Origin of the sequence: Streptomyces sp. NPDC007896, from assembly GCF_042959425.1 — a bacterium.
Lineage (GTDB): Bacteria > Actinomycetota > Actinomycetes > Streptomycetales > Streptomycetaceae > Streptomyces.
The window spans coordinates 1-56,027 of record NZ_JBIBKX010000017.1 but is presented as its reverse complement, the minus strand read 5'-3'; the positions used below and the strand labels follow the sequence as shown (position 1 = coordinate 56,027).

The 56,027-nt window shown below is 69.5% G+C and carries 52 protein-coding genes and 7 pseudogenes (1 of these 59 running past the window's edge); 21 read left to right on the top strand and 38 right to left on the bottom strand.

From position 1 onward, the window contains the following. The 3 genes from lpdA to ACFZDJ_RS41520 all read right to left on the bottom strand — a co-directional run. On the bottom strand, positions 1-171 hold the beginning of the coding sequence (gene lpdA / locus ACFZDJ_RS41530; RefSeq protein WP_391066996.1) for a dihydrolipoyl dehydrogenase. The gene continues 1,233 nt to the left of window position 1, outside the view; 171 of the gene's 1,404 nt are visible here — the first part of the coding sequence; the start codon lies at positions 169-171; the stop codon falls past the left edge of the window. 71 nt (positions 172-242) lie between these two features. After that, positions 243-866: an isochorismatase family protein gene (locus ACFZDJ_RS41525; RefSeq protein WP_391066993.1), complete on the bottom strand. Its 624-nt coding sequence runs from the start codon at positions 864-866 to the stop codon at positions 243-245. A 45-nt stretch (positions 867-911) separates the two neighbouring features. Then, on the bottom strand, positions 912-1,397 hold the full coding sequence (locus ACFZDJ_RS41520; RefSeq protein ID WP_168505856.1) for a PaaI family thioesterase: 486 nt from the start codon (positions 1,395-1,397) through the stop codon (positions 912-914). A gap of 90 nt (positions 1,398-1,487) precedes the next feature. Between ACFZDJ_RS41520 and ACFZDJ_RS41515 the strand changes: the two genes are divergently transcribed. After that, entirely contained in the window at positions 1,488-1,967 is a 480-nt protein-coding gene (locus ACFZDJ_RS41515) for a winged helix-turn-helix transcriptional regulator (RefSeq protein WP_390933362.1), read from the top strand. A gap of 36 nt (positions 1,968-2,003) precedes the next feature. Here the strand turns inward: ACFZDJ_RS41515 and ACFZDJ_RS41510 are convergent, their stop codons facing one another. Continuing rightward, positions 2,004-2,552 (bottom strand): hypothetical protein, encoded by a 549-nt coding sequence (locus ACFZDJ_RS41510; RefSeq protein ID WP_391066990.1) that lies wholly within the window; start codon positions 2,550-2,552, stop codon positions 2,004-2,006. A 509-nt stretch (positions 2,553-3,061) separates the two neighbouring features. Between ACFZDJ_RS41510 and ACFZDJ_RS41505 the strand changes: the two genes are divergently transcribed. Beyond that, complete coding sequence (locus ACFZDJ_RS41505; RefSeq protein WP_390933364.1) at positions 3,062-4,303, top strand: SpoIIE family protein phosphatase; 1,242 nt, start codon at positions 3,062-3,064, stop codon at positions 4,301-4,303. 92 nt (positions 4,304-4,395) lie between these two features. Here ACFZDJ_RS41505 and ACFZDJ_RS41500 read toward each other — a convergent pair whose 3' ends face one another. The 3 genes from ACFZDJ_RS41500 to ACFZDJ_RS41490 form a co-directional block, all read right to left on the bottom strand. Continuing rightward, the gene (locus tag ACFZDJ_RS41500) at positions 4,396-4,668 is read right to left on the bottom strand and encodes a hypothetical protein (protein ID WP_054229945.1); all 273 of its coding nucleotides are present in this window, start codon (positions 4,666-4,668) and stop codon (positions 4,396-4,398) included. Positions 4,669-4,694: 26 nt separating this feature from the next. Then, complete coding sequence (locus tag ACFZDJ_RS41495; RefSeq protein WP_391066986.1) at positions 4,695-5,300, bottom strand: DUF5994 family protein; 606 nt, start codon at positions 5,298-5,300, stop codon at positions 4,695-4,697. A 182-nt stretch (positions 5,301-5,482) separates the two neighbouring features. Continuing rightward, on the bottom strand, positions 5,483-6,151 hold the full coding sequence (locus ACFZDJ_RS41490; RefSeq protein WP_391066983.1) for a DUF5994 family protein: 669 nt from the start codon (positions 6,149-6,151) through the stop codon (positions 5,483-5,485). A gap of 157 nt (positions 6,152-6,308) precedes the next feature. On the opposite strand from ACFZDJ_RS41490, the gene ACFZDJ_RS41485 reads away from it, so the two are divergent. Then, positions 6,309-6,578, top strand: a complete 270-nt coding sequence (locus tag ACFZDJ_RS41485; protein WP_391066980.1) for a hypothetical protein — start codon at positions 6,309-6,311, stop codon at positions 6,576-6,578. Positions 6,579-6,981: 403 nt separating this feature from the next. Here the strand turns inward: ACFZDJ_RS41485 and ACFZDJ_RS41480 are convergent, their stop codons facing one another. From ACFZDJ_RS41480 to ACFZDJ_RS41465, 4 genes are all read right to left on the bottom strand, one after another. Then, entirely contained in the window at positions 6,982-7,698 is a 717-nt protein-coding gene (locus ACFZDJ_RS41480; RefSeq protein WP_390933368.1) for an ANTAR domain-containing protein, read from the bottom strand. Positions 7,699-7,832: 134 nt separating this feature from the next. Continuing rightward, positions 7,833-8,594 (bottom strand): ANTAR domain-containing protein, encoded by a 762-nt coding sequence (locus ACFZDJ_RS41475; protein ID WP_391066977.1) that lies wholly within the window; start codon positions 8,592-8,594, stop codon positions 7,833-7,835. Then, entirely contained in the window at positions 8,591-9,232 is a 642-nt protein-coding gene (locus ACFZDJ_RS41470) for a hypothetical protein (protein ID WP_391066975.1), read from the bottom strand. The genes ACFZDJ_RS41475 and ACFZDJ_RS41470 overlap by 4 nt, the downstream gene beginning before the upstream one ends. 56 nt (positions 9,233-9,288) lie before the next feature. Continuing rightward, a complete protein-coding gene (locus tag ACFZDJ_RS41465; protein ID WP_391066973.1) occupies positions 9,289-9,723 on the bottom strand; it encodes an STAS domain-containing protein in 435 nt (144 codons plus the stop codon). A gap of 653 nt (positions 9,724-10,376) precedes the next feature. Between ACFZDJ_RS41465 and ACFZDJ_RS41460 the strand changes: the two genes are divergently transcribed. Further along, positions 10,377-10,565, top strand: coding sequence for a hypothetical protein (locus tag ACFZDJ_RS41460; RefSeq protein WP_391066970.1), 189 nt, complete (start codon positions 10,377-10,379; stop codon positions 10,563-10,565). Between the two features lie 11 nt (positions 10,566-10,576). Here ACFZDJ_RS41460 and ACFZDJ_RS41455 read toward each other — a convergent pair whose 3' ends face one another. Continuing rightward, positions 10,577-12,070 (bottom strand): FAD-dependent oxidoreductase, encoded by a 1,494-nt coding sequence (locus ACFZDJ_RS41455; RefSeq protein ID WP_391066968.1) that lies wholly within the window; start codon positions 12,068-12,070, stop codon positions 10,577-10,579. A gap of 141 nt (positions 12,071-12,211) precedes the next feature. Between ACFZDJ_RS41455 and ACFZDJ_RS41450 the strand changes: the two genes are divergently transcribed. Next, the gene (locus ACFZDJ_RS41450; RefSeq protein WP_391066966.1) at positions 12,212-13,435 is read left to right on the top strand and encodes a helix-turn-helix domain-containing protein; all 1,224 of its coding nucleotides are present in this window, start codon (positions 12,212-12,214) and stop codon (positions 13,433-13,435) included. Positions 13,436-13,684: 249 nt separating this feature from the next. Then, on the top strand, positions 13,685-14,626 hold the full coding sequence (locus ACFZDJ_RS41445; protein ID WP_391066963.1) for a GDSL-type esterase/lipase family protein: 942 nt from the start codon (positions 13,685-13,687) through the stop codon (positions 14,624-14,626). Positions 14,627-14,873: 247 nt separating this feature from the next. Here ACFZDJ_RS41445 and ACFZDJ_RS41440 read toward each other — a convergent pair. The 9 genes and pseudogenes from ACFZDJ_RS41440 to ACFZDJ_RS41400 form a co-directional block, all read right to left on the bottom strand. After that, positions 14,874-17,144 (bottom strand): annotated as a pseudogene (locus ACFZDJ_RS41440) (DUF4118 domain-containing protein); the annotation flags it as partial. Positions 17,145-17,171: 27 nt separating this feature from the next. Further along, positions 17,172-17,855 (bottom strand): response regulator, encoded by a 684-nt coding sequence (locus tag ACFZDJ_RS41435; RefSeq protein WP_391066960.1) that lies wholly within the window; start codon positions 17,853-17,855, stop codon positions 17,172-17,174. Positions 17,856-17,979: 124 nt separating this feature from the next. Next, positions 17,980-18,648 carry a potassium-transporting ATPase subunit C gene (locus ACFZDJ_RS41430; protein ID WP_391066957.1) on the bottom strand — a complete coding sequence of 223 codons (669 nt, stop codon included), beginning with the start codon at positions 18,646-18,648 and terminating at the stop codon, positions 17,980-17,982. 6 nt (positions 18,649-18,654) lie between these two features. Next, entirely contained in the window at positions 18,655-20,754 is a 2,100-nt protein-coding gene (gene kdpB, locus ACFZDJ_RS41425) for a potassium-transporting ATPase subunit KdpB (protein WP_391066954.1), read from the bottom strand. 35 nt (positions 20,755-20,789) lie between these two features. Next, positions 20,790-22,454: a potassium-transporting ATPase subunit KdpA gene (gene kdpA, locus ACFZDJ_RS41420; RefSeq protein WP_391066951.1), complete on the bottom strand. Its 1,665-nt coding sequence runs from the start codon at positions 22,452-22,454 to the stop codon at positions 20,790-20,792. Between the two features lie 7 nt (positions 22,455-22,461). After that, entirely contained in the window at positions 22,462-22,551 is a 90-nt protein-coding gene (kdpF, locus tag ACFZDJ_RS41415; protein ID WP_037659531.1) for a K(+)-transporting ATPase subunit F, read from the bottom strand. Positions 22,552-22,920: 369 nt separating this feature from the next. Then, the gene (locus ACFZDJ_RS41410) at positions 22,921-24,762 is read right to left on the bottom strand and encodes an APC family permease (protein WP_385387532.1); all 1,842 of its coding nucleotides are present in this window, start codon (positions 24,760-24,762) and stop codon (positions 22,921-22,923) included. Positions 24,763-24,961: 199 nt separating this feature from the next. Further along, a complete protein-coding gene (locus ACFZDJ_RS41405) occupies positions 24,962-25,699 on the bottom strand; it encodes a DUF4118 domain-containing protein (protein WP_384906827.1) in 738 nt (245 codons plus the stop codon). Positions 25,700-25,782: 83 nt separating this feature from the next. Continuing rightward, on the bottom strand, positions 25,783-28,365 hold the full coding sequence (locus ACFZDJ_RS41400) for an ATP-binding protein (protein WP_391067283.1): 2,583 nt from the start codon (positions 28,363-28,365) through the stop codon (positions 25,783-25,785). 374 nt (positions 28,366-28,739) lie between these two features. Between ACFZDJ_RS41400 and ACFZDJ_RS41395 the strand changes: the two genes are divergently transcribed. Then, complete coding sequence (locus ACFZDJ_RS41395; protein ID WP_391066946.1) at positions 28,740-29,192, top strand: DUF6153 family protein; 453 nt, start codon at positions 28,740-28,742, stop codon at positions 29,190-29,192. Positions 29,193-29,284: 92 nt separating this feature from the next. Continuing rightward, a complete protein-coding gene (locus ACFZDJ_RS41390) occupies positions 29,285-29,959 on the top strand; it encodes a DUF305 domain-containing protein (protein ID WP_391066942.1) in 675 nt (224 codons plus the stop codon). A gap of 71 nt (positions 29,960-30,030) precedes the next feature. On the opposite strand, the gene ACFZDJ_RS41385 is transcribed toward ACFZDJ_RS41390, so the two are convergent. Next, on the bottom strand, positions 30,031-31,461 hold the full coding sequence (locus tag ACFZDJ_RS41385; RefSeq protein WP_391066939.1) for an MFS transporter: 1,431 nt from the start codon (positions 31,459-31,461) through the stop codon (positions 30,031-30,033). Positions 31,462-31,603: 142 nt separating this feature from the next. Here ACFZDJ_RS41385 and ACFZDJ_RS41380 point away from each other — a divergent pair, with 142 nt between their 5' ends. Together ACFZDJ_RS41380 and ACFZDJ_RS41375 are read left to right on the top strand one after the other, a co-directional pair. Further along, positions 31,604-32,257, top strand: a complete 654-nt coding sequence (locus ACFZDJ_RS41380) for a TetR/AcrR family transcriptional regulator C-terminal domain-containing protein (protein ID WP_391066936.1) — start codon at positions 31,604-31,606, stop codon at positions 32,255-32,257. 22 nt (positions 32,258-32,279) lie between these two features. Next, positions 32,280-32,705, top strand: a complete 426-nt coding sequence (locus tag ACFZDJ_RS41375; RefSeq protein WP_391066933.1) for a GNAT family N-acetyltransferase — start codon at positions 32,280-32,282, stop codon at positions 32,703-32,705. Positions 32,706-32,887: 182 nt separating this feature from the next. Here ACFZDJ_RS41375 and ACFZDJ_RS41370 read toward each other — a convergent pair whose 3' ends face one another. Beyond that, positions 32,888-33,946, bottom strand: a complete 1,059-nt coding sequence (locus ACFZDJ_RS41370) for an ABC transporter permease (RefSeq protein ID WP_391066930.1) — start codon at positions 33,944-33,946, stop codon at positions 32,888-32,890. A gap of 93 nt (positions 33,947-34,039) precedes the next feature. Between ACFZDJ_RS41370 and ACFZDJ_RS41365 the strand changes: the two genes are divergently transcribed. Further along, entirely contained in the window at positions 34,040-34,492 is a 453-nt protein-coding gene (locus ACFZDJ_RS41365) for a MarR family transcriptional regulator (RefSeq protein WP_390933386.1), read from the top strand. Between the two features lie 194 nt (positions 34,493-34,686). Here ACFZDJ_RS41365 and ACFZDJ_RS41360 read toward each other — a convergent pair whose 3' ends face one another. The 4 genes from ACFZDJ_RS41360 to ACFZDJ_RS41345 all read right to left on the bottom strand — a co-directional run bounded on the left by ACFZDJ_RS41360 (position 34,687) and on the right by ACFZDJ_RS41345 (position 38,167). Then, positions 34,687-34,992, bottom strand: a complete 306-nt coding sequence (locus tag ACFZDJ_RS41360; protein WP_390933387.1) for a hypothetical protein — start codon at positions 34,990-34,992, stop codon at positions 34,687-34,689. A gap of 322 nt (positions 34,993-35,314) precedes the next feature. Then, a complete protein-coding gene (locus ACFZDJ_RS41355; protein ID WP_391066927.1) occupies positions 35,315-36,088 on the bottom strand; it encodes a hypothetical protein in 774 nt (257 codons plus the stop codon). Further along, the gene (locus tag ACFZDJ_RS41350; RefSeq protein ID WP_391066924.1) at positions 36,085-36,726 is read right to left on the bottom strand and encodes an ATP-binding cassette domain-containing protein; all 642 of its coding nucleotides are present in this window, start codon (positions 36,724-36,726) and stop codon (positions 36,085-36,087) included. The genes ACFZDJ_RS41355 and ACFZDJ_RS41350 overlap by 4 nt, the downstream gene beginning before the upstream one ends. A 67-nt stretch (positions 36,727-36,793) precedes the next feature. Further along, positions 36,794-38,167 (bottom strand): cytochrome P450, encoded by a 1,374-nt coding sequence (locus ACFZDJ_RS41345; RefSeq protein WP_391066921.1) that lies wholly within the window; start codon positions 38,165-38,167, stop codon positions 36,794-36,796. A gap of 307 nt (positions 38,168-38,474) precedes the next feature. Between ACFZDJ_RS41345 and ACFZDJ_RS41340 the strand changes: the two genes are divergently transcribed. Beyond that, positions 38,475-39,737, top strand: coding sequence for a condensation domain-containing protein (locus ACFZDJ_RS41340; RefSeq protein ID WP_391066918.1), 1,263 nt, complete (start codon positions 38,475-38,477; stop codon positions 39,735-39,737). Positions 39,738-39,764: 27 nt separating this feature from the next. Here the strand turns inward: ACFZDJ_RS41340 and ACFZDJ_RS41335 are convergent, their stop codons facing one another. Continuing rightward, positions 39,765-41,144 (bottom strand): cytochrome P450, encoded by a 1,380-nt coding sequence (locus tag ACFZDJ_RS41335; protein WP_391066915.1) that lies wholly within the window; start codon positions 41,142-41,144, stop codon positions 39,765-39,767. Positions 41,145-41,147: 3 nt separating this feature from the next. Then, positions 41,148-42,155, bottom strand: coding sequence for a hypothetical protein (locus ACFZDJ_RS41330; protein ID WP_391066911.1), 1,008 nt, complete (start codon positions 42,153-42,155; stop codon positions 41,148-41,150). 302 nt (positions 42,156-42,457) lie between these two features. Between ACFZDJ_RS41330 and ACFZDJ_RS41325 the strand changes: the two genes are divergently transcribed. Then, complete coding sequence (locus ACFZDJ_RS41325) at positions 42,458-42,727, top strand: phosphopantetheine-binding protein (RefSeq protein ID WP_390933395.1); 270 nt, start codon at positions 42,458-42,460, stop codon at positions 42,725-42,727. Then, a complete protein-coding gene (locus ACFZDJ_RS41320; protein ID WP_391066909.1) occupies positions 42,717-43,940 on the top strand; it encodes a beta-ketoacyl-ACP synthase II in 1,224 nt (407 codons plus the stop codon). Before ACFZDJ_RS41325 ends, ACFZDJ_RS41320 begins: the two co-directional genes overlap by 11 nt. 63 nt (positions 43,941-44,003) lie before the next feature. Here the strand turns inward: ACFZDJ_RS41320 and ACFZDJ_RS41315 are convergent, their stop codons facing one another. Then, a complete protein-coding gene (locus tag ACFZDJ_RS41315) occupies positions 44,004-44,543 on the bottom strand; it encodes a DUF6417 family protein (protein ID WP_390933397.1) in 540 nt (179 codons plus the stop codon). Between the two features lie 529 nt (positions 44,544-45,072). Between ACFZDJ_RS41315 and ACFZDJ_RS41310 the strand changes: the two genes are divergently transcribed. After that, on the top strand, positions 45,073-45,420 hold the full coding sequence (locus tag ACFZDJ_RS41310) for a hypothetical protein (RefSeq protein ID WP_391066906.1): 348 nt from the start codon (positions 45,073-45,075) through the stop codon (positions 45,418-45,420). A gap of 315 nt (positions 45,421-45,735) precedes the next feature. Here ACFZDJ_RS41310 and ACFZDJ_RS41305 read toward each other — a convergent pair. The 3 pseudogenes from ACFZDJ_RS41305 to ACFZDJ_RS41295 form a co-directional block, all read right to left on the bottom strand. Beyond that, positions 45,736-46,268 (bottom strand): annotated as a pseudogene (locus tag ACFZDJ_RS41305) (kinase). Between the two features lie 384 nt (positions 46,269-46,652). Continuing rightward, a pseudogene (locus ACFZDJ_RS41300) lies at positions 46,653-47,158 on the bottom strand (hypothetical protein); the annotation flags it as partial. A gap of 107 nt (positions 47,159-47,265) precedes the next feature. Next, a pseudogene (locus tag ACFZDJ_RS41295) lies at positions 47,266-47,821 on the bottom strand (hypothetical protein). Between the two features lie 156 nt (positions 47,822-47,977). Here ACFZDJ_RS41295 and ACFZDJ_RS41290 point away from each other — a divergent pair. The 3 genes and pseudogenes from ACFZDJ_RS41290 to ACFZDJ_RS41280 all read left to right on the top strand — a co-directional run. After that, positions 47,978-48,136 (top strand): hypothetical protein, encoded by a 159-nt coding sequence (locus tag ACFZDJ_RS41290; RefSeq protein ID WP_391066903.1) that lies wholly within the window; start codon positions 47,978-47,980, stop codon positions 48,134-48,136. Between the two features lie 117 nt (positions 48,137-48,253). Further along, positions 48,254-49,399, top strand: coding sequence for a SpoIIE family protein phosphatase (locus ACFZDJ_RS41285; protein WP_390933400.1), 1,146 nt, complete (start codon positions 48,254-48,256; stop codon positions 49,397-49,399). Positions 49,400-49,416: 17 nt separating this feature from the next. After that, positions 49,417-49,889, top strand: a pseudogene (locus ACFZDJ_RS41280) (GNAT family N-acetyltransferase); the annotation flags it as partial. Positions 49,890-49,981: 92 nt separating this feature from the next. Here ACFZDJ_RS41280 and ACFZDJ_RS41275 read toward each other — a convergent pair. Further along, positions 49,982-50,662, bottom strand: a complete 681-nt coding sequence (locus tag ACFZDJ_RS41275) for a DUF4232 domain-containing protein (RefSeq protein ID WP_391066901.1) — start codon at positions 50,660-50,662, stop codon at positions 49,982-49,984. A 1,070-nt stretch (positions 50,663-51,732) separates the two neighbouring features. On the opposite strand from ACFZDJ_RS41275, the pseudogene ACFZDJ_RS41270 reads away from it, so the two are divergent. After that, a pseudogene (locus ACFZDJ_RS41270) lies at positions 51,733-51,852 on the top strand (SAM-dependent methyltransferase); the annotation flags it as partial. 163 nt (positions 51,853-52,015) lie between these two features. Here ACFZDJ_RS41270 and ACFZDJ_RS41265 read toward each other — a convergent pair. The 3 genes and pseudogenes from ACFZDJ_RS41265 to ACFZDJ_RS41255 all read right to left on the bottom strand — a co-directional run. Continuing rightward, a complete protein-coding gene (locus tag ACFZDJ_RS41265; protein WP_391066898.1) occupies positions 52,016-53,392 on the bottom strand; it encodes an IS1380 family transposase in 1,377 nt (458 codons plus the stop codon). A 160-nt stretch (positions 53,393-53,552) separates the two neighbouring features. Then, complete coding sequence (locus ACFZDJ_RS41260; RefSeq protein ID WP_391066895.1) at positions 53,553-54,086, bottom strand: SMI1/KNR4 family protein; 534 nt, start codon at positions 54,084-54,086, stop codon at positions 53,553-53,555. A 258-nt stretch (positions 54,087-54,344) separates the two neighbouring features. Continuing rightward, positions 54,345-54,557 (bottom strand): annotated as a pseudogene (locus ACFZDJ_RS41255) (transposase); the annotation flags it as partial. A gap of 349 nt (positions 54,558-54,906) precedes the next feature. On the opposite strand from ACFZDJ_RS41255, the gene ACFZDJ_RS41250 reads away from it, so the two are divergent. Then, a complete protein-coding gene (locus ACFZDJ_RS41250) occupies positions 54,907-55,215 on the top strand; it encodes a hypothetical protein (protein ID WP_391066893.1) in 309 nt (102 codons plus the stop codon). On the opposite strand, the gene ACFZDJ_RS41245 is transcribed toward ACFZDJ_RS41250, so the two are convergent. Continuing rightward, positions 55,189-55,431, bottom strand: coding sequence for a hypothetical protein (locus tag ACFZDJ_RS41245; RefSeq protein ID WP_391066890.1), 243 nt, complete (start codon positions 55,429-55,431; stop codon positions 55,189-55,191). The genes ACFZDJ_RS41250 and ACFZDJ_RS41245 overlap by 27 nt on opposite strands. A gap of 22 nt (positions 55,432-55,453) precedes the next feature. Between ACFZDJ_RS41245 and ACFZDJ_RS41240 the strand changes: the two genes are divergently transcribed. Continuing rightward, entirely contained in the window at positions 55,454-55,936 is a 483-nt protein-coding gene (locus ACFZDJ_RS41240; RefSeq protein WP_391066887.1) for a hypothetical protein, read from the top strand. The last annotated feature ends 91 nt before the right edge of the window (positions 55,937-56,027 follow it).

Below are 56,027 nucleotides of genomic sequence, written 5' to 3'. Positions count from 1 at the left end.
GGCATTGCGCAGCAGCGCCTTCGTGGGGATGCAGCCGACGTTCAGACACACACCACCCCAGTACCGCTCCTCGACGACCGCGACCCGCTTGCCGAGTTGCGCGGCGCGGATGGCGGCGACGTAGCCGCCCGGTCCTGCTCCGAGTACGACCACGTCGAAGCGCTCGTCCATGAGTGGATCCTTCCGGTGAAGCCCGGCTCAGAGCCGGTCCAACATCCTCTGCACCATCTGACCCTGTGACTTTATGTCTTCAGTGCCGCTACGACACTTTTCGTGTCTGTGATCACATGCGCGTAGGTCGGACCGTTCAATTCATGGGCGGCCCTCATGAGTTCGCTCGAGAACGCCGCTGTGGCGTCGGTCACCAGCGACACATGGAATCCGAGTTCCATCGCGTACTTGGCCGTGGTCTCGATGCAGGTGTTCGCGAGCAGTCCGATGACGATCACGTGGTCCACGCCGCGCTGGCGGAGGCGCATCTCCAGGTCGGTGTTGGCGAACCCGCTCTGGGCCCAGTGCTGTGCGACCACGGTGTCCGAGGGCTCGGGCCGCAGGGGCGGGTACCAGTCCCCCCCGAACGCGTCCTGGGCGAAGAGCTGGTTCTTGTCCACGGCGCGTTGTGACGGGTTCGGATGGGACCAGGACTCGTACAGCCCCGGTGTCCAGCGGTGATGTGGCACGTAGAACACCGGAACGTCGACCTCGCGAGCGGTGGACACCAGTTCGGACAGATGGGCCCGCAGGTCGACCTCCCGCGCGACCTCCGCGATGCGCGGCCAGAGCTTGCCCTCGTCGGCGAGGAAGTCGTTCAGCGGATCGACCAGCAGAACCCCCGTCCGGCGCCGGTCGTAGTCGTACACCGTCATGGCTGCCTGCCTTCCGTACGTCGCACTCCTGTGCGGGCGCGCCGGTCAGACGGGGAACAGCAGACAGCTGCTGGTCGTGTGCGCCAGCAGCCGGTCCCCGGAATCGAAGAGCTCGGCCTGCGCGAGGGCGGTACGTCGTCCGCTGTTGAGGACGGTGCCCACGGCACGGACCTTGCCGGTGTCCACGGTGACCGGGCGCAGGAACTTCACATTCAGGTCGAGTGAGGTATACCCCATCCCCTGCGGCAGGACGGACTGCACCGCGCAGCCCGCCGCCGAATCGAGCAGGGTGGCGTATACCCCGCCGTGGACGCTTCCGATGGGGTTGTAGTGCTCCTCGCCCGGGACGAGGGCGAAGACGACCCGGCCGTGCTCGACCTCTTCGAGCGTCATTCCGAGGGTCGCCGAGATCGGCGGGGCGGGGAGCCGTCCGGCCTGCATCTCGCGGAGGAAGTCGAGACCGCTGTGCTGCCCGACGGCGGCGGCGGAGACGATGGGGTCCTCCCAGTCGTATGTGCGTGACCTGCCCATGTCGCTCCCTCGATGATCTGGATGTCAAATTCGAAGCTAGCCAGGACGAGGTCTGGATGTCAACGTCGAAGCCAGCCTACGATGGGGCGCATGACGTGGCTCGACACAAGCACCGAGAACTGCACGGTCCAGCGGACTCTCGACCTGGTGGGCGAGAAGTGGTCACTGCTGGTCCTGCGGGATGCCATGAACGGCGTACGGCGCTTCGACGACTTCCGCCGGCACGTCGGGCTGTCCGAGAGCGTGCTCTCGGACCGGCTGCGGAAGCTCGTCGCGGCCGGGATCCTGGACACCGTCCCCTACAACGAGCCCGGCAGCCGCACCCGCCACGAGTACCGGCTCACCCGCAAGGGCTGGGAGCTGTGGCCGGCGATGATCGCCCTCAAGCAGTGGGGAGACCGCCATGCGGCGGATCCCGAGGGCCCGCCCCTGGAGGTCACCCACGCCGGCTGCGGCGCGCCGGTCGAGACCGTGGTCGTTTGCTCCGCGGGACACGGCCCCCTCATCCCGCCGGAGGCACGCACCCGCCCCGGTCCGTCGGCGAAGGCCTTGGACCTCACCACGCGTTAGTACTCCAGTTGTAGATCGCTCTTGTGCTGGTGGGGTCTATGTTTTCCGCGGCTTGCGCGGCCTGCCCCAGCTGCCGTGCGGCCGGTTCCGGTCCTGGGACAGCGTCGCCGCGTCGAACTGGGTCTTGCTGGTCACTGCTCGCGGTTCAGGTACGAGCGTGGTCGCCGTCGATCGCCATGGGACGGCCGAGGCCCAGCCGACCAGGGGCATGGTCTCGTCGTAGTGTGGAGCGAACTGCGCGACAGTGATGGCAGGCGTCTGGTAGCTCAGGCTGCGGACGTGTTCGATGAACGCGCCGGGGACCGAGACGTGGTGCGTTTCCACGTAGTGCGGGAAGTCCCTGCGCCACAGCCAGGTACCGTCGGTCACCAGAGAAGAGCATCCCGGAGAGTGCCGGTGGGGGCTTCCGGTGATGACGTCGCGTCCGGCTTCCATGACGTCGATGAGGACGTGTCCGGCGTCCAGGTAGGCCACCAGTTCCGCCTCATCCGGTTCGCCGACGGGCTGGACGGCATCGCGTATCGATCCGTTCGGCTGGCCGGCGCGGTTGTCCAGTTCGTCGTAGAAGCCCAGCAATCCCAGCACTGCCTCTCCTTCGGCGAGCCTTTCCATCCCGCTGGTACTCATAGATGCGGCCACCGTTGATCATCGGTGTGTGAAGACAAACGATCACGCGGTGGCCGCAGGTCACAGCGTAGATGCTGCCCACTGAACATCGGTGACTGCCATGGGACTCCGCGGCAGGGCGGCGCTCGACTCTGAGGAATCACCTGTCCGGGGATATCGGCTGATGGGCCGCCAGGCACACCCTGCCGGGCGTCACAACGGCATTGAGGGCCATCTGTCCTGACCGTGTGTGACATGCCGCGTGTGGCGTAATGGGCTCTTCGGGTTGGTCGGCCGCGTCACTCTGTGCGGGTTGATCACGGTCGTGTCAGGAGCTCGTGTGTACAGATCACGTGAGCGGGGCGAGCGCATCCGCCGTGACCGCCGGATGGACCCGAGGACGTCGGGGCGGGCGATGGATCCGTGGCACGAGATGAGCAGGGGCACGGTGGCCGAGGCTTTGAAGACGTCGGTGCGGGGGTGCGGCTGTGACGGAAGGTGAGCGGCGGCCCGCCAAGGGCATGGTGGATCGGTCGGAAGGGTTCGGTGAGCGGCTGCTGGGGGTGCTGTTGGACCGGGCACACGAGATGCCGCCGCAGCTGGTCGCCCCGCTGATCGCGGAAGAGGTGGCCAGGGTCGGTGGCCGCGACGTCTCGATCCTGTTGCAGGACTACGCCCAGCTGGTGCTGGTGCCGCTACCGGGTCGGCGGCTGATGGTCGGCGAGCCCGAGCCGATCGACGACTCTCCCGCCGGCACGGCCTTCCTGTACGCGACCACCGCCGAGGTGCCGCAGGCCGACGGCGTCCGGATGTACCTGCCGTTGTTGGACGGCAGCGACCAGGTGGGCGTAATGGCCCTCACCCTGGACACCGTCGATGACGACGACCGGCGGCTGTTGCGCAGGCTCGCCGGCCTGGTCGCCGACATGCTGGTCACCAAGCACAGCTACACCGACCAGTTCTTCCTCGCCCGGCGCCGTGAACCGATGAGCGTGGCCGCGGAGATCCAGTGGTCCCTGCTGCCGCCGATGGCGATGTCCATCCCGCAGGTCGCGGTCGCCGGAATCCTGGAGCCCGCCTACAACGTCGCGGGCGACAGCTTCGACTACGCCCTCAATGAAGACATCCTGCACGTCGCCATGGTCGACGCGATGGGCCACGGTCTGGACGCCGCCACGATGGCGACCGTCGCGGTCGGCGCCTACCGGCACGCCCGCCGTTCCGACATCGGCCTGTCCGAGATCTACGCGTTCATGGACCGGGCGATCGCCGAGCAGTTCGGGCCCGACCATTTCGTCACCGCGCAGATGATGCGTCTGAACATCGCGACGGGTCACCTGCAGTGGGTCAATGCCGGCCACCCCGCACCGCTGCTGATCCGCGACCACCGGGTCGTCCGGCAGCTGGCAGGCCCGACCACCTTGCCGGTCGGCTTCGGCGGTGAAGATCCCCAGATCAGTGAGCAGATGCTCCAGCGCGGCGACCGAGTGCTGTGCTTCACCGACGGCCTGATCGAGGAGCACGAGGCCGGCGAAGAACAGTTCGGCGAGGAACAGCTCATTCACTGGGTCAACCGCGTCGAACACGGAGAGAAGGGCGTACGAGCGGTGGTGCGCGCACTCTCCCACGCCCTGAAGCGGCAACGAGGCGGCCGCACCAGCGACGACGCGACCCTCTTCCTGATCGAGTGGCGCGGGGGCGCGGCCGGCCATCTCGCCGTCCTGGACTGAGCCGACAGCCGAACGTGGCCGGCATCGGCATCCGCCGGCCCTGAATCCAACGGGCCTTCCACACCATAAGAGTGCACCGGCCCCGGATCGCGTCAGCCGCGTTCCTCCTCCTCGGCCTCCATGAGCCGGATCCCCCGATGCGTCAGCATCACCATCGCGGGTGTGTTTCCCTGCGCCCAGTCGACGGTGATGAGCTCTTCGCCCACCAGATATGCGCACGCCGCCGCCAGATCCTGCTCAGGGACCTGGAGGTCGTCACGCAGCCTCGCCCCGGTGACGCCAAGGAGGCGATTGCCTTCCGTGGCCTCGTACAGCGTTTTCATGATCGCTTCGCGGTAGTTCTTCCGCTCTCGCAGTGTTGCCATGATTGCCGCCACTCGTGCCTGTCACCTCACTCTACTCCGGGCTTGTCAGGAGAACCTGCGTTCGCCGCGATCAGGCGGCACGGCCGGTCGGCAGCTGCCCGGTAGGAGGAGGTGTCATCCCCGTCCTCCCACTTTTCCTCGGAATCCTGGTCCAGGGCAGTCATGGAACTGCCGTGGAGGGCGTGTTCCGCTGCCATGAGCGCGCTCGCGGTCGTCGGGGGGCCGGCGCTGTCGCTCGCGGCGGCCATCAGGCGAGCGGCTGCCGGGGCGTTGGTCTCCGGTGGTATCACCAGCAGGTTCCAGCTGCCCGTGGTGTGGGACAGCAGCATGATCTTGTGGGGGTCCAGCTCCGTCGTGAACCAACCGACCCTCACCGCACGACCGTTGACGGGCACCCTGCTCGGGATGGCAGGCCAGTACGTCGCGTTGACGGCGATCCGGGTGATCCGTCCCGACAGGGGGTCCAGTACGTCGGCCAGAGCAGAGAGTTCGTGTGTCAGCTCCCGGGAGCGGGGCCACCAGGCACCGTCGAGAGGCCCTCGGAACGTGCTCACGGTCTTCAGCGCGAGGCGAGCGGTCGGAGCCCTGAAGGGCACGATCCGCAACGGGGGTCGGTCGGTGGTCGCGGACATCGCGCGCACCTGTCTCCCGGCCGCTGCTTGGGGCGGCCCGGTGTCGTCACTCGCCGAGAACGACACCGGCATGGCGGCCGATGTGCGAAATACTCTCGATGCCTCCACGCTACTCCCGCGGTACGTCGAACGGGCCTCGGCGAGGCACTGGTTCCGAACGCCGCCCATCACGCACCGCGCCATCAGGTACCGTGCACCGCGCCCTTACGCACCGCGCCGGTCCGACCGTCATGCCCGTCAATGCCTGGCGCCGGAATCGGCAGGCGGCCGGTGGCGGCGCCCACGGGACTGTGGGAGGAGGTGTGACGGGCGTCGTGTCCGCCTTCGGAGTCCCAGACCGTTTCCCGGGCCGAGTCCCATGCGGCGGCCTCGGCCTCGGCGGCGACGCGGAAGAGCTCGGCCTCCTGGATCAGGCCGCTTGCCGTGAGGCTGCGTGCGGGATCCGAGGCGGCGGTCATCAGCCGGGCGGCCGTGACGTCGTCGGTCTCGGGCGGAATCACCAGCAGGTCCCAGCGACCCGCGGTGTAGGACAGCAGCAGCAGTTTGTGCGGGTCCTGCTCGGCCTTGAACCAGCCGACCTTCACCACATGGCCCTGGACGGGAACCTTGCGGGGGATGACCGGCCAGAACGTGGGGTTCACGGTGACGTGGGTGATCCGCCCCCACAGCGGGTCCAACACGGCGGTGAGCACGGGAAGTTCGGCCGTCAGGTCACGGGAGCGTGGCCACCATGCGCCGTCGATCAAGGCCGGGGCCGTGCCGGGTAGCGCCAGCTGCAGCCGGAGAGGTGGCGGTGAAGAAGAGAAGGTCCTGTCTTCGACCGCGGGCTTGTCGAACATGGTTGCGGTCATCACGCGAACCCTGCCCCGGGCCGGCCCGGTGTCGTGAATCGCCGGGGACGGCACGGGCATCGAAGCCGGTGTACGAAGTACCCTCGGTATCTTCAGGATACTCCTGGCCGGGGTCCGATGCACGGATACCGTGACGCGAGTTCCGCGGCATGCCGCTGTGTTCGTTCTGCTTCCCGTCCTGATCGTGGTCTTGTTCGGCTTCGGCTTCCTCAACCCCATCTGGTGGGTCGCCGCGGCTGTGTTGGTCTTCGGAACCACCCGTTACGGCCGTGGTGGCGGGGGCCGCGGCGGCGGGTCCGACTTCGGTGAGTACCAGGAGTATCGGGACCGCCGGGAGCGTCAGGACCGATGGGACCGCCGCTACGGCCGTCAGCACCGAGCGCGCTGGAACCGCGAGGACCGGCGGGACCGTGAGCGCCGCGGGTGACGAACGCGTACGTCAGCCCTGTTCCGCTCGTCGTGCATGTGCTCTACGGTCAGAGCAAGGCAGGCGGGACTTCGTCCGTGTCAGGAATCGACGGAACCGGTAAGTCCCCCACCCAGGCTCCCAGCCCCCGAGTCGCAATCGAGGCCGGCCGGAGCCGCATCGCCAGAGCACGCGGCTCCAGCTTCCGTCCTCCTGGCGTTTTCCACTCGGGGTGCTCCCGCCACCCCGCCGCCGCGGAGGGCAGTGCGCGAGGACACGATGGCCGGGGGGCCTCGCGTCCTCGCGACCACGGCCGCCGCCGAACACCATCGGCGGCGGCCGTCCGGACCGGAAAGCAGAGTCTGCGAACCACAAACCGGTGAACCACAGTCTGGGAACTGCTGCCGACCGGTCGTGGCCTTGGTCAGGACCTCAGGCCGGGGAGGGCTTCGGAGTCGTCGATGAACGCGCGGGCCAGGTCGGACAGGCGCCGGTTGTGAGCACGGGCGTAACCGCGCAGTGTGGTGAAGGCCTGTTCCATGTCGATGCCCCGGCGTTCGGCGAGCTTTCCCTTGGCCTGTTCGATCAGGACGCGGCTGTTCAGCGCGCTCTGCAGTTGCTCGTTGAGGACGGTGCTGCGGTGCGCGGTGCGTTGTTGCAGCAGGCTGATGGTGGCGACGTCGGCCAGGGCCTGGGCGAGCGGCGTGGCGTCCGGCTCGAAGGGACCCGGGGTGGCGTGGAAGAGGTTCAGGGCCCCGACGACCTCGTCCCGTAGACGCATCGGCAGGGCCTGGACCGCCCCGAACCCGCTGCGGTGGGCCGCCGCGACAAAGCGTGGCCAGCGGTCGGCCTCCCCGCTCAGGTGGGCGACGAGCACCGGTGCGCCGGTGCGGAAGCAGTCCAGGCAGGGCCCCTCGTCGTTCTGCAGCTGGAAGAGTTCCAGCAGGCGCACCCGTTCGTCGGAGGCGGCCATGACGCGGAGTTCGCCGTCGCGGTCCGCGAGCAGCACGCCTGCGGCACTCGCGCCGAGCATGCCCACACAGCGGTCGGTCAGCAGGCGCAGGAAGTCGATCAGGTCGAAGTCGGCGACCAGGTTGTCCGCCAGCTCGACGAAGGTCTTGGCCAGGAGTCGCTGATTCATCGTGCACACCCTCCGTCGAGACTGATCCCGGCCCGGATGAAGGGACGGGAAGTGCAACTCATGTCCTTGTCCGGTTTCTTGGTCCGGCCTTCCTCGTTCGGTTTCTTGGTTCGCTTCTTCGCCCGGCAAAGGTGTCAGGCCTCATCGTCGGTCCGATCCGTGTCCGCGCCCGGGGGGAACGTGAGCCGGTGGGCGACCACGTCGGCGGCCACCGTGGCGAGGCGGCGTCCTCTGGCGTAGGCGTAGGCGCGCAGGCGGACGAAGGCTTCTTCGGCACCGACTCCGAGCTGGGCCGTGAGCATGCCCGTGGCCTGGTCGATCTCCGCCCGGTACGCGCCCAGGTCCTCGTATCGTCCGTCCGCCGACCATCCGCCGGCCAGGTCCTCCTCGCCGTCGATCCGGGAGTCGAGCAGGACCAGAGCGGCGGTGTCGGCGAACGCCAACGCGTCGGCCAGCGCCTCCGCATCCAACCTGCCCGGGACTTGGGAATACAGGTCCAGAACTCCCGGGCTGATCGCACCCATTTGCAGAGGGAAGGCATAGACGGCGCGTGCCCCGGTTTCCAGGGCCGCGTCGGCGAACACGGCCCAGCGGTCCTGCACTTCGGCGGCGAGCAGATCGGGCGTCAGTACGGCCGAACCCTGTGCGAAGGCATCCACGCAAGGCCCCTCGCCCAAGGTGAGCTGGAGCTCCTCCAACTGCTCGCTGACATCGTCGGTGCTGCACAGCGGATGGCTGGCCGCAGATCTGGACATCGCGGAAAGTCCGGCCCCGCCGACCGGCAGTGCGGCCACGGCCGCGGTGCACACGTCCACCACGCCGACCCGGGCACCCCGCCGGGCCGCCTGCTCGGCGACCAGTACCTGGATCCGGGCCGACCGGTTGTCGGACCTCACCCGGGCCACCGTATCCGGGCTTCGTGCGCAAGACCCTCCAGCCTTGCCGTGGTCCGTTCCCCGAGGGGGAACACCAGCGCACGGAACGTGGTGGGCCTCGTCGGCCTCCGAAGCTCTCCGATGTCCAGCCATCCCGAGGAGTGGAGCGAGTCGAGAGTCGGGCGGTCGGCCTGATCCACCAAGGTGGCGCCAAGGGTCGCCTGGTGGTCGGTCAGCAGCTTCTCCTGCAGACGGTGGGCCAGCTTCTGGTCCTGCGGGTGCGGGCGGACCAGGGTGTCACTGATCGCGAAGACACTGCCGGACTTGGTGATCCGCTCAATGGTGCGTGGCAGCACACCGTCGAAACCGAGCCACCAGCGGCCGTCGCCGAGTACGGGGAACCCGAAGGCGCACCCCGTCAGACTGTCCGTCTCCGCGATCACCATGGCGAATCCCGGGCGGCGGATGTGGCCCGTCAGATGGTTCAGGAAGTCCTGGCGGCTGGGACGGCGGTATGCCTTTCCGGATCCCGTTGCGCAGGAGTCCTCGTACAGATTCCCGAGATCCTCGCGGATGTCCTCCACGAGCCATCGGTTCACCCGGCGCAACCGCACCGCAGCCGCTCCCGGGTCCGCTCTGAGGTCCGCTCCGGAGTTCACGCCGGGCTTCTCGTTTCCACGGGGCTGCCGTGACCGTCCCTGATATGGCCGATCCATCACACCGCACCGCCGGACAGGACAGGTACAGGAGGAACAGGCGGAACAGACCGATGCGGCGGGACGGGAGCGGTCGTGACCGGGGCGCACCCAGGAGGTGGCGACAGCTGCCCGAACGGGACGCCCAGGAGCAGGAATTCGCAGCCGGCGATGTCGAGCATGAGGACCAGTGTCCGCGGCGGATGGTGCAGTCGCAGCGTCCCCCCGGCCGCGGTGATGCGCTGTGAGGCGTTGAGGAAGGCGTTGAGGCCGCTGCAGTCGCAGAAGGTGACGAGGGTGAGGTCGACGTCGATGGTGCGGATGCCGTCGCGCAGACACCGTTCCAGTGATGCGCGCGCCAGGGGCACGGTGTCCAGGTCGATCTCACCGGCCAGCGTGATCAGTGCCCGTTTTCTCCGGTCGTGACGGTAGATGGTGAGCGGCGGAAGGGGCATGACGCCTCGGTTCGGAAGACCGTCCGGCAGGGGACTCGGTGGTGCCGGGAACCCGGCACCGTCGGCCCACTTCCGGCAGCGGAGTGCATTCGGCGGAGGTCGGGCTACGGCCGACTGGTCGACTGCGCGGCAGGACAGCGGACCCACCCGGTTCCCTCCAGGGATGCGCCGGGCGACGGGCGAAGGGCCCGCTCCCCGCGGCGATCTGTGCTCGGCAACGACATGCCGCCGGGGTCTGGGACGTCTGTGGAGCAGCCTAGTCCTCGCCCGGCGCCACGGACGGCCGGAGCGGCCCAATCCCAACATGTGGACGGTATCGAGGCGTGGTGGCGTGCGCATGTCCTGTGCACCGCAAGGTATTTGGGAGTTCAACCTCTCAGAGATCCGAGCCCGGTTAGGGCAAGTGAGTGATACTGCCTCACACGGGTCATCCTGGGTCCCTGCATTCGGGTGGGGAATGCCAGATGATCGGATAAGTGAATTCACACGTCACGGTCGCCGTGGATGACCGGGTCGGTGTCGTGACATCTCGGAGTTCCGCAGTCCGGTCGCCGGACTTCCGGAAGGTGTCGGTCTGTCGCGCCGTGCCCTGCCGGGGCGATGGCCTTGTCCTTGGCACGGGCGATCATGCCGCCCACGGACATGGCGACCAGTTGCGCGCTCGCCACACCGAGGTCGTCGAGCAGGCCGGTGGTGTCCTGGGCCAGGTCGTCGCGATCCTCGTGGATCGACCGGTGTCACGGTTGTCGAAGCGGATGCCGAAGAAGCCCCGGCCGACGCAGCCGTCGATCGTCGCCGTGCGTCCGGTGGCACGGGGTGATGCCGCGTCCTACGTGAGCTGAGCGGTCGTCGCTCATGCCGACGTCTCGGCCTTCGCTGGGCGGGCGGCGGAGGCGAAGCGCAGGTTGTCGTCCTCGACGGGGCCGCCGCGCAGCAGTTTGACGTCGGAGTGGTAGTTCATCGACATGAGCCAGGGATAGGCGAGTCCTTGACGCGGCATCACGTGGAGGGACCGCTGGACGTATCCGGCGCCGAAGTCGAGCAGCGGACGGGTCGGCATGGCCGGGTCGGGGAGCTCGGGGCAGCAGATGTCCGTGCCGGTGGCGTCCATGTGTCCGAGCAGCCGGGTGAAGTGCTCGCACAGCAGGCCCACCTTGAGCGTCCACGAGGAGTTCGTGTAGCCGATCGCGAAGGCGAAGTTCGGTACGCCGCTCAGCATCATGCCCTTGAAGGCCACCTTGTCGGCGAAGTCGACGGGTTCACCGTCCACCGAGAGCGCCATGCCGCCGAACAGCTGCACGTTCAACCCGGTGGCGGTGACGATGATGTCGGCGTCGAGCTCACGACCGGACTCGAGTCGGATGCCGGTCTCGGTGAACGTCGCGATCCGGTCGGTGACGACCGAGGCCGTTCCCTTCTTGAGCGCCTTGAACAGGTCCGCGTCGGGGACCGTGCACAGCCGCTGGTCCCAGGGGTCGTAGGGCGGGTTGAAATGCTCGTCCACGGGATAACCGGCCGGCAGGTGCCTGATGTTCACGGCGCGGATGAGACGTCGCACAACCCGTGGGTGGCGTCGCGAGGTCCGCCAGATGAGGCGCTGCATGGCGATGTTCTTGCGCCGGGTGAGCCGATAGGCGAGGCCGGCCGGCAACACCTTGCGCAGCGTGTTCGCGATCGCGTCCTCCGACGCGACCGGAAGGATGTAGGTGGGCGAACGCTGGAGCATGGTGACATGGCCGGCCGTGTCCGCCAGCGCCGGGATCAGCGTGACAGCCGTCGCACCGCTGCCGATCACCACGATCTTCTTGCCCGCGCAGTCCAGGTCCTCCGGCCAGTGCTGCGGGTGCACGATCTGTCCGGCGAACCGCTCGCGGCCCTCGAACCGGGGGGTGAAGCCTTCGTCGTAGCGGTAGTAGCCACCGGCGCAGAACAGCCAGTTCGCGGTCATCGACACCGTCTCACCGGTGTCGGCGCGCTCGATCTCCACCGTCCAGCGGGCCTCGGCGGTGGACCAGGCCGCGCCGCGCACCCTGTGGTGGTAACGGATGTGCGCTTCGATGCCGCTCTCCCCCGCGGTCTCCCGCAGGTAGTCGAGGATCAGATCGGCGGTGGCGATCGACTTGTCGTTGCGCCACGGCTTGAAGGCGTAGCCGAAGGTGTGCAGGTCGGAGTCCGACCGGATGCCCGGATAGCGGAACAGCGCCCACGTGCCGCCGGAGACACCGCGGGCCTCCAGGATCGCGTAACTGCTGTCGGGCCGCTCGGTCTGCAGGTAGTGGGCAGCGCCGATGCCGGAGATGCCGGCGCCGATGATCAGCACGTCGATGTGCTCGCTCTGACGGGTCATGTGCGGGGACTCCGTTGATGAGGCGTTCGCTGGGTGGTGCCTCGATGATGACCTCACATACCAGCCAGTACGGTGTGGCAGTTCGCACCTTCATCGGAAAAGACCAGTGCATTTTGCACCACCGCTGGCTACCGTGCGGTCATGACCTGGCGGCACCCGTCCGAACGGACATGCGATCTGCTTCGGCAGGGTGCGGAGATCGCACTCAACAGTCTGCAGGAGTGGCTCGACGAGATCGACGAGGCGACCTTGGCGGCGGTGACCATGCGAGCCATCGCGCAGGACCCCGCCCTGCGCGCCGCCACACGGCGGATCAACCGTGCCCACCTGGCGTTCTGGGCGTCACAGACCGCGCGCGACCCCGGCGCGCCCGTACCCGCGTACATCGGACCGGACAGTCTCAGCCACGCCCGCGACCTAGTGCGCCGCGGACTCGACGAATCGGCCCTCGACTCCTACCGCGTCGGACAGAACGCGGCCTGGCGGCGCTGGATGCAGACCGCCTTCACCCTGACCTCCGACCCCGAGGAACTGCGCGAGCTGCTCGATGTGTCGGCACGCTCCGTATCGGGCTTCCTCGACGCCACGATCGTCGACCTCGCCGCACGCATGGCCGCCGAGCGCGAAGAGCTGACCCACGGCACCCACGCCGAACGTCGCGAGATCGTCACCCTGCTCGTCGAGGGCGCGCCCATCAGCCGGCAACGGGCGGAGGCACGTCTGGGCTACGCCCTCGACCGGACGCACACCGCCGCCGTGGTGTGGAGCGAGGAACCGGACCCCGAACCGGGCCACCTCGAACGTGCGACCGAGGCTCTGGCACAGACGACCGGAGTGCAGCAACCGCTCACCGTGATCGTCGGCGCGGCCACTTCGTGGGTGTGGCTGCCCGGACCCGCCGTACCGGACACCGGCCTACTGAGCCGACTCCTCGACCCGCTGCCGGGCGTCCGGATCGCCGTGGGTCCGCCCGCCTGGGGCAGGGAAGGCTTCCGGCGCAGCCACCTCGACGCGCTGACCACCCAGCGCATGCTCGCCAGGCTCCGTTCACCGCGTCGTGTCGCCGGTTTCGACGACGTCCAGCTCAGCAGCCTGATCAGCCAGGACGTCGAACAGGCCGACGACTTCGTCAAGACCACCCTCGGCGACCTCGCCACGGCGAGCCCGGAACTGAGGCACGCCGTCCTCACGTACATCCAGGCCCAGTGCAACACGACCCGCGCCGCCGGCCGGCTCTACACCCACCGCAACACCCTCCTGCGGCAGCTCGACCGAGCCGGCCAACTGCTTCCGAGGCCGCTGGAGGACAACACCGTCAGGGTGGCCGTAGCCCTCGATCTGCTCCAGTGGCGTGGCAGCGACTGAGGACCACGGTGGGCGCCGGCATGCGTCTGCATCGGCACTACGCGCACTCGACGGCGTACTGCGTTCTCAGTAGCCGGGATTGTCGGCAGCCGCAGGACGACGCGGCAGGGCCCGACCAGAGAGCCTGAAGACGTCCCGGCGAGCGGGACGAAGCGACCTCTCCAACGGCTGATTCCCTTTGTCCACCGGGCTGTTGGGCCTTCCGGCGTGCGCGCCCCTCATCCGTCACCGAGGCAGCAGGACATGTTGATGACGAATCACCTACGGACCGTACTGATCGGGGCCTTCCTCGCCTGCGCCACCCTGGTCGCCGCGGTCGGCATCACCCGGCACAACTCGGGCACCGACCCGGTCGGAGTCGCGACGCCACGGGGACCGTATGTGGCGCTCGGCGACTCCTACACCGCCGGGCCGCGGATCCCCGACCGGACCGGAGCCCCCGCCGGGTGCGATCGATCCGACCACGACTACCCGGCGCTGGTCGCCGAGCGGCTGGGGCTGCGGGCGGCCCACTTCCGCGACGTGAGCTGCAGCGGGGCCACCATCGCCGACCTGACGGCGCCGCAGTCCACCGACGACGGCACCAACCCGGCCCAGCTGTCGGCGCTGTCCGCCGGGACGCGGCTGGTCACCCTCGGCATCGGCGGCAACGACATCGGCTTCAGCTCGTTGATCACCACGTGCGTCAAGGCGGGCGTCATCTACGACATGACGGGCCGCGGCAAGTACACCGGGGACGACGCGCCGTGCCGGGGGAAGTACGTCTCCGGCGACACCGACGACGTACAGCGGAAGATCGACACGGCGGGTGAGCGGCTGTCCGAAGCGGTGGCCGAGGTGAAGCGCCGTGCCCCGAAGGCCCGCGTGTACGTCGTGGGATACCCGGCGATCCTGCCGGCGGGTGGCTCCGGCTGCGCCGACGACCTGACCCTCGCACCCGGTGACGCGACCTACCTGCACGACAAGGAACAGCAGCTCAACGCCGAGCTGCGCGAGCGGGCGCAGGAAGCCGGGGCCGGATACGTCGACACGTACAAGCCCTCTGTCGGCCGTGACGCCTGCTCGGGCAGGGACACCCGCTGGATCGAGCCGCTGCTGCCCAGCCTTCCCGCCGCCCCGATGCATCCCAACGAGCGCGGCGCACGCGGCATGGCCGACGCGGTGCTGCACGCGGTCGGCACTCCGCGGTGAGCGCCTCCGACGCGTCCGGCCGGTCGCGGTACGGGCCAAGGCGGCGAAGGGGAGCCGGGCCCGGTGTGGATGCGGGCGTCGGGGACCATGCCGCCGGTGGACACGTCCCTGAGGCCCTCGCCGCGCGCCTCGAGCTCACGGCCTGACCGACGGCCGGCGACCGACGCTGGTCCTGGCGCGAAGAGCGGAGGAGCACCTGCTTTCCGGGGTCGGCCGCGGGACCAACTCGCTTGAGCGGACGCGTACTTCAGCATGCCTGTCCGGAGCGGGCATCGGCAGCCCGAGGAGGAGATGTGCGCTCATGAGCGTGTGCGGGCACGGCCGTCGTACCTTGGCCGGTCGCGGCCGGGAGACCGAGGACCACGGTGAGGCCGCCGCCGGGGGTGTCCTCGGCGGCGAGGGTGCCGCCCACCGCCTCGGCGAAGCCGCGGGCGACCGCGCGGCCGAGGCCGATGCCCGCGCCGCGAGGAGCGTCGCCATAGCGCTGGAAAGGTTCGAAGATGCGGTCCTTGGCCTCGTCGGGGACCCCGGGACCACGGTCAACCACCCGTACCTCCACCCGGTCGGCCATGGCACTCGCCGCGACCAGGACCGGTGCGCCCGCCGGGCTGTACTTCACCGCGTTCTCGACGAGGTTGGCCACCGCGCGCTCCAGCAGACCGGGGTCGACGACGACCATCGGCAGCGTCTCGGGGATGTCCAGCTCCACGCTGTCCTCCGGTACGCCGCCCAGCGCCATCGGCACCACCTCGTCCAGGTCGATCTCCCGCACGATCGGGGTGACGGTCCCGGTCTGCGGGCGCGACATGTCCAGCAGGTTGCCCACGAGGTGGTCGAGGCGGTCGGCGCCCTCCTCGATCGCCTCCAGGAGCTCCGCCCTGGTCCTCCTGCGACCAGGCCACGTCGTCCGACCGCAGCGGGGAGACCGCGGCCTTGATCCCGGCCAGCGGGGTCCGCAGGTCGTGGCTGACGGCGGCGAGCAGCGCGGTGCGGATGCGGTTGCCCTCGGCCAGCGCACGGGACTGGTCGGCCTGGGACTGCAGCCGCTGCCGGTCCAGGACCACCGCGGCCTGGGCGGCGAAGGCGGCCAGCACCCGGCGGTCCTCCGCCGGCAGGACTCGTCCGGACAGCGCGAGCGCCATCCGGTCCCCCCACCGGCATGTCCACGTCCACGTCCTCCGGCCGCTCCAACGTTCTCCCCGTGCCCACCCGGCCCGCGCAGGTCCACGGCGTCACGTCGCTCGCCCGTTCCAGGAGCGCGACCGACTCCATGCCGAATGACTCCATGCCGAAGGTCTCCCGGACCCGTTCCAGCAGGGCCTCCAGGCTGGTCTCGCCGCGCAGCACACTGCCCGCGAGGAAGGAGAGGATCTCCGACTCGGCGCGCAGCCGGGCCGCCTGGTGCGTACGGCGGGCGGCGAGGTCCACGACGGAGGCCACGGAGACGGCGACCCCGACGAAGATCGCGATGGCGACGATGTTCTTCGGGTCGGCGATCGTCAGGGTGTGGACGGGCGGGGTGAAGAACCAGTTCAGCAGCAGAGAACCGGCCACGGCCGAGGCCAGGGCGGGATACAGCCCGCCCAGCAGGGCGGCGGCCACCGTCATCGCCAGGAACAGCAGCATGTCGTTGGCCAGGCCGACTTCGGGTGCGACGCCGGCCAGCAACAGGGTGAGCAGGGCCGGCCCAGCCACGCCGGCCACCCAGCCCCAGACGACCCGAAGGCGGCCGAGCCGTGCGCCCCGGGCGACCGGCAGTCCGCGCCCCTTGGCGACCTCGTCGTGGGTGACGATGTGGACGTCCAGGTCGGGACCCGACTCGCGGGCGACGGTGGCGCCGACGCCGGGCCCGAAGACGTACTGCCAGGTCTTGCGGCGCGAGGAGCCGAGCACGATCTGGGTGGCGTTCACCCCGCGCGCGAAGTCGAGCAGCGCGACCGGTATGTCGTCCCCGACGACGTGGTGGAAGGTGCCGCCGAGGTCCTCGGCCAGGGTGCGCTGGACGGCGAGTTCCTTGGGCGAGGCGGAGGTCAGTCCGTCGCTGCGGGCTATGTAGACGGCCATGACCTCGCCGCCCGCGCCCTTCTCCGCGAGCCGGGCGGCCCGGCGGATCAGCGTGCGCCCCTCGGGACCGCCGGTCAGCCCGACCACGATCCGCTCGCGCGACCCCCAGATCTTCGAGACCCGGTGCTCGCTGCGGTACTCGGTCAGGTACTCGTCGACCCGGTCCGCCACCCACAGCAGGGCGAGCTCGCGCAGCGCGGTGAGGTTGCCGGGGCGGAAGTTGGACAGGGCCGCGTCGACCTTGTCGGACTTGTAGATGTTGCCGTGCGCCATACGGCGGCGCAGCGCGGGCGGTGACATGTCGACCAGTGTTCGTGTGGGGCAGCTCGTCGACCAGGGCCACCCGGGGCCGGCGGGCCAGCACCGCGTCGATGTCCATCTCGGTGAACGTGGAGCCGCGGTACTCCGACTCCTTGAGTGGGACCTGCTCCAGACCGTGCAGCATCACCTCGGTGCTCTTCGTCGGTTTCGTACGCACGCCTCAGCTCTCGAAGCGGTATCCCATGCCCGGCTCGGTGATCAGGTAGCGGGGGTGGGCGGGGTCCGCCTCCAGCTTGCGGCGGAGCTGGGCCATGTAGACCCGCAGGTAGTTGGTCTTGTTGCCCTGGCTGACTCCCCACACCTCCGCCAGCAGGTGCTTCTGTGTGATGAGCCGGCCGGGGTTGGTGACCAGGATCTCCAGCAGATGCCACTCGGTCGGTGTGAGGCGTACGTCGTGCCCGGCGCGGGTGGCCTTCTTGGCGAGCAGGTCGATGGTGAAGCCGTCCGTCATGACGAGCGTCGTCTCGGGGGCCAGCGGAACGTCGTCCGTGCGGCGGACGGCGGCGCGCAGCCGGGCGAGGAGTTCGTCCATGCTGAACGGCTTGGTGATGTAGTCGTCGGCGCCCGCGTCCAGGGCCGCGACCTTCTCGTCGGAGGCCCGGCGGGCGGACAGCACGAGGATCGGTACGCGGGTCCAGCCGCGCAGGGCCTTGATGACGTCCGTGCCGTCCATGTCGGGCAGGCCGAGGTCGAGCAGGACCACGTCGGGCTGCCGGGCGGCGGCGATGCGCAGTGCGGTGGTGCCGTCGGGGGCGGGGTCCACGCCGTACTTGCGGGCCTGCAGGTTGATCACGAGGGCCCGGACGAGTTGAGGGTCGTCCTCCACCACCAGTACCCGGGTCATCAGTGTGCGCCCTTCCTGTTGTACGGCGGGCCGGAACCCGTGGAACCGGCCTCGTGAACGCGGGAGTTGACGAACCGGGGCCTGTTCCCCGTCCGCCAACTCCCGCGCGGTGCGCCTAAGCCCATCAGCTCTTCGCCACGAGTGCCTTGAGCGCGATGTTGAGCTCCAGGACGTTGACTCGGGGCTCGCCCATGAAGCCGAGGGTGCGGCCGTCGGTGTGCTCGTCGACCAGCTTCTGCACCTGGGCGACGGGCAGGCCGTTCTTCTCCGCGATCCGGTGCACCTGGATGTCGGCGTACTTCGGGGAGATGTCCGGGTCCAGGCCCGAGCCGGACGAGGTGACCGCGTCGGCGGGCACGTCGGAGGGCTTGACCGTGTAGCCGTTCACCGAGTTGTCCTTGATGACGGCGGCCTTGGCGGCCTTGACCCACTTGATCAGGTCGGCGTTGTCACCCGAACGGTTGGTGGCGCCCGACAGGATCAGCTTGTACTGCGTGTTGACGCTGTTGGCGCCCAGCCCGTTCGCGGGGCGGCCCTGGAACCACTTCAGGTCGGCATCCGGGGTCTCCTGGCCCTTCTTCAGCGGCAGGTTGTAGGACTGGCCGATCAGCGAGGAGCCGACGACCTTGCCGTTCGCCTTGATCTCCGAGCCGTTCGCCTGGTCGGAGAACAGGCCCTGGGCGACCCCGGTGATGGCGAGCGGGTAGAGAACGCCCGTCACCACGGTGAGCACAAGGAGCGCGCGCAGGCCCGCCCAGAGCAACCGGGCAGTGTTCGTAACCGAGTTGTTCATAGCCGATCAGCCGATTCCGGGGATGAGGGAGATGAGCAGGTCGATGATCTTGATGCCGATGAAGGGGGCGATCAGGCCGCCGATGCCGTAGATCCCGAGGTTGCGCCGCAGCATCTTGTCGGCGCTCACCGGCCGGTATTGCACACCCCGCAGGGCGAGCGGCACCAGCGCGATGATGATCAGCGCGTTGAAGATGACCGCGGACAGGATCGCCGAGTCGGGCGAGGACAGGTGCATGATGTTCAGCTTGTCCAGGCCCGGGTAGACCGCAGCGAACAGCGCCGGGATGATCGCGAAGTACTTCGCGACGTCGTTGGCGATGGAGAACGTCGTGAGCGCGCCCCGGGTGATGAGGAGCTGCTTGCCGATCTCGACGATCTCGATGAGCTTGGTCGGGTTCGAGTCGAGGTCGACCATGTTGCCGGCCTCCTTGGCGGCCGACGTACCCGTGTTCATCGCCACGCCCACGTCCGCCTGCGCGAGCGCCGGTGCGTCGTTCGTGCCGTCACCGGTCATCGCGACGAGCTTGCCGCCCGCCTGCTCCCGCTTGATGAGCGCCATCTTGTCCTCGGGAGTCGCCTCCGCGAGGAAGTCGTCGACGCCGGCCTCGTCCGCGATCGCCTTGGCCGTCAGCGGGTTGTCACCCGTGATCATGATGGTCTTGATGCCCATCCGGCGCAGTTCGTCGAACCGCTCGCGCATGCCTTCCTTGACGACGTCCTTCAGATGGATGACCCCGAGGATGCGCGCGCCTTCGGTGTCCTCGACGGCCACCAGCAGCGGCGTACCGCCCGCCTCGGAGATCCGGCCCGCGAGGGTGTCGGCGTCCGCGGACACCTCGCCGCCCCGCTCCTTGACCCAGGCGATGACCGAACCGGCCGCGCCCTTGCGGATCTTGCGTCCGTCGACGTCCACACCCGACATACGGGTCTGGGCGGTGAAGGCGATCCATTCGGCCCCGGACAGCTCGCCCTGGTGCCGCTCGCGCAGCCCGTACTTCTCCTTCGCCAGTACGACGATGGAGCGGCCCTCGGGCGTCTCGTCGGCCAGCGACGACAGCTGGGCCGCGTCGGCGACCTCGGCCTCGGTCGTCCCGGTCACCGGCACGAACTCCGAGGCCTGACGGTTGCCGAGGGTGATGGTGCCGGTCTTGTCGAGCAGCAGGGTCGAGACGTCACCGGCGGCCTCAACTGCCCTTCCGGACATGGCCAGCACATTCCTCTGCACCAGCCGGTCCATGCCCGCGATACCGATCGCGGAGAGCAGTGCGCCGATCGTCGTCGGGATCAGACAGACCAGCAGGGCCACCAGCACGACCATCGTCAGGTGCGTGCCCGCGTAGTCGGCGAACGGCGGCAGCGTGGCGCACGCGAGCAGGAAGACGATCGTGAGCGACGCGAGCAGGATGTTCAGCGCGATCTCGTTCGGCGTCTTCTGCCGGGCCGCACCCTCGACCAGAGCGATCATCCGGTCGATGAAGGTCTCACCGGGCTTCGTCGTGATCTTGATGACGATCCGGTCGGAGAGGACCTTCGTACCGCCGGTGACGGCACTGCGGTCGCCGCCCGACTCCCGGATGACCGGGGCCGACTCACCGGTGATGGCCGACTCGTCGACGGAGGCCACACCCTCGACGACGTCACCGTCGCCGGGGATGATGTCGCCCGCCTCGCAGACGACCAGGTCGCCGACGCGCAGTTCGGTGCCGGGGACCTGTTCCTCGGTCGAGCCGGTCAGGCGCCGGGCGACGGTGTCGGTCTTCGCCTTCCTGAGTGTGTCCGCCTGCGCCTTGCCGCGGCCCTCGGCCACCGCCTCCGCCAGGTTGGCGAAGATCACGGTCAGCCACAGCCAGGCGCTGATCGCCCAGCCGAACCAGTCACCCGGGTCCTTGAAGGAGAAGACCGTCGTCAGGACCGAGCCCACGAGGACCACGAACATCACGGGCGACTTGACCATCACCCGCGGGTCGAGCTTGCGGAACGCGTCCGGCAGCGACTTCAGCAGCTGCTTCGGGTCGAACAGACCCGCGCCGACACGGCTTTCGTCAGTCTTGTGGCCGGTCGGCACATCGCTGTGCGGCGCCCGGGTCGGAGTGGCTGTGGACATCGAGTCCTCTTCTGAAGGCGAATCTGTGCGAGTGGTCATGACGCCAACCCCTCGGCCAGCGGACCCAGCGCGAGCGCCGGGAAGTAGGTCAGACCGGTGATGATCAGGATGGCGCCCACCAACAGGCCGGTGAACAGCGGCTTTTCGGTGCGTAGGGTGCCCGCGGTGGCCGGGACCGGCTTCTGCTCGGCGAGCGAACCGGCCAGCGCCAGCACGAACACCATCGGCAGGAAGCGGCCGAGCAGCATCGCGATGCCGATGGTGCTGTTGAACCACTGCGTGTCGGCGTTCAGGCCCGCGAAGGCCGAGCCGTTGTTGTTGGCGCCGGAGGAGTAGGCGTACAGGATCTCGGAGAAGCCGTGTGCCCCGCTGTTGGTCATGGAGTGGCCCGGAGTCGGCAGGGCCATCGCCGCGGCGGTGAAGACGAGCACCAGCGCCGGGGTGATGAGGATGTAGCAGGCCGCGAACTTGATCTCGCGGGTGCCGATCTTCTTGCCCAGGTACTCGGGGGTGCGGCCGACCATCAGACCGGCGATGAACACCGCGATGATCGCCATGATCAGCATGCCGTAGAGACCGGAGCCGGTACCACCGGGTGCGATCTCGCCGAGCTGCATGCCCAGGATGGTGATACCGCCGCCGAGGCCGGTGAACGAGGAGTGGAAGGAGTCCACCGCACCCGTCGAGGTCAGGGTGGTCGACACCGCGAAGATCGACGAGGCGCCGACACCGAAGCGGTTCTCCTTGCCCTCCATCGCGCCGCCCGCGATCTGGAACGCCGGACCGTGGTGGGCGAACTCGGTCCACATCATCAGGGCGATGAAGCCGAGCCAGATCGTGGCCATCGTGGCGAGGATCGCGTAGCCCTGCTTCAGGCTGCCGACCATGCGGCCGAAGGTGCGGGTCAGCGCGAACGGGATGACCAGCAGCAGGAAGATCTCGAAGAGGTTCGAGAAGGGGGTGGGGTTCTCGAAGGGGTGGGCGGAGTTGGCGTTGAAGTAACCGCCACCGTTGGTGCCTACCTCCTTGATGGCCTCCTGCGAGGCGACCGCGCCGCCGTTCCACTGCTGCGAGCCGCCCATGAACTGGCCCACGGAGTGGATCCCGGAGAAGTTCTGGATCGCGCCGCAGGCGACCAGGACGATCGCGGCGACGACCGAGAGCGGCAGCAGGATACGGATCGTGCCGCGCACCAGGTCCGCCCAGAAGTTGCCGAGCTCACCAGTACGGGAGCGCGAGAAGCCGCGCACCAGCGCCACGGCGACGGCGATACCGACCGCGGCCGAAACGAAGTTCTGCACCGCCAGGCCGCCGGTCTGCACGACGTGGCCCATGGCCTGCTCGCCGTAGTACGACTGCCAGTTGGTGTTCGTGACGAACGACGCGGCGGTGTTGAACGCCTGGTCCGGATCGATGGCCGAGAAGCCGAGCGAGCCGGGCAGATGGCCCTGCAGGCGCTGCAGCAGATAGAGGAAGAGGACGCCGACGGCGGAGAAGGCGAGGACGCCGCGCAAGTACGCGGGCCAGCGCATCTCCGTGTTCGGATTGGCGCCGATGCCCTTGTAGATCCACTTCTCCACACGCCAGTGCTTGTCGGAGGAGTAGACCTTGGCCATGTAGTCGCCGAGGGGGACGTAGGCGAGGGCCAGTGCCGCTATGAGCGCGAGCAGCTGGAGCACGCCGGCAAGAACGGGACTCATGGCGCTCTCAGAACCTCTCCGGGAAGATCAGGGCGAGGACGAGATAGCCCAGCAGGGCGACGGCCACGATCAGGCCGACGATGTTTTCGGCGGTCACAGCTTCGTCACCCCCTTGGCGACGAGGGCCACCAGCGCGAACACCGCGATCGTGGTGACGACGAAGGCCAGATCGGCCATCGCGAACTCCTAGATGAGGTTCAGAAATGAAGCGGACGGTTAGAGGTAACCGCCTCGATGGCCGGATCTGGCCGCCGTTGACACCTCCCATACGGCGGCCGGTCCGCCTTTGACGGAACCCTTACGACCGACCGCTCCACGTGCGGCGACGAGTCCCACCGGCCGCCGTCCAGCCGAGTACGCCGATGGCCCGCATCGGCGAGATGCGGGCCATCAGGGCGCGGACCAGGGCAGGACGTCGGAGCGGGGCGTCAGAGCGGGGTCCGGAGCAGGACCTCGGAGCCGGGCGTCAGAAGACGCGGAACCGCAGCCGGCAGATCACCGCGTCCGTGTCACGGCGCACCGCGTGGGCGACGACCGCGCCCCGCTGGTTCTGGAGCAGCCGCTGCCACAGCCGGTCCGGCTCGACCTCGGGGATCAGCACGGTGACCCGGGTGCCGGGCTCCGCGGCGGCCGTCTCGCCCACGTACTCGGCGATCGGGCGCCCCACGGTGCGGCGCTCGGAGGTGAGCTGGACGAGCGGTACTCCGGGGTCCCACTGCGCCCAGTCGCGGGCCAGCGCATGCGTGTGGGCGCGGTCCTCGGCGTCGGGGTGGCACACCGTGACGGCGCGTACCTCGTCGCCGAGGGAGGCGGCGGCGTTCAGGGCCTCCACGGTCAGCCGGGACAGGTTCGACACCGGGACGATCACCAGCGAACGGTCGCGGTGCGGCGGCTCGGGAATCCGCCCGAGGCCCAGCCGCTCACCGATCCGCGCATACGCCCGGTGGACCGTCTCGAAGGCGGCCACCAGCAGCGGCACGGCGATCACTATCAGCCATGCGCCATCCTCGAACTTCGTCGCCGTCACCACGACCGCCGAGACGCCGGTGAGCACGGCGCCGAAACCGTTCAGCAGAGCCTTGCCCCGCCACCCCCTCCCCCGCTCACCACGCCAGTGCCGGACCATTCCGACCTGCGCGATCGTGAAGCCGATGAAGACGCCGATGGCGAAGAGCGGCACCAGGGTGTTGGTGTCTCCGCCGGAGAAGACGAGCAGGGCCGCCGAGACCAGGGCCAGCGCGAGCACACCGTGACGGTGCACCTGCCGGTCGGCCTTCAGGGCGAACACGTGCGGGAGGTAGTTGTCGCGGGCGAGCAGCTTCAGCAGCACGGGCAGGCCGCCGAAGGAGGTGTTCGCGGAGAGCGCCAGCAGGATCATCGTGGCGAACTGGATGACGTAGAAGGCCCAGTTGTGGCCGAGCGAGGCGTCCGCGAGCTGGGCGAGGACGGTGACGCCCTCCACCGGCTGGAGGTGGAAGCGCGAGATGAGGACCGACAGGCCGATCAGCATCACCCCGAGGACGGCCCCCAGGGCCACCTCCGCCCGCTGGGCCCGACGCACACGCGGGACACGGAAGGACGGCACGGCGTTGGCCAGCGCCTCCACTCCGGTGAGCGCGCTGCATCCCGAGGCAAAGGCCTTCAGCAGGAGCAGCGCGCCGACGGTGGTGGCGTTGTCGGCGAGGACGGAGGCGTGCCCGGCCGCGGCCGCGGTGCTGACGGGCGCGGACCGGAAGAGACCGACGGCGATCAGCACCAGGATCGACACGACGAAGACCGCCGTCGGCACGATGAACGCGCGCGCCGACTCCACGATGCCGCGCAGATTCACGGCCGTGATCAGCACCAGCACGGCCAGGCACAGCCACAGCCGGTCGCCGTACAGTTCAGGGAACGCCGAGGTCAGCGCCGCCACCCCGGCGGTGACGGCGACCGCCACATTGAGCACGTAGTCCAGGACCAGCGAGGCCGCCGCCACCAGGCTCGTACGGGCGCCCAGGTGGGTCCTGGCGACGGCGTACGACCCGCCGCCGTCCGGGAAGGCGGCGATCACCTGCCGGTACGAGGCGACGAGCACCGCCAGCAGCCCGGCGATGGCCAGCGTCACCGGCAGCGTGAAGCCGAGGCCGTGCGCGCCCGCCGCGGCCAGCACGAGGACGATCGCCTCGGGCCCGTACGCCACCGAGGCCATCGCGTCGAGCGACAGGGCGGCCAGCCCCGTGAGGGCGGTGAGGCGATGGCGCTCGCCGGTATCCGGCGGCTCCTCGTCGGCGGGGGTCGCCCCCGGCTCGATGATCAGGACAGACATGGAATACGGGCTCCTTACGCGGTGGCCCGCGCACGCGGGGAGGCGATGCGCGGGTGCGCCCAGGTTCTGTCCGTCCTCGACTGCCTTCGACCCTTCCTTGCGCCTTCTTCGCGGAGAAGCCCCGGACCTTGACGGGACCTTGACGCCCCAGTGCCCCGCACGGCTCCTGCTCGGCTGCGCGCGGTGCCCCCGCGGGTACCTACCGCCCGGCCGTGTCCAGGGCCGCGCCCGTCTGGTCGGCGAGGGTGACCGCCACCAGGCGGGCCTGGAGCGGCGGTACGGGGCCCGGGCCGGGGGTGAGCATGAAGCGGCCCAGGTAGTGGCCGTTGCCGTAGGTGCGCAGTTCGATCTCGCCGTCCGGCCAGCCGCAGGCGTCGACGTCCCGGCGCCGGTGGCCGACCGAGACGTTTCCGTCCTGCTCCAGCCGGGGCGGCTGCCCGAGCAGGGTGCCGTACTCGTAGCGGCAGCCGCGCAGGCCGAGCAGCTCGGTGAGCTGGCCGCGGACGTGGTCGACCACGGTGTCGGAGGACTTGGCGGACTGGGCGAGCTCGGCGGTCTCGTGGACGCGGGCGAGATAGTCCGCGTCCGTCACCGTGATGACCTCCAGGCGGCGGGCCCGGGCCGCGAGCTGGGACACGATCACGCCGACGACGAGCAGCAGCACCGCCGTCTCGATGTCGGCCGAGGTATGGATGTCGAACGTCTCGTACGGGCGGGTGAGGAAGAAGTCGAACCAGGCCGCCGCGGACAGCGCCGCGAGCGCCCCCGCCGTACGGCTGCCGAGGGCGGCGACCGCGACCACCACCACGACCAGGATCAGCGCCGCGTTCGTATGCGACAGATCCGTACGGAAGGGCACGAGGACGAGCGCCACCAGGAAGGGGCCCACCAGGCCCGCCACCAGGGCGAGCCGGTCCCGGAGCGAATAGCCGGTCATCACACCGTCACCTCCTGCGGTTGCCACGGCGACCTCGGGCCCGAGCCCTCGTACGCCGCTTCCATGAGTCGTACGCCCCCTGCTCATACGCCGCCTCCTACGCTCTGCGTATCACTGGGAAGATCCACCCGCTCGGCGAAGGGCAGCGACAGCACCATCGTCAGACCGCCGCCGGGAGTGTCCTCCGGGGTGAGGGTGCCGTCCATCGCCTCGGTCAGCCCCCGGGACAGGGCCAGGCCAAGGCCGAGGCCGGTGGTGTTGTCGGTGTCGCCGAGACGCTGGAAGGGCTCGAAGAGCCGGTCGCGGACGGGGGTGCCTCCCTGCTCGGGCGGGGCCGAGAGCTTGGAGGGCGGCGGCAGGCCGGGGCCTCGGTCGACGACACGGACTTCGACGCGGCCCGCGTGGGTGCTCGCGGTCAGCAGCACCTTGCCGTCCGCCGGGCTGTGGCGGGCCGCGTTGCCGACGAGGTTGGCGATCACGCGTTCCAGGAGCGGCGGATCGGCCAGCACGGCCGGGATCTCCTCCAGGTCCCCGACCGCCACCTCGGGGGTGTCCGCGAGCGCCGCCGGAAGGACCTCCTCCAGTGTGGTGGCCCGCAGGTTCAGCGTGAGCGCGCCCGCCTGAAGGCGGCTGAGGTCGAGGAGGTTCTCGACCAGGCGGTTGAGCTTGGCCATGGACTCGTCCGCGGTCGCGAGGAGTTCGTCCCGGTCCTCGTCGCAGAAGTCGACGTCCCGGCTGCGCAGCGAGGAGACCGCGGCCCAGCCCGCCGCGAGAGGCGTGCGCAGGTCGTGGCCGACCGCCCGCAGCAGCGCCGTACGCATCCGGTCGGCGGCCCTGACCGGTTCGACCTCGGCGGCGGCCTCGGCGAGCCTGGCCCGTTCGACGGCGGATCCCACATGGGCGGCGAAGGCGGCGAGCACGCGCCGCTCGGAGGAGGGCAGGAGGCGCCCGCGCAGGACGAGGAAGGCGCCGGGGCCCGCGGGCACGACCGTCGCGCCGTCGTCTCCGGGCGGCTCGTCGACGAGTTCCGCCGAGTCCATGCCGAAGGTCTCGCGTGTGCGTTCCACCAGCGCCGGGATCGTGGCGCCGCCCCGCACGATGCTGCCGGCGAGCGAGGACATGGTCTCGGCCTCGGCGGTGGCGCGGGCCGAGCGCCGCGACAGGCGCAGGGAGCGGTCGACGACGCCGGCGACCACGGCGGCGACCGCCGCGAAGACCGCCAGGGCCAGCAGCGCGTTGGGATCGTCGAGCGTGAACTGTCCGACGGGCGGGATGAACCAGTAGTTGAGCAGCAGGGACGCCGTCAGCGAGGCGATCACCGCCGAGACGACCCCGCCTATGCAGGCCACACCCACCACGGTGAGCAGGAACAGCAGTGCCTCGCTGGTGAGGTTGAGCCGGTCCCGGGCCCAGTCGAGATCGAGCAGGAAGGTGAGCGCCACGGGCAGCAGCAGACCGGTGACCGGGCCCGCGACCCGGCGCGCGGTCGACAGGGTGCGCCGCCGCGAGGGCAGCAGCGTGCCGCGTCCGGCGCGTTCGTGCGTGACGATGTGGACGTCGATGTCCGAGGAGAGTTCGACCACCGTCTCGCCCGTGCCGCGGCCGGTGACGAAGCGCTCGACGCGGCCCCGGCGGCTGGTGCCGAGGACGAGTTGGGTGGCGTTCTCGGCACGGGCGAAGTCGACGAGGGCGGTCGGCACGTCGTCGCCGACGACCGAGTGGTAGCTCCCGCCCAGGTCCTCGACCAGCCGCCGCTGCCGGGCGAGCGAGGCGTGCGAGGTGCCCGCGGCGAGACCGTCGCTGCGGGTCACGTGCACGGCGAGCAGGTCACCGCCCGCCGACCGGTCGGCGATCCGGGCGGCCCGCCGGATGAGGGTGTCCCCCTCGGGACCGCCGGTGAGGGCCACGATCACCCGCTCCCTCGTCTCCCACACCCCGCCGATACCGTGCTCGGAGCGGTACGACTGGAGCGCCTCGTCCACCCGGTCGGCCACCCACAGCAGGGCCAGTTGGCGCAGCGCGGTCAGATTGCCGAGCCGGAAGTAGTCGGCCAGGGCCGCGTCGATCTTCTCGGGGGCGTAGATGTTGCCGTGCGCCATCCGGCGTCGCAGTCCTTCCTGCGGGATGTCGACGAACTCGATCTGCTGGGCTCGTCGTACGACCTCGTCGGGCACCGTCTCGTGCTGCGGCATCCGCGTGATCTTCTCGACGACGTCGTTGAGGGACTCCAGGTGCTGGATGTTGAGGGCCGTGATGACGTCGATCCCGGCGGCGAGCAGTTCCTCGATGTCCTGCCGGCGTTTGGCGTTGCGGCCGGCTCGGGGGACGTTGGTGTGGGCGAACTCGTCGACGATCGCGACCTGCGGGCGGCGCTCGAGGACCGCGGCGAGGTCCATCTCCTCGAACTCCCCGCCGCGATGGACGCAGAGGGCGCGCGGTACGACCTCCAGGCCGTCGAGCATCGCCTCCGTGCCCGGGCGCCCGTGGCACTCCACGAACCCCACGACCACGTCGGCGCCGCGTGCCGCCCGGCGGCGTGCCTCGTCGAGCATGCGGTAGGTCTTGCCGACTCCCGGGGCCGCCCCCAGGTAGACCTTCAGCCGACCGGGCCGTACGTCACCCGTGGCGGTCCGTACCTCACCCCCGCCGTTCCGCGCATCACTCATCTCGGTCGGTACGTCATTCATCGCAGCCGACGCGCTCCGCTCACTGAAGATCAACTCTCCGACGGGAAGGGTTGCTTCCCCCTACCGAAGCCCTTCCGCGAGTCGTCCGGCACAAGCCTTGACGCATCCTTGGCGCCGGTCACGTGGACGTTGACACCACCTTGACGTGCCCTGCCCCGACAGGGTGAAGGCCGCTCCGCCGGAGGAGCCGTTTCGGGTCCGGCGTGCCGGTGCGGGGTTCCGGTACTGCACCGTGCGTTCAATGAGCCGCTCAGGAAGTGGGCCGGAACCCGACCCCCACGACGGCACGCTCCACTCCCCTTCGCTACTGTCGGAGAGTCAGTCCGGAGCGATCACAGACGGAGACTGCCGGCGTGCACGTGAACCGATACGTACGAACGGGAGGCGCCTACGGGCACCTGCTGCTCGTCGTCGTTCTCGCGCTGGGTGTGTTCGTCATGCACGCCATGGGACACCCCGACCAGTCGTCCGGCGACGGCATGAGCCCCACGTCCCACGTCTCGACGATGCCCACGGCGGCAGCCGCCCACGACCCCATGGGGGCTCCGGCGTCACCGGAGCGGGGCAGCGCCGCGCACTCCACGCACACGGCGTCCAAGGACATGCCGGCCATGGCGATGGACATGCTCTCGCTGTGCGTGGCGGTGATGTTCGGCGCGTGGGTGCTCACCGCGCTGCTGAGGACGGCCCTCACCCGCCGTCCGGACTGGCTGGCGAAGCTCCTCGCCGAGGCGCCCGTCATGCTGCGGCCCAATCCCCCGCCCCGCGGCCCTGATCTCACCGAGTTGTCGGTCCTGCGGCTGTAGGCCGAACCGCCCTCGCGGACGCGCACCACGCGCGCTCCCGCGACGACGCGTACGCCCACACAGCCAGAACCGACACACGAGGTGAGTTCACGATGACTGCCTTCACGCGCGCCTTCCACGGCAAGCACCTCCACCGCAAGCCCGTCCGCCGTGTCGCGGCCGTCGGCGTCGTAGCCGCCGGGGCCCTGATGCTCTCCGCCTGCGGCGGCGACAGCGACGGTGCGAGCGGCATGGACCACGGCGGCAGCAAGAGCCCGGCGACAGCGACCGCGACAGCGACCGCGACGGCGGCCGCCAGGGCCGGTGACGCCGACGAGGCGGACGTCACGTTCGCGCAGATGATGATCCCCCACCACGAGCAGGCCGTGGAGATGGCCCAGTTGGCCGACGGCCGCGCTTCCGACGCGGAGATCAAGGACCTGGCCGCGAAGATCGAGAAGGCTCAGGACCCCGAGATCAAGACCATGACGGGCTGGCTCAAGTCCTGGGGCAAGCCCACCGCCAAGGGAGACATGCCCGGGATGGGCATGGGCGGCGACGGCATGATGTCCGACAAGGACATGAAGGAACTCAAGGCCATGCAGGGCAAGGAGTTCGACAAGATGTTCGCCCAGATGATGATCGACCACCACAACGGCGCGATCGCCATGGCGAAGACCGAGCAGAAGAGCGGCCAGGACGCCGACGCCAAGAAGATGGCCGACGCCATCGTCACGGGCCAGTCCGCCGAGGTCAAGCAGCTCAAGAGCATCCTCGACCGGCTCTGATCCGCGGTACCCGTTGACCGTTCCGGGCTCCCTCGACCGTCGTGGGGAGCCCGGGCGGTCACTCGGGCGCTTCAGTGCACATGCGGACCGCCGGTCGTCTGTGGCCTGCCGCGCGGTACGAGGAACAGGGCGACGCCCGCGCTCACGGCGGCCGCGACCGCGCTGAGCGTGAACGCGTCCGTGAAACCGTCGATCGCGCCGTGCTCGATGCCCGCGGCGGCGACGGTGGACAGGACGGCCACGCCGATCGAACCCCCCACCTCGTGGAAGGTGTTGACGACGCCCGAGGCCAGCCCGGCCTCCTCCTGGGCGACCATGGCCAGCGCCGTGGTGGTGGCGGTGACGAAGACCGCCCCGAGGCCGAGCGAGGCGACGGCGAGGCCCGGCAGCAGGCCGGCGTACACGCTGCCGTCGTGCGACAACCGGGTCAGCGGCGCGGTGCCCGCCGCCGCGATCAGCAGGCCTCCCACCGCGGTCGTCCTGCTGCCGATCCTGCCGACGAGCCGGGATCCGAGGTGGGCGCCGACGGCGGTGGCGACGGCCACGGGCAGGAACACGAGGCCGGTCCGCAGCGGGCTGAAGCCGCGTACGTGCTGCAGGTAGACCGAGCCCAGGAAGAAGAACGCGATCAGCAGCGCGGTGGCGATCAGCAGCAGGAACGCGCCCGCGACCACGGGACGGCGGGTGAGCATGCGGAGGTCCATCAGCGGGGCGCCGCCGACCCGTTCGACCGCGGCGAACGCCCCGTACAGCACGACGGCAGCGAGCAGCGACAGCAGTGTGGCAGCTCCGCTCCAACCCGTGTCGCCCGCCTTGACCAGGCCGTAGATGAGCGACCCGGTGCCCGCGGTGACCAGCAGCGCGCCGGGCAGGTCGAGCCGGGCCGGCCGCGGCGGACGGGCCGGGAGCAGGCCCGGCAGCGCGACGAGGGCGAGGACGCCGACGGGAACGTTGATGTAGAAGACCCACTGCCAGCCGGGCCCGTCGGTCAACGCCCCACCCAGCAGCACACCGATGGCCGAGCCGGTGCCGCCGACGGCCGCCCAGACGCCGAGCGCCTTGTTGCGTTCCGCGCCCTGGAAGCCGGTGGTGACGATCGAGAGGGCGGCCGGGGAGAGCAGAGCGGCTCCGATGCCCTGGGATATCCGCCCGCCCAGCAGCATGGGCGCGCCCGTGGCGAGCCCCGTGACCAGGGACGCGGTGGTGAACACCGCGAGCCCGGCGAGGACGGTGCGGTGGGCGCCGTACACGTCGGCGAGGCGCCCGCCGAGCAGCATCAGTCCGCCGAAGCACAGGGTGTACGAGGTCACCACCCAGGTCAGCGCCTGCCTGCCGAGGTCGAGGTCGGCGGCCATGTCGGGCAGGGCGACGTTCACGACGGTGACGTCCAGGATGAGCATGAACTGGGCCAGGCAGAGCAGGACGAGCATCAACCAGCGGCGCGGGTCGGCCGGGGGGTGCGAAGCGGGCGCGTGGTGCGCGCCGGCGGTGCTGTGCGTCACGACGACTCCTCCAAGCGTGCGATACGGGAAGGGGAGATGCGGCCGGCCACGACGAACTCCGTACGAGCCCGGCTTATGTGAACTGTACGGCCCAGTACATATGAACTCAACCGTTCAGTTCACACGCCGGTAGACTCGTCGCATGAGCACGAAGGACGTCAAGCGGCCCCCCACCGGACCACGCGCCGAGGCAAAGCGACTGGCCATCCTCAAAGCGGCCCGCGCGCTCTTTCTTCGTGAGGGCTTCGACGTGAGTGTCGATCTCATCGCCGCCGAGGCGGGCGTGTCCAAGGTGACGGTCTACAACCACTTCGGCAGCAAGGAAGCCCTGTTCACCGGGGTCGTCAAGGACTCGCTGGACGCCCCGCTCGGCGGCACCCTCGTCAGCGCCATCGCCCGCCTCGCCGACTCGGACGACCTGCGTGCGTCACTCATCACCGCCGCCCGCGCCTGGGTGGCCGGAATCCGCACCGACCCGGAGATCCTCGCGCTGCGGAACGTCGTCGCCCGCGAACTGCACCGCTTCCCCGAACTCGGCAAGGGCTGGCACGACGCCGGTCCCGAGCGCCATCACCCCGCCGTCGCGGGAGCGCTCCGGCAACTGGTCGCACAGGGCCGGCTCGACGTCCCCGACATCGAGGTGGCCCTGCTCCAGCTCTACTCGCTGCTGGTCTTCCCGTACCTGATCTTCAGTGCCTACGGCACCGACATCGACGACAATCTCACCGACCGCCTGATCACGGGTGGGGTCGACATGTTCCTGAGCCACTACGCCCCGCGTCACACCGAGCCGTAACCGAGCCGTAAGGGGAACCGCCTTGCCCGATCCCAGCGCATACGAGGTCCGCCCCGGCGTCCCGTCGGTGGAGGACTACCGCCGGCTCCGCACACGCGCCGGCCTCAGCGACAAGTCCGACGAGGGCGCGACGGTGGGGCTGGCCCACACCTGGTACGGCGTGGTGGCCGTCCACGGCGGCGATCCGATCGGCATGGGCCGGATCATCGGCGACGGAGGATGCTTCTTCCAGATCGTCGACATCTGCGTCCTGCCCGAGCACCAGGGCCGTGGACTCGGCCGCCGCATCATGCAGGCCCTGAACGACGAGTTGGAACACCGCGCACCGGCACTCTCGTACGTCTCCCTCATCGCCGACGGCGACGCCCACCATCTCTACCGGAAGTTCGGGTTCACCGACAGGGCTCCCAAGTCCATCGGGATGGCCCGCTTCATCCGGGCCGACTGAAGGGCGGCACCGTCGTCCGGCGTCGGCCCTGAACCCTCGGCCGGCGGCCCCGCTCTTCATACGACAGGCTCATCGATCGGCAGACTCATCGATCCTGACGTGCCTCGCCCCGATTCCCTACTGCACGCCCACACTCGTTCCGTCACCGTCACCGTCACCGCCGGGTGCGGAAGCGTCCGCTGTCAGGCCGCTGCGGGCTGGGGCTCGGCCGTGCCCGGCACGCGGCTCGGGGTCTCGCGTCGGAAGACGTCCTTGAGGTAGAGCACGGCGGCGGCGCCCAGCACCCACAGCGGGAGGATCACCAGGGCGCGGGTCAGGCCGTCGTCCTGGAATCGGGAGAGCCCCTGCATGGCGCGGACACCGACCCCGACGGGCAGGATCTCGGACAGCGGGCGCAGCCAGGCGGGGAGGTAGGCGGCGGGCATGATGCCGCCGCTGCTGCTGTTGCCGAGGATCAGCAGGAGGATCGAGGCGAGACTGACGCCGGCGGAGCCGAACAGACGCAGCAGCACCATGGTCGTGGCGCCGACCGCGGCGCCCATCAGTGCGACAACGAGGGCGAGGGGCAGGAAGGGACCGGGCAGGGCGCCGAAGCCGGTACTGCCGGCGATGACGGCGACCAGGACGCCGCCGGCCACGCCGAACAGGGCCAGGCTGGCCATCCGCCAGCGGTACTGGAGGCGGGGGGCGAGCTGGTAGGTGGTCATGCCGAAGAGGTATCCGGCCAGTACCAGGCCGAAGGCCGCGTAGAAGACGGACAGCCCCCGGGTGTCCCCCGCTGACGCCGGGGCGACGTCCTCGACGGAGAGGCGGTGGTGTTCCGCGCGGGCCACGGAGCCGAACGCGGTGGTCACGGTGGCGGTGACGGCGGCTCCATTGGCACTGCCGTAGAGCAGATCCCCCTTGCCGAGGTAGGCCGCGTAGACGGACCGGTCCTGGACGGCGCGCCGGGCGGCGGATTCGTCGGGGTAGGTCTCCAGGGTGAAGCCGTCCGGGACGGCGCGTGCGAGGTCCTGGCGCAGCTGGGCCTGGTGGGTGCCGATCTCCGTGGTGCCCACCCGCAGCTCATGGGGGCGCGGTGCGTGGAAGGCGGCGAGGTAGACGCTGACGAACACGGAGCCGATCAGCAGGACGACCGCCACGGGCACCAGGACGGCGCGCGGGGTCCCGGGGCGCGGCGGAGGATGCGCCACGTCCAGGGCGTGCTTGTGGTGCTGTCGGGCGGAGGCGTGCTGGGACATCGGAGGCAGGATCCTCGAAGAATAGGAAGAATGGAAGCTAACTGATAATATTTGTACACCACAATCAGCTGCCTTACAAAAGGGGTCCGCCACGTGAAACATCCAGACCGGCGTACCGGGTACGTGGCCTGGCAGATCGGCCAGATCATGGCGACCCGGATCGAGCGCACCCTGCGCCCCTTCCACCTGACCCTCGCCCAGAACAGCGCCCTGATCCAGGCAGCCTTCGACCCGGGTGTCACCAGCGCCACCGCGGCACGCAGAGCGGCCATCACCCCCCAGTCCATGGGCACCGCAGTCAACGGACTCGTCGCACGCGGGCTTCTGGAACGCCGTACCGCCCCCGGCGACAGACGCACCCACCGCTTGCACGCCACCGAGGCCGGCCTGCGACTCGCGGCCGAGGCCGGCGCCGCCGTGGACGCCACCCACGCCGAAGCCCTGGAAGTGCTCACACCGACGGAGCAGGAACAGGCCCACTCACTGCTCCTGAAACTCCTGGAGTCACTGAATCCGGCGGCCATGGACGTCGACAGCGCACCATGAGGAGCCGCCGGGCCGAGCAAGGTCACGCTCCTCCTGTGTGCCGAGCCCGGTCGCACGCGGATGCTCGACGCCCCTCCCGTCCCGGGACATCAGCCCGCCGGGTGATCCCCCTCAGGCGAGTCGTCGCCCCATCAGTGGAAGTCGGTTGACGACAGTGACGCCTGACGTGGGATCAGAAGAGGCCGCCGTCGTCGTCATCGTGGCGTCAGGCCTGTACACGCGCGCCGGGCTGGATGCAGCATCGCCCGGTGATCGGCGTCGGCTGCGCCGGTGACGCCCAGGATGTGTGGTGACAGGCGCAGTTGGTCACAGACGTGGCGTCGGGATCCGAGGCCAGTGAGACCGCGCTTTCCGGGTTCGAGGGCGGATACGTACGTCTTGTCGTCACCGAGGAGGCGCTGAGCACGGGCCTGTCCACCGCATTCCCTGCCGCTCGGGCCGGCCTCCGGGTCGAGGGTGAAGGTGGTCGTGGTGGCGGTGTCCTGCGGCTCGCGCTTCATGCTCTTGTACTGGCCCTGATGGTTGACCGTGATAGCTGTTCGGGATCGCCCTCCCGTCGGTAGACGGTGACCAGCAGGCAGATCCGAAGCCGTCGGGCCGCGCCCTTGGCGGCCTTGCGCAGCGCCTGTGCTCCGCCGAACCGGGTGATCTGCGGCTCGATGACCGACAGGGGCCAGGGGGACGACGGAGGAAGTCCTTCGGACTGGGCGTGATCTCTGCGCAACGAGGTAAACCGATCTGCCTCGGCTGCCCTTGCGCTCCTTGATGAGCGTCTTGATGTCGTCCGTGGTGGTGTGCCGGAGGCTCGGGTGTTCAGCCGCCCTATGGAGCCCAGCCTGAAGTGTCACAGGGCTGCCGCCTGCGGGTGCGGATCCAGAAGGCGAGGAGAGCGATGAGGGTGAGGGCGCCGGTCCACGTGAGGCTTGCGGTTACGGGTCGGAGCGGGGTCGTGGGGGCAAGGCCGGCGGCGAGGCAGGTCTGCATGGAGCCGTACATCGGGAGCAAGGGGCCCAGGAACCCGTGCGGATCGGGGTTGACCAGGGGGCTTTGTGGCAGCAGGTCGAGGTTGCTGCTGACGAAGATGACGACCATGCCCTCGAGTTCACCGGGCAGGAAGAGGGCGAGGACGAGGCCGAGCGCTCCGTAGACCAGGCACGCGGTGAACAGCCCGAGCCACAGGAACCCCGGGTGGCAGGGCGACCATACGGCCAGCGTCCATGCGGTGGTGTACAGGGCGACGAGCGCGGATGCCGAGAGCAGCGAGGTCACCTTGGCCAGGAGGAGCGGGGTGCGCGGGTAGCCGGCCGCGGTGAGCCGGCGGTCGAAGGGGCCGGCCTGACGGGCGGCGCTGAAGGTGAGGAAGGCCATCAGGAGCATGACCACGCCGAGGCAACCGTGGATCATGCCCACGTGGTCCGTCGAGGCGGTGAGCGTCCGGCTGGTCGCGCGCAGCCGGAAGGTCAGCGGGGCGGGCGCGAAGATTTGTGGTGCGGCGAGGATCCACAGCGGGATGAGGACGGCCAGCAGGAGAGCGGCGAGTGTGTTCTTGGCGAGTTCGGCCAGGTGGTAGCGGGCCGCGATGCGGTAGGCCGTCACCGGCCGGCTCCCTTGGTCATGACGGCCGTTTTGTGGCGGAGTTGGATGACGGTGTCCAGACGGTCGGTGTCGTAGGCGAGGTGGGAGATGACGACGGTGGTGTGCCCCGCCGCGCGGCGGGCGGCGGCGAGGTCCCAGAAGGCCAGGTAGGTCTGCCAGTCGAAGCCTTGATAGGGCTCGTCGAGCAGCACCAGGTCGGGATCGTGCATGAGGGCGAGGACGAGGCTGAGCTTCTGCCGCGTGCCGCCGCTGAGGACTTTGACGGGAAGGTGCAGGTGGTCGGCGAAGGCGAGCCGGTCGATCAGCTCGTGGGCACGGGCCAGGTTTCGGAGGCGGAAGGCTTCCTGGAACAGGCGAAGGTGCTGGAACGGTGTAAGGGCGTTGTTGAGAACGGGGTGTTGGGGGCAGTGACTGAGCGTGCCGTCGACCGCGACGGTGCCCTTGTCCGGGCGCAGGTCACCGCAGAGGATGCGTAGGAGGGTGGTCTTGCCGGCGCCGTTCTCTCCGACGATGCCGACGATGTCCCCGGACCGGATGGTGAGGTCGACGCCGGCCAGGACGACGTGTTTACCGAATGCCTTGTGAACGTTGCGCGCGCCGAGGGCGATGCCGGTGGCCGTGGAGGGAGAGGCGGTCATGAAATCCCCTCTTCGCTGTACGTCCGTGTGCCCTCGCCGCCGGGCGAGTGGGTCTGTGCGGGCCTGTTCACCCGCTTGCCGCCGTCATGCGGGAGGTGCGCGGCCGCGGCGTCATCACCAGGGGCGGAGCCTCCAGCAGCGTGTTGACGCGGGGGACCACTGGGCACGAGGAGGCGGCTTGACCGTGCAGGGTCCAGCCCTGGAGAACCCGGGCGAGGACGACGAGGATCTCGGTGAGCGCGAAAGATTCTCCGAGGCACTTGCGGGAGCCGTTGCCGAACGGGATGTACGCCTCGCGGGGGCCGTGGGCTTCGGTTGCCCACCGGTCGGGGTCGAACCGCTCGGGGTCGGGGAAGAGGCGCGGTTGGCGGTGCAGCTGGTACGGGCTGACGAGCAGGCTGGTACCGGTCGGCAGGATCTGCCCGGCCAGTTCGACGGGTGTGGCGACGCTGCGGGGGATGAGCCAGCCGTGCGGATACAGCCGCAGTGTCTCCAGGACGACGTGCCGGGTGAGTTCCAGGCGTCGGAGCGCCGCATCGTCCGGTGGATCGCCCCCCAGGACGGAGTCGATCTCGTGCCGGACACGACGGGCGATGTCCGGGTGGCGGTCGAGCAGGTGGAGGGCCCACACCATGGCGCTGGCACGACCCGCCGCTGTCGCCGCGGTGAACATGGTGATGACGTTGTCGCGCACCTCGCGGTCGCTCATCGGCTCCCCGGCGTCGTCACGTGCCGTCATGAGCATGGAGAGGATGTCCGCGTGATCCTCGCCGGAGCGGCGGTAGGCGAGGATCACTTCGTCGATGATCTGCTCGTACCTGGTCAGCGTCCGATGGAAGCGGCGGGTGCGGTGAGGGAACAGCCACCGCACTCCGAGCGCGGAGGTGAGCACCTCGTGGTGGATCCCGCCGATGATCTCCCCGATGCAGGCCTGGGTCTCGTCGCGGTAGTGCTCCGTGATCTCCGCGGCGAACATGGTGCGCACGCCGATCACCGCGGCCACGGCCGTCATCTCGCGCATCACGTCGCACGGAACGCCGGATCGCCAGGCCCCGGTCACCGCGTCTGCCGTCTCGACCATGGCGGGGATGTAAGCGGCGACGCGGGTGCGCTGGAACGGTGGCTGGAGCAGCCGTCGTGTCCGCTTGTGCTTGGCGTTCGGGCACGTGAAGAGGCCGTCGCCGAGGAGCGTGCGTGTCTGGGCGTATCCCAGGCCCCCTTTGGGGTACGTGTGGGGGTCCCGCAGTACCTGGTCGGCCAGTTCCGGATGGCAGACCACATAGAGGGGCTGCCGTCCCAGTCGAAGGCGGACGAGATCCCCCTGGGACGGCAGGGAGCAGAGGAAGGACAGCGGCGCTCTCCAGATGCGCAGTGCGTGCCCCAGTCCCGGCAACGCGCCCGGAGCGTGCGCAAATCGGAAGTCGGATTGTGTCCTGCTCATGGGAATGGACTCCTTGCGCACAGGCTGGGGGCGGCAGCGGCGGCTGTCCGGGAACGTGTCTAACCAATGCGGTGCCGGACCGGCTCTGTTTGATGGGATGCCACACCGTTCGGGTGTGCCCTTTGAGTCGTTCGACTGAACCGCGCGCGGCACCGTTGACGTGCGAAGACCCCGACGGAGTGAACCCGGGCAGCCCCGTATTGCGGTGACCGTCGGCAGCGCACGACCATCATGACGCGGGCACCGACCGTGTCGGCCCTCGGCCCTGACCAAGGCGCTGGCCCGCGGCCTCTGCTAGGAGATCATCTTGACCGACGCCACCGTGGTGGAGGAACGCCCGCTCGCGGCCAGCGAGGCGGCCTTCGCCTCGTTCGGTACGCCGATCCACTTCAGCCAGCAACTGCACGGCCGACTCGACCTCGACGCTCTGGCATCCGCAGTCGAGGACCTGCTCGTCCTGCACCCCGTACTGTCCGCGCGGATCGTGGCCGTGGATCAGGGTCACGTCCTGCGGCTGGACCCGTCGGTGCCCGGCCCGCATCTGGGTGTGGTCGGCGGTATCGACCAGGTCGGGGCGCCCTACGCGCCGGACACGCCGCTGTTCAGGGCCGTCGTGACCGAGGAGGCGGAGGACCGCTACCGGTTGGGCCTGTCGGTTCACCACGCCATCAGCGATGGTGTCAGTGCGCTGACGCTGCTGCACACCCTGTGGCGCAGCTACAGCGCACGCGTCGCCGGCCATACGTCTGTGCTGCCGCCCCGTACCGCCGGGTTGCCCCGCCCCGTCGAGGTACACTTCCGCACCCGCTTCTCCGCCGAGGAGCTGAACGACTTCCTCAGGGACCGCTCGGCGAAGATGCGGGACATCGTCCCCGCGTGCATCCCCGCCTTCGCGGCCGGCCGCGGCACGGGAGCGCAAGCCGGCGTCCACAGGCGGCAGGTGCCGCTGTCCGCCGAGTTGGTCGATCAACTGACGTGCGCGGCCAAGACTGCACGCATGAGTCTACATGCGCTGGCCTGCGGCATCGCACTGCGCGCGGTCCACTCGCAGACGCCTTGCCCGGACGAGACCGTCCCCATGACGTGCTTGTCCACTCTGGATCTCCGGCGGCGGCTCAGGCCGCCCATGTCCCCGCACGAGATGGTGCTGGCCGCCACCGCCTCGCAGGCCGTGGTCGAGGTGGGACCCGACTGCCATCCGGCCGGCATCGGACGCCGCGTACTGGAGCAACTGCGCGAAGCAGTCGTGAACAACACGGTGCACAAGGCCATCGCCGCGACCGCCGAGCTGATGGACGAAGTGGCGCACGCTCCGATCAGTGTCCTGGTCAGCAACCTGATGACGAAGACCCCGCCGCTGCTGCTTCCCCCGGACCTGAGGTCCGGCCCCATCGACGGGTGCGCGCTTCCCCCTGGCCCCCTGCCCTCGGTCTTTCTCACCGGCAGCCAGGACGACACGGCGGGCCTCGACATCACCCTGGTCATGGCCGCGGACTGGTTCACCGCGCGGCAGGCCGACGACCTGGCCGACGCCATCGAGAGGGCTGTCCACCGCGCGCTGCGCGAGTAGGCTCGGCGGACAGCGGCGCAGTCCCCGCTAGGACACCTGGCGGCGGTGCAGGCGCAGGTCGAGGTTGCGGGGTTCGATGATGCTGCGCCCGATGAGGGTGACCGGGCGGGACGTGGCGGGGGTGAGCTTCCAGTCGGCCAGGATGGACGCCAGGGACAGCATGACGTTCATGACGGTGAAGTCGTGTCCGATGCACTTACGGATCCCGGTCCCGAAGGGCACCAACGCCATCGCCCGCTCGGCCTTGGCCCAACTGCGCCCGTCGCCGCTCCAGCGCCCCGGGTCGAACCGGTCGGGCTCGGGGAAGAGATCGGGCCGGTGGTGAATGATGTACGGGCTGATCAGGATGTCGGCACCGTCGGGCACGCGGTAGTGGCCCAAGGACGTGTCCGTGACGCTGGTCCTGCTGAACAGCCAGGCGGAGGGCCTGATCCGGAAGGCCTCGGTCACCACGGCCATCAGGGCCGGCAACTGCGGAAGGTGCTCGTGCCGGGCGGAGCCGCCGCCGCAGACCTTCCGTGCCTCGGCCGCGACGTCCGCGTCGAGGTTGTCGTCCAACGAGAGGTAGTGCAAGGTCCAGGCGAGCATGGCGGCGGTCGTACTGATCCCGGCGATGAACATGGTCATCACCTGCTCGCGTACTTCCGTGTCCGACAGCGCGTTTCCGTCGCCGTCCTCGGCCAGGAACATGGACAGCAGGTCGCCCTGGTCGCTACCGGCGCGGCGGTAGGCGGCGACGGTGGCGTCGATGTGCGTGTACAAGGAGTCCCGAGCCTGTGCGTAGCGCCGGTTGGTCGGCAGCGGGAGGCGGGCGATGCCGGGCGCGACCATACGTAGGAACGCGCCGTTGACCAGGACGTCCACGTCACCCAGCGTGCGGCGGATCGTGTCGGCGTTCGCACCGGTGTCGGCGAACCATGACGCCAGCATCGTCGAGACGGTGATCCGCATCGCGAGTTCCTGCATCAGCCGGCGCACGTCCAGCACCTGTCCCTCGCGCCACTCCCGGGTGACAGCCGTGATCTCGCGCCCGGCCAGCTCTGCGTACCCGGGCAGCTTGCTCGGGTGGAAAGCCGGCTGGGTCAGGCGGCGCAGCCGGGTGTGCTTGGCGTTGGGGCAGGTCGCCAGGCCGTCTCCGAAGAACACCGAGATGTTGTCGAAGAAGGGGCCGCCCTTGTCGAAGTCGCGGTGGCGGCTCACCAGGATCTCGGAGACCACTTCGGGACTGCAGACCACGTAGGCGGGGCGGGGACCGAGCCGGATCTCCACCAAGTCGCCGTAGGACGGCAGACTGGCCAGAAATCGGGTGGGGTCGACGAGCAACTGCCGCAGGTGGCCCACGCCGGGCAGGGCCCCGGGTGCGCGCGGGGCGGGAACGAGGGGCGCCGGGAGGCTTGTGGTCGTCATCGCTCAGCTCCCCGCGCCCACGAGCAGACCGGACGCCCAGTCGGGCATGACGCGGTGCTCGTCATGACGTGTGGTGATCCGCTCCCATTCGTAGTCACCGCAGATCCAGTCATGAATGATGTCCGCGTATCCGCGCAGCGCCGCGCGCTGACTCTGGTCGACGGCCCGTACCAGTCGTGACAAAGCCCTCTCCTCCAGCTCCACGAGTTCGTCGACCTTTTCCTGAGCGTGGCGGGACGCCTCGGCCAGCGCCTCCTGCCGCGTGCAGCCGCGGCTGCGCTGAATGAGGTGGATCGCGTTGTGCCCGCCGGTGACGTCCTCGTGCCTGAGCGACATGGAGTCGTTGCGCAACGCGACCACGTCGGCGCCCAGTTGCCGCATGCGCTGCAGCACGGGGTGGTGCCACAGCTCAGGCGGCACCTCGGTGCCGCCCCACTTCTCGCCCAGGTCGTTCTGACCGAAAGCGCACGTCGTGGCCGCCCGCAGTGAGAAGTAGTCCGCCACGTCGCGGTAGGCGAATCCCGTCGTGCGGTCGATCGCCTCCGTCACCTGGGAGGAGAAGTACGACGTCCAGTTGAACGCCACGCGTGTGCGCAGCGGCAAGGACATCCCCCGCACCATCCGGCTCCACAGATCGGCGAAGGCCCGCACCGTCGGCGTATCGTGCGCCTCCGGCCCGGACACTCCGTGCACGATGCCGATCAGGGCGCTGCAGACAGCCGCCACCCTGCTGGGATGACGGCCGATCTCACCGTCCAGCTGGTCGTCGAACGGCAGGAAGTACCAGCCCATCATCTGCGCCGCCGTACAGCACTCCTCGGCACTGGCGTTGGGGTAGAAGAAGGCGGCCACTTCGGCGAGTCGCCAGTCGACGAAGTCCTCCGCGGCCTGCTCGCCGTCCAGTAGGCCGAATCTCCGCATCCAGGCGAGCGCGCTCTCGCGTGCCTGATCCAGATGCGGGTTGATCCGTAGGGGCCACGGGGTGGTGAACACCGCTCCGGTTCGCGTCACGTTCGGCTGCTCCTTAGCTGGACTCCCCACGATGGTGCGTCAGCAAGATCGCGAACAACAATTCCACCCCGGAGGGTCCACTCCAACGGGCGAGCGCACGTGGGAGGCATCGGGCGCCCCACTGTGATCTTGCGTCCGAATATGCCGCTGCCCCTTCACGACCAGGTAGTTCGTGACCCGGCCGGACTTCCAGCGTTGTGTGGGGCGTGACCTTCCGGACAGGCCCCGCGAGCCGGGCACGCCACCACCACAGCCGTTGCGCTGCGAAGATCACGTCATTCGACGGAAGGGGAGATCACGGCATGACACAGGCAGCGGAACCGGATACGGAACGGGCACTGCCCGAGCAGCTCATCGCCCTGCTGACCGGTCACCTCGAAGTCGAGGTGACGCCGGAGCAGCTGACCGCCGCGACGACGTTCGAAAGCCTCGGGATGGACTCATTGTCGTTGATGGAACTGGTCGTGGCGGCAGATCAGGAGTTCGGCATCATCCTGGCCGAGGGCGAGTTGGACCTGTTCCCGGCTTCCACCCTCGGTGACGCGGCCCGGGCGTTCGAGCATGCGGCCTGAGATCGCGGTCACCGGGCTGGGCCTGGTGACTCCGGCGGGGCATACGGCGGAGGCGAACTGGGCGGCCCTGTGCCAGGGCCGCTCACTGGCCGCCCCCGACCCCGAACTCGCCGGGCTGCCCGTCGACTTCTCCTGCCAGGTGACCGGATTCGACGCCGCGGCCGAACTCGGCCGGTCGCTCGCCCGGCGCGTGGACCGGTTCATCCAGTTCGCCCTGGCCGCCGCACGACGGGCCGTCGACGACGCCGCACTGGACACCGGCACGTGGCCGGCGGAGCGGGTCGGAGTCGTGCTGGGCGTCGGGGCCAACAGCCTCAGTACGTACGTCACCGAGTTCTGCCATCTCGGCGCGGACCGGCCCGAGCGGGTCTCGCCACTCGCGCTGCCGCGCAGTGTGCCGAGCATGGCCGCGGGCGAGGTCGCGATCGACCTGGGCGCCCAAGGGCCGAACTTGACCACGTCCAGCGCCTGTGCCTCGGGCGCGACCGCGATCGGGGTCGCGCGGGACCTGCTGCGGTCCGGGACATGTGACATCGTGCTGGCCGGCGGCAGCGAGTCCGCGTGCTCCCGTATGACGGCCACCTGCTTCACCCGGATGCGGGCGCTGTCACGGCGACGCGAACACCCGCAGCTGGCCAGCCGGCCGTTCGACGCGTCACGGGACGGTTTCGTCCTCGGGGAGGGCGCCGCTGTCCTCGTCCTGGAACGCCTCTCCCACGCCCGCGCCCGCGGGGCACCGGTCCAGGCCGTGCTGCGCGGCTATGGCGCCGGAGCGGACGCACACCATCCGGTGGCCCCGCACCCGCACGGGCACGGAGCGGTCCGGGCCATCCGCGCCGCACTGGAGGACGCGGCATGCGATCCGGGAGACGTGGGCCTCGTCAACGCGCACGGCACCTCCACACCGCTGAACGACACGGCCGAGGCCGCGGCTCTCACCCGGGTCTTCGGAAAGGACATGCCCCCCGTGACGGCCGCCAAGGGCGTGATCGGCCACGCCCTCGGGGCGGCAGGTGCGATCCAGGCGGCGTACACGGTCCTCGCCCTGCAGCGTCGGACGGTGCCGCCGGTGGCGAACTTTGAGGGCCAGGACGGCGACCACAAGCTGGACGTCGTCGCCCGCCAACCGCGCCCAGTGGTCGGGAACACGGGCCTCAGCTGCTCGTTCGGCTTCGGCGGCCAGAACGCCGTCCTGTTGTTCACGACCGATTGACGAGAACTGGGTGCGGGTGAGACCACATGGGAGCCCGGCAGTCCGGACCGTCACCCTTGCCCGCTAGGCCCTCATGTCACGCTGCGCAGCCCTTCCGGGCACCGTCGTCATGGCGGCGTCCGGCGCCGGCGCGTCCCGCTCAGCTGGAGAAGGGCTGTGCACGATGCCGTACTCGCGGGCGAAGCGGTTGGCCTCCGCGGCGGAGCCCGTCATCCGGTGCAGCCACAACCCGTTCGCCACGCAGTTCATCTGCTTCTGCGTCAGATGCAGTCGCCACCGCTTGATCCCGTGATCGCACGAGGCCGCCCTGACCTGCTCCGCCAGCACATCAGCGGGCGGCGCCCGGAGCTGGTTGGTGAGACCGACGAACACACGCAGCGCCGCCATCTGAGACGGGATCAGCTCCACCAGCTGCCGGTTCGGGGCTGCCTCGCCTGGCGGGGGCTCGGCCCGGGGACGGGAGCAGCCGTAGGTGAGGGTGTCGTGACCGTACAGTGTCAGGCGGGCCGCCCACCGCACGGGCCGACCTTCCAGAGCCGACAGCTCGGCGCGGTCCTCCCGGCCGGCAAGTTCCACCAGGCCCTGGCTCTCCAGGGCGTTCACCTGCTGCTGGTGAGGCGGGAGGAGCCCTTGTCCAGCGTCCAGCCGTGCCCGGCCGCCTGCCCACGCTCGCGCAGCGCCTCAGCACCGACAGCGCCCTCTCCCAACTTCTCATTCCACTCCCCCGCGTTGTGTGCCGTGCCCGTACGCGTCCGCCGACCGTAGACGTCGATGCCGCTCCAGGCAGTGCCAAGGCGGGGAAGGCCAGACCAGCCCATCGGGGAAACCCGTCCGGCGCTCAGCGCTCTCGGTGAGCCGGCGGATTCACGGCCTGGCGGCCAACGAGGGGTCGGAGGGAGCGGCAGCCGCCACCGCCGACACCCCTCGCGGCCTGTGTGAAGCAGTCCGGGTTGTCGAGGCCCTTGATCCAGTGCCTGTGCGACAGCCGGCCATGAGGCAACATCCGGGCAGTAGCCGGTCGACTGGTTGCTGACCTCGTTCACCGTCCAGCGTCCGGCCTCGGTGTAGAAGCTGATTTCGCCAGCGCGTAGCACCCGATCGCCGCTCGCGCAGGCGATGTGTTCGCTGCGGCGTGGGGCTGGACGAGCGGCCGATCACCGACCTCGACGGGCCGGGGGCCGAGTTGCGGGCCGCGGTATTCGCCGACGGCGGGGAACTTCCCATCGGTGCCCTGCTGGTCAAGACGACTCTCTACCAGCGCTCCTCGCCGGCCCGCGACCTCGGAGCATCCCTGACCGAACCGGACGAGATACTCAGCGTCGAGGCGATCAAGGTAGACGCAATGTCCCGGACTGGTGTCTCCGGGCTGTACGCGGCCGGGGATGCGGCCACCTCGGTCCCGCCGTCCATGGCGGCCGCCATGGCGTCGGGCTACCTGGCCGGCGCCGCCGCTGCTGTTCAACTTGCCGCAGGGTACTGAAGCCCACTTCCGACTCGCAGGTCCAGCGGGACCAGACGCCCCGGACCTCCACCCGGGCTTGACCGCCCCAAGGGTCATTCATCTGCTCCTTCTGCGACGCAGTCCTGCCAGCGGAGTGGGACGTAGCCGAACCGGACGCCAGGTGATCGGTGGACACTGCCCCGTGGTCGGAGTACGACCGCCGCCCCGACCACGGGCCGCGCCAGGATGAACCGCTGCGCCGCGGGCGAAGAGCCGCCGACGGCCAAAGGGCCAACGAAGAAGTAGCGCTCCACAACAGCTGAGTAGGGCTTCCTCCGGCTACGGCCAGAGGCGTCAGCGCTCCAGGGCGGGAAGGCCGGCCAAGCCGGTGTCGAGCATGATGTGGTCGACCGTCTCAGTCAGAGTGCTGTCGGCGCCAATGACGGTCTCGATGCCGCCAGGCAGGAGATCGAGGGGCCGGTACCAGTCACGCAGCTGCGGCTCGCCGACCTCGTTCGCGATCGGTTTGGTGGCGTGCGGGCGAGGGTCTGCTCGAACGGCACATGCAGGTAGTAGGCGTGGGTCGGGCCGCGGTGGTCGGCCCGCAACTGGGTGAGCATGTCGCCGTAGCCGTCGGCGTACAGGATCCCTTCGACGACGACGTGGTACCCGGCGTCCAGGGCGTTGCGGGCCGTCAGGTCGATCAGCCCGATGTTCGCCGCGCCGGGCCGGTCACGCTCGCGGAGCACGATACGGCGCAGGTTGTCCTGGCCGACCAGGGCCAAGCCGCGACCGAACCTGTCGCTGAGGCCGCCCGCGACGGACGACTTCCCCGACGCGCTGTTGCCGCGCAGCACGACAAGCCGGGTTTCTTCGGTGCCCACCATCACGGCGATCACACTATCGACGGCCATGGGCCGCTGAGCGGCGTCAGGCCGGCCACCCGCCCACCACGCCCCAGCCGCCCAGGAGGCCGGACAAAGCGCGGCGTTGCTCTTCCTCGCATTCCATCTGTTCGGCGAGGACGTCCCGGTCGACGTACGGGGTGACGGCGGCGAGGACCCAGGCGCCGGGGTTCGAACGGCGGTCCGACGCGCAAAAGACGAGCCGGACCCGGCCAATTCTCTGAGGAGCCGAGCCCGCGCCGCACGCCTGTCCTGCACGGTGTTCACCACTTCGGGAGACACCGCTGTCCGGCACTGTTCGATCGCGGCAGCTCGGTCACCGGAGAGGTCGGAGATTGAGTGTCGGCGCCTTCTGCCAGCTGGCTGGAAGAGGCCGGCGCGCATGTGCTGCGTGAGGTTCTCGAGGATCTCGCGCAGCCACGGGCTGCGGACGGCCGGCAGCCGGCCAGGGTGTCTTGAAACGCTCCCGGGTCGGCCCGGAACAGGTGAGGGGGGTGCGGCGCGGGCGGGTCGTCGCGGAGGACGCCGTCGGGCATGCCGCCCGACGCGGGGACGGGCAGGTACGGCTCGGGGAGGGCCAACCACAGCCACACCCCGAACGGCAGCGGCACCGAGTTTGCCGAGGCGGCCTGGTCGTCCGGGGTCCAGATCTCCCCCGTCTGCGGATGGGCCGGCACGACGAGGATGCCGGCGTCCGCGTCGGGGGCGGCCCGTCCAGGTCCGGCCAGGACAACACGCCGCGTCGGCGGTCCCGCGGGCAGCAGGGCGTCGAGGGCGCGTTGGAACACTTCCGCGATCAGGCCGTCCGGAACGGTCACCGGACGGCCTTCCGAGGCCGCCAGCAGTTGGGCGAGCGCCCGGCCGGCCGCAGCAGGCCGCTCGCGGCGGCGGTGTCCGGTATGCCTTCGCGCTGCATATCTCCACCGTTCCCGGATGCCTGGGCTTACGGATCGGGGCCACGGACCGTTCGCTGCGCCGTTCAGGCCCGGGCGTGGCGGGGTTCGCCGCCGTCGGAGAGCAGCTCGTCGAACAGGGCCCGGTAGTGCACCATGGCACCCCGCAGTTGTTCGGTGGTCGCCTCGTGCCGGGTGCTGAGCGCCTCGACATCGTGGGCGGCCCGGTAGTGCTCGAGTGTGCGGCCGTTGCTCGACCGAGAGGTCCTTGAGCTGTTGCTCGAAGTCCCGGGTCGGGTAGCCGCGTTCGTGCATCAAGGAGGTCACCAGGCGGTCCGCGTCGTGCACGGCGTCCTCTTGACGGTCCACGAACTCTTCCTGCGTGCTGCTCCAGTCCCGGGTGTACCGATCCCTGACACTGCTGTCCAGCGGCTTGATGTCCAGCGCGTCACGCCGCTTCTCGCGGGCCCTGAGCTTGCGCTCGCCGGCCATGCGGCTGCCGGCATCCCCCATCGTTCGTTCATACTCCGGGCCGAAACGCTCCCGCAGCTTCCGGCGGCGCATGACCATCGACGCCGCCACAGCCACGGCGATCACCACCACGACGACAATGATGATCGCCAGAAGTGTCCCTGTCGACATAGGACAGAATCCCCTGACATGAACACTACATGTTCCTCTTTATTATGAATTACCGCTTCTTTGCCATTGAAACGCGATACAGGGGCGAATCGCCGGCAGGCGTACCGGCCGTGCACGGGTCTGCAACGTTGGTTGCAGTAGTGCGGGTGCGTGGTCGTGCAGCAGGCGACTGCGAGTCTCGCCCAGATCGATCAGTGGATCGCGGTCGAGGAGCGGCGCCGGGGCGAGGCTCGGCGATCTCCGCCGCCCGAGTGGCTGCTGGAACACGGCATCGGCAACGGGCAACCCGGCAACCCTCGAGGAGGCTGCCACTGAACGTCTGGAAGCGAGCCGCTGACCTGCCGGAAGAGACTCGCTGCTCATAGGGCCGCTCCGGGGGGCCTGGTCAGCGGCTGTATGCCGGGGGACCCGACGTCGGGGCAGAATGGGCGCATGGGTGTCCGGCGTGGGCGTTTGTCGCGTGATCGCCTCCTGGAGGAGCCATCGAGCCGCGGGCTGGTGGCGATCCCGCTCGTACTGATCGTGGCGATCACCGTGCTGGATCTCTACACGCCAGCCGATGTCCACCTTGGGCCTCTGCTGGTCATCGCTCCCGCGCTCACCGCCTCTCTCTCCGGGACGCGGCTGACCGCTCTCGTCGGGGCCCTCGCGGTGGCGGCCCTGGTGCTCGTAGCTGTGCTCGAAGGCGGACTGACCACGGCCAACCGCTTGGCGCAGATCCTCGCGCTGCTCGTCCTCTCCGCCCTGACAGTTTTCCTGCGCCACGTCGCGGAGCGGCGTGACCGTGCGCTGAGCCGGGCACGCTCGGTGGCGGCGACCACGCAACGGGTTCTGCTGCGGCCTCCGCCGCGCCGGATCGGGCCGTTGCGGGTGGCGTGGCTGTATCTGTCCGCGGAGGACGAGACGGAGATCGGGGGTGATCTCTTTGCGGTCGGCCGGGCCGGGCATGCCGCGACCCGAGTGGTGATCGGCGATGTGCGGGGCAACGGCCTGGCCGCGATCGGTGAGGCTTCGCTGGTGCTGAGTGCTTTCCGTGAGGGCACTCACCGCTGTGCCTCTCTGCTCGAGCTGGTGGCTGTCCTTGAGGACAGCGTCTGCCGGAACGTGGAGGACGTGGCAGACACCAAGCGTGATCCCGGCGAGCACTTCATCACCTGCCTCGTCCTGGAGATCCCCGACGAGGGCCCGGGGGCCGAGATGGTCAACTGCGGGCATCCGCCGCCGCTGCTGGTGACCGATCAGCAGGTGACGGTTCTGCACGCCCGCCGCCCCCTGCCGCCGCTGGGCATGTGCGAACTGCCCGTCGAGGCGCGCCGCACCGACCCGTTCACCTTCCAGGCCGGCGACATGCTCGTGCTCTACACCGACGGTGTCATCGAGGCCCGCTCACCGGCCAGAGCGTTCTATCCGCTCGCCGAGCGGGTCGCATCCTTCCCCGCCGCAGGCCCCGACGATCTGCTGGACCGGATCCACCGCGACCTGCTCGCCCACATCGGCGGCCCTCCCGTTGACGACGCCGCCATCCTTGTCATCGAACACACCCCCTCGCACCACCTCCTTCGGCCCCGCACCCACTAGCTGGAAAAGCCTCACCGGAACGGGCCGATCTCCGACAACTCCCCGAGCTGTTGCCGGCTGGCATCCGAATCGGTGCGGTCGATCCAAGCAACTACCGCGCGCTCTGGAAGACGGTCGTCGATTCGTATGCAGATGCCGCCTTCACCCAGAGGTGGACGTTCGAGAGCTTCCTCGCCACTGCCGACCCGACCTGCTGGCGGGCTGCTTGGGATGGGGAAAGTATTGGCCAGGGTCGCCCTGTGCTCCATCCGTCGGCACGACCCAACTGTGGGCGAAGTCGAAGAACCGAGCGTCCGGGCAGAGTCAAGGCGTCTGGGTCTTGGGCGGGCACTGCTGCTGGACGGGGTGCGATGTCTTCGCGAGCAAGGTGCGAAGACCGCCCGGTTGTACACCGGGACCGCGAATCGGCACAGATCCTACGACCTCTACGAAAGCGCAGGGTTCCGGCGCCAGCGAGTACGTCCGCTACCGCAAGCCGATCGTCGTCTGACCCGACAGAGGCAGCCCCTCAGCACCCTGGCGGTGCGGACTACCGAAGACGGAGCCCGGCTTGATCGACCGGACAGGTCATGGGCGTGCGGGTCAGCCGCCCTGACCGGCACTTCCGACCGGGCCGACCTTCACCGGGGAGCCGGAGCCGTCCGTGACGGGCAGCGTGGCGGCGCCCGGCCAGTTGAGGGTGACCGACTTCGTCTCGTCCGGCGGGGTCACCACCAGCCCGGTGACGCGGACGCCGGAGCCGCCCGACTTGTTGAACGGGTAGTTGATGGGGAAGTACGTCGACTTCCCGTTCTTGAGGACGGCCGAGCCGGCCTGCTGGCCGGTGCGCTTCGCGGACAGCGATCCCGCGCTGGTCTTCAGGTCGACGCCCGCGTACCCGGAGATCGTGCAGTCCCGGCCGCTGTGGTTCGTCAACTCGACCACGACGGTGCGGTCGGGGTCGCCGTCGATGGTGTTGTCCTTCGCCGTGATCTCCAACTCGTCGGTGCGGCACTTGCCGACCTTGGCGTTCGCGTTGGAGCCGGTCCCGGCAGCCGTACCCGTCCCGCCGGAGCTCGTCCCGGCGGAGTCTTTCGCGCCGCCCTGATCCGAACTGCCCGAGTCCGAACTGCCGCCCGAGGACGACGCGGTGGCCCCGGCCGACACGGTGGACGCGGACGACGGGCCGCTCTGACCCGTGCCGGCGTCGTCGTTCTGGCAGGCCGTGAGCGAGAGACCGGCGGCGACGGCCAGGGCGGCGAAGGTGAGCTTGTGAACGCGCATCGATTCTTCCTCAGTATCGGTTGGCAGTTTCGGCCGCTCGATCGGGTCGGTACGAGCGAGCGTTTCCGACCAACAGGACCGGCCCGGCCCGGTGGACCGTTCCATACAGTCACCTCGTAAGACATCCCTGTTACACGCACAGTCAGGCACAACGCGCGCCATCACCGGGCAGACCGCGCCAAGATGCGCCGACGGCCAGCCGGGACGGCGGTTCCCGCCACCGTCGTGCACCTGTTCGCAGCCGCCGCTCGTTGGGACAGACCCGTAACCCGACGGACCACAACCGATCGCCTGCCCTCCTCATCCCGCTCCGCTCGCTCACGGGAGCAGCCGCCCGGCCGCACCGCCCGGCCCGCGAGACCGGGTTTCCAGCCCATCAAAGGCACGCATCGACTCGCCTCGTCTGCCACGATTTCCGCGGTCTCGGGGCTGCCCCGCCCACCGAGGGCGCGGTCCTTGATCGGCCGGAACAGCACCCGGTGCACGGCCGCGACGCGCGCCGCCGCCATACGCGGGGTGACGCCGCTCGCCGCACCGCTCGCTTCGGCGAGCACCACCGCGAAGACCTCTTCGCACCATTCGTGCGGGCTCCGCGGACAGGCGGAGAACGTCGGGCTCTGGTCGATCATCCGGGAGAACTCCGGGCCCACGAATCCGGCGATCGGCCCCGGCGACGACGGCCTCGAAGGCACCGCGCAGCACGGACGAGTGCGGACTCCCTCACCGCGCACCCGGCCGCGATCCCGGCCAGGCTCCCGACGAACGCCTCCCGGCGGTCCAGCACCAAGTCCTCCTTGCGGGCACCGCAGTTGGCCACGGTCGCCCGATGATTCAGCCCACCATGGACATGACGAAGGCCCCTGCCGGGAATATCGTCCGGAGCCTGTTCCCTTGCAGGTAGCTCAGCCAGCTTTCCCTCTCGGGTGTCGGCGACGAGGCCAGATTGTCGAACTCCAGGACGTTACGGCAGTTGCCGCACGTGTACTCGATACCCACGGCACAGCGGCGGCCCGGCATCGTTGTCCGTCAAAGTGCCGTGCCAGGCCCTTCGGACCGCCGAGGATGGTCGAATGGCGATCACTTCGCAGGCCCGTTCCTTCGACAAGGCCGCCGCCAGCTATGCAGCGAACCGCCCTTCGTATCCGCCCGCGCTGCTCGATGCGGTCGAGGAACTCGCCGACCGCCCCTTAACCTCGATCTTGCATGACGGTCTGCCGACGGAGTCGGCGTACCGTTTCGTGTTCTGTGGCTGATGGCGGGCAGGCCAGTGGCCCGGTGGTCGCATCGGGTGGGCGCCGGGTTCCACTGCTCCGGGTCCGGTGGTGCTGTCGTCGGGATAGGGGGATGTGCTGGTCAGCCGGGGTTTGGTAGTTGAGCGAGCCGGTCGAGGGCGGCCGTGATGTCGTGGGTCCAGGGCCAGTGGCGGGCTAGGCGGAGGATGTACCTGCGGCCGGTGGTGACGAGTTGTCCGGCAGCGGTGTACAGGCGGAACCGCAGTCGGCGGGGTTCCCAGAGCCGGGTGTTGCCGGTCAGAGCCAGCATGGGCATCCATGCCAGCAGGTCGAGGGCGATCTGCACGATCTCCAGCCAGATCTTGCTCTGTGCGGCCTCGTGCAGGGGCAGGTTGCGCAGGCCGGTGGCCCGAGCGGCCCGGATCCGGTCTTCCGCGCGGGCCCGCGGTCGGTGACGAAGCTCCAGCTCGGCGATCGGACGGTTGGCGGTGTTCGTGGCGAAACACGTGATCCGCATGCCGTCCGCGTCCGTGATCCTCAGCTGGGCGCCGGGATGCGGTCGTTCCTTGCGGACGATCAGCCGCACGCCCTTGGGCCAGCCGTCGAGGACGTCACCGGTCAGTTCGGCGACCCAGGCCCCGTCACGGACCTCTCCGTCCGTCTCGATGGCCGGGGTCCAGGCCGATGCCGGGATCTTCAGCACGTGCTGGTGGACGGTGTCGGTGATGGTCATGCCGACCGAGTAGGACAACCAGCAGCCCCGTCGGGCGAGCCAGGAGACGAACTCGTGGGTGCCGCCTGCGGAGTCCGTCCGGATCAGGGTCCGGCGTCCGCGCCGATGTTCCTGGGGGAGTTGGGCCAGGGCGAGGCGGGTGGCGGTGATGTGGTCGGCGGCCGTGTTCGAGCCCGCGTTCCCTGGCCACAGCAGGGGTACCACCGGCTCTCCGGTCCCGCCCGGGCCGTGGTCGACGAAGCCCATCAGTGGATGGTGGCCGTAGGTCTTCATCCAGGTCGGGGCCGCATCCTGCTTGTCCCGGTGTGCGACGACGAGTACACCGTCCAGGTCCACCGTCACCTTGCCGCCCGCACGCGGGGCACGGTCGCCAGCCAAGGACCAGACCCGCGAGCGGTCTTCGGACCGTGCCCGGCTGACGGCGTCCAGTGCCTTCTCGCCCGAGGCAGCGAGGAGGTCGATGAGGCGGGAAACGGTCGGATCGGATGCCACCAGGCCGAAGACGGCCGACTCGGACCGCAGCATGGCGATGTCCGCAAGGCAGTCCCCGCCGAGCGCGACCGCCAAAGCAAGGTCGAGGAAGACCCTGCCGGGGTCGTGGACGGCCCGCGGTTTGCGCCATGGGGCGAGAGCAGCGGATATCTCCTGGTCAAGGCCACTCTTGCGGACCGTTTCCACGAGCAGGACCGAACCGGCCTGAGAGACGACTTGGCGACCGTTGCCTTGGACGCGCACGCGTGGGTAGGAACCAATACGCTCTCTCACCTGGGAAGTACTCTTTTTCTTGCAACCGACAAGACCCTCAGCCTCCTTGCCCGCGATACGGAGGATGACGCTGTTGCCCCCCGCCCTCCAGGCGGATCAGGTCGATCGACTCCTCAGCCATGAGGGCACCTTCCAGCTCGGCTTCAGATACGACACACCGTCACTCATCGCCGCTGGAGCCGGACTCGAAGGTCGGGTTGAGCGCGTACCGCCCCACCCCGAACGGCTGGAAATCGGCATCGGCGAGGACGCGGTAGAGGAACTCCGAGGTGGACATGTCGTACCGGTGCCATGCGCCGTCGTCGGCCCGCGCGAGGACGGGGTAATCGCCCGGCTGCTCGGCATCGATCAGCCAGCAGTACTCGTCGGCCCATTCGGTGGAGCCCCAGTGGACCAGCCCCTTGCCGCCGGGCGCGTAGATCGCATAGGGCTCGACGGCGGAGACGCCTCCGAGCTTGCGGTCCTGGTCGACCGACAGGGAGACCCGCCATTGTGTCAGGAAGTCGAACGCGAGGCCCTCACCGCGCCCCAGAAAGTAGACGGAATCACTGAAGACGCCGCCGCCGAATACCTCGTAGAGCTCCTTGTAGTCCGTCGGCAGCGGGACCCACAGTTCTCCCTCGATCGCCGCCCAGTCGACGGAGATCCCGAGCGGCTCCCACCCGGTCAGTTCGATCACTCGCTGAACCCACATGCAACAACCTTTCAGACGGAGAGGGTGCGGGTGAATCCGCGATATCCACCCGCACCCGGAAGTGCATCCCGGCCGCTGGTCCAGCCGGTGTACGCCTCAAGGTTGCAGGCCCGTCGGCGTGTCCCGGTCGTCACCCCGGGCTCGTATTCTCCGGTGTCCATGTAGAGCCAGGTGATGGTGAGGTAGTCGGGAGTTCGGCAGGGCCGGCGGATGGCGGCCAGTGCCCGGGAGCCCGCTGTGGCGAGCGTGCCGACCGGGGCGGGAGACCGTCGGGTCAGAGGCCACCGGCCCGAACAGGGCTGGTTCGGCTCGCAGCATCGTGATATCGGCCAGGCAGTCCCTGCCCAGGGCGGTCGCGAGCGCAAGATCCAGCAGGATCTCGCCCGGGTCGTGCACCGTCCGCGGCTTGCTCCACGGTGCGAGCGCCGCCGACTACGCAGCACCTACACCGCTCTTGCGGACCGTCTCCATCAGCAGCACGGCCCCGGCCTGCGAGACCACGGCATGACCGTTGCACTCCTCGGCAGCGTCCAGGAGTTGGGGCTCCAGGCGGGTGCAGAGCGTGGTGGCCGCCAGCTCCACAGGTTGCTGGCAGAGCGATGCCGTAGGAGGGGAGGCGGACCGTCCAGGAACTCGTCCGTGACCCTGCGTCTTCGGCGCCCCCGACGGACAACGGCGACACGGCCTGAGCCGGTATGTCCGCGCACGGCGAGCCGCTCCTCCGGGCCTCGACATGGGCTCCCTACTCAGACGGAACCCGCCTTGCACATGAGTACGCGCCCCGATGCCCGTGGCGGCCGGCGCTGATGAAGTGGTTCTCATGACGACGCAGAACACCGCGCCTCAGCGCCGAGCAGACCACCCGACCTGGTGGAGGGTCCCCCTGGTGGCATCCGCGCTCGGCCTGCCGGTCCTCGCCCTGGAGTACCGCGCGATCCGGGCGCAGGCGGGCATGGGCCAATACGGAGCAGTTCTCTACTGGGCCCTCGCCCTGTTCGCCGTGGCCTGGGCCCTGCCCCACCGCCGCTCGTTCAGAACGTTCCGCATCCTGGCGAGTGGAGCGGCACTGTTGATCACACTTCTGCCGGTGACGCTCCTGCTGCTACTGGGCGTGATGCTGGCCGGCTGACACGTACGCCACGCATTCCGTCCAGGCGGTCGAGGAGTTTTTCAAATGGACGAGCGACCGGAGGGCCAGGGCGAGCCGGAAGGACGTCCCGCAGCGGCCGCCGGCGCTGTAGAGCGCCTCGTCGGCGAGGAGTTGGTGCGCGGCCGCGGAGAAGACGCCCTCCACCGAGCCGACGGCCTTGGCGTTCTTGTCGGGGGCCACGGCCGACCGCTGCACGCCGCCCGCTAGCATCCTTCGCATGACGAGTCGGGGGTGGCGGCTGAGTGCCGTGGTGGTGCTGGCGGCGATCTGCGCCGCCGGTCCAGAACGCCCGGAGGTCATCCGCACGGCGTCGGACCTCGGCCCCCTCCCGGCCGACACGGTGCGCTCCACCTGGTACAAGATCGAGGCAAGCAGGTACCACATACCGGCCGGCGGCGCGGTGGGCAAGGTCGGCAAGGACGTGTCGTCGAAGGACGGCTCGGAGAACTTCAAGAAGTCCCCGTCGGCCAACCGGGCCTACCTTCAGGGGGGTGGCAGCACCCTTTCGCTTGCTCACGGCAGTTCCGTGAAGTTCGGCGGCGCGGTGCGTGCATTCGGTATCTCGCTCGGCGCGAAGACCGGCTACGACAGCAGCCACAGGCAGAGGAGCACGTTCGGAAACCAGCCCGGCAAGCACTGGATCTGGGGCAAGAATGGTTCGCTCAGCAGTGGGCACGCTGGTGTCTTCTACTCCAGGTAGGCGCGGCCGGCTGATCGCCGGAACCACATTCCTGATCGTGGCGGCGGCCCTGGCAGCCTGGCTGGTCCCGCAGCGACCAGATGACACAGGT

Bases quoted from the DNA above. Each gene is read 5' to 3' on its own strand.
- ACFZDJ_RS41410 (WP_385387532.1), bottom strand. From the start codon at position 24,762: ATGTCTGTCCTGATCATCGAGCCGGGGGCGACCCCCGCCGACGAGGAG.
- ACFZDJ_RS41435 (WP_391066960.1), bottom strand. From the start codon at position 17,855: ATGACCCGGGTACTGGTGGTGGAGGACGACCCTCAACTCGTCCGGGCC.
- ACFZDJ_RS41445 (WP_391066963.1), top strand. From the start codon at position 13,685: ATGACGAATCACCTACGGACCGTACTGATCGGGGCCTTCCTCGCCTGC.
- ACFZDJ_RS41495 (WP_391066986.1), bottom strand. From the start codon at position 5,300: ATGTCCGCGACCACCGACCGACCCCCGTTGCGGATCGTGCCCTTCAGG.
- ACFZDJ_RS41450 (WP_391066966.1), top strand. From the start codon at position 12,212: ATGACCTGGCGGCACCCGTCCGAACGGACATGCGATCTGCTTCGGCAG.
- ACFZDJ_RS41500 (WP_054229945.1), bottom strand. From the start codon at position 4,668: ATGGCAACACTGCGAGAGCGGAAGAACTACCGCGAAGCGATCATGAAA.
- ACFZDJ_RS41405 (WP_384906827.1), bottom strand. From the start codon at position 25,699: ATGACCGGCTATTCGCTCCGGGACCGGCTCGCCCTGGTGGCGGGCCTG.
- ACFZDJ_RS41360 (WP_390933387.1), bottom strand. From the start codon at position 34,992: ATGAAGCGCGAGCCGCAGGACACCGCCACCACGACCACCTTCACCCTC.
- ACFZDJ_RS41350 (WP_391066924.1), bottom strand. From the start codon at position 36,726: ATGACCGCCTCTCCCTCCACGGCCACCGGCATCGCCCTCGGCGCGCGC.
- kdpB (WP_391066954.1), bottom strand. From the start codon at position 20,754: ATGTCCACAGCCACTCCGACCCGGGCGCCGCACAGCGATGTGCCGACC.
- ACFZDJ_RS41325 (WP_390933395.1), top strand. From the start codon at position 42,458: ATGACACAGGCAGCGGAACCGGATACGGAACGGGCACTGCCCGAGCAG.
- ACFZDJ_RS41335 (WP_391066915.1), bottom strand. From the start codon at position 41,144: ATGACGACCACAAGCCTCCCGGCGCCCCTCGTTCCCGCCCCGCGCGCA.
- ACFZDJ_RS41490 (WP_391066983.1), bottom strand. From the start codon at position 6,151: ATGACCGCAACCATGTTCGACAAGCCCGCGGTCGAAGACAGGACCTTC.
- ACFZDJ_RS41380 (WP_391066936.1), top strand. From the start codon at position 31,604: ATGAGCACGAAGGACGTCAAGCGGCCCCCCACCGGACCACGCGCCGAG.
- ACFZDJ_RS41390 (WP_391066942.1), top strand. From the start codon at position 29,285: ATGACTGCCTTCACGCGCGCCTTCCACGGCAAGCACCTCCACCGCAAG.
- ACFZDJ_RS41430 (WP_391066957.1), bottom strand. From the start codon at position 18,648: ATGAACAACTCGGTTACGAACACTGCCCGGTTGCTCTGGGCGGGCCTG.
- ACFZDJ_RS41370 (WP_391066930.1), bottom strand. From the start codon at position 33,946: ATGTCCCAGCACGCCTCCGCCCGACAGCACCACAAGCACGCCCTGGAC.
- ACFZDJ_RS41345 (WP_391066921.1), bottom strand. From the start codon at position 38,167: ATGAGCAGGACACAATCCGACTTCCGATTTGCGCACGCTCCGGGCGCG.
- ACFZDJ_RS41455 (WP_391066968.1), bottom strand. From the start codon at position 12,070: ATGACCCGTCAGAGCGAGCACATCGACGTGCTGATCATCGGCGCCGGC.
- ACFZDJ_RS41260 (WP_391066895.1), bottom strand. From the start codon at position 54,086: ATGTGGGTTCAGCGAGTGATCGAACTGACCGGGTGGGAGCCGCTCGGG.
- ACFZDJ_RS41250 (WP_391066893.1), top strand. From the start codon at position 54,907: ATGACGACGCAGAACACCGCGCCTCAGCGCCGAGCAGACCACCCGACC.
- ACFZDJ_RS41320 (WP_391066909.1), top strand. From the start codon at position 42,717: ATGCGGCCTGAGATCGCGGTCACCGGGCTGGGCCTGGTGACTCCGGCG.
- ACFZDJ_RS41400 (WP_391067283.1), bottom strand. From the start codon at position 28,365: ATGAGTGATGCGCGGAACGGCGGGGGTGAGGTACGGACCGCCACGGGT.
- ACFZDJ_RS41520 (WP_168505856.1), bottom strand. From the start codon at position 1,397: ATGGGCAGGTCACGCACATACGACTGGGAGGACCCCATCGTCTCCGCC.
- kdpA (WP_391066951.1), bottom strand. From the start codon at position 22,454: ATGAGTCCCGTTCTTGCCGGCGTGCTCCAGCTGCTCGCGCTCATAGCG.
- ACFZDJ_RS41275 (WP_391066901.1), bottom strand. From the start codon at position 50,662: ATGCGCGTTCACAAGCTCACCTTCGCCGCCCTGGCCGTCGCCGCCGGT.
- ACFZDJ_RS41515 (WP_390933362.1), top strand. From the start codon at position 1,488: ATGACGTGGCTCGACACAAGCACCGAGAACTGCACGGTCCAGCGGACT.
- ACFZDJ_RS41240 (WP_391066887.1), top strand. From the start codon at position 55,454: ATGACGAGTCGGGGGTGGCGGCTGAGTGCCGTGGTGGTGCTGGCGGCG.
- ACFZDJ_RS41465 (WP_391066973.1), bottom strand. From the start codon at position 9,723: ATGCCCCTTCCGCCGCTCACCATCTACCGTCACGACCGGAGAAAACGG.
- ACFZDJ_RS41480 (WP_390933368.1), bottom strand. From the start codon at position 7,698: ATGAATCAGCGACTCCTGGCCAAGACCTTCGTCGAGCTGGCGGACAAC.
- ACFZDJ_RS41285 (WP_390933400.1), top strand. From the start codon at position 48,254: ATGGGTGTCCGGCGTGGGCGTTTGTCGCGTGATCGCCTCCTGGAGGAG.
- ACFZDJ_RS41525 (WP_391066993.1), bottom strand. From the start codon at position 866: ATGACGGTGTACGACTACGACCGGCGCCGGACGGGGGTTCTGCTGGTC.